A 56,763-nucleotide genomic window follows, 5' to 3' on the forward strand; every position below is an offset into this window, starting at 1 on the left:
GGATCTGGACCTCTGCGGCCGATGCGGGCGCGGCGGCCATGCCCGTTAGGGCGGCGGCTGTGGCGGCGGCGATCAATGCGGTCTTCATTCGGCTGTTCCCTTCCGGTCTGTTGAGGGAAAGGTGCGCGCCGCGCGCCGCGAAGTCATTTTAACTTCAGGTCATGAACGCGAATTAACCCGCGGGCCTCAGCATCCCGGCGCCGTCGGCCGCCCCGACCTCCGGCTCGAAGTCACGCTCGAAATGGGCGATGCGGCTTTTCATCGCCCCGGCCTTCTTCAGCGCCAGAGACGCGGCCCAGCGCGCGGCCAGTTCCGGCGTCGCCATGCCGTCCGTCTGGCGCGGCCGCCCGCCCCGGCTGCGGATCACCGCATTGGTGAACAGCGCCCCGTTCCTGAACCGCGACGGCCAGGTCTGGAAATCCATCGACAGGCTGACGCAGAACCGATCCAGATTCTCCACCCGATGCGGCGCATACAGCGGCCAGGTCAGCGCCCGTCCCGGCTCCAGATCCATGACCTGGGCGTCGTCCTCGAACGCCAGGGTATAGGGCAGTTCCTCGGTCGTCTGGCGCGTGACGACCTGTTCCATGTTGCGCTCGGCCAGGTGCCGCTCGTCGCCCGGATAAACGAACAGCCGCTTGCGCCCGCGCAGGTGGAACAGCACCACCCCCGCCGCGTCGAAATGATAGGGCACCCGCGCCTTGGGCGACGACAGGATCAACTGCCCCGCGTTCCGCACCGCCCGCATCCCCGGATAAGTCGCCTGGATGGCCGCGAAGTCCGTCATCGCCGCCGCCCACAGCTCGGGCCAGCCGCGTTCGACCTGGCGCAGATTGACCCACAGCCGCCCCTGTTTGATCGCCTCCAGCAGCTCCTCGCCCGACAGCCGCCCGCGCGCGCCGGTGCGCAGGGACACCTGCCCCTCGTCGTCGTAGTCGTACAGGTTGATGTCGAACAGTTCGGCCGGATAGCGGTCCAGCACCGCCGCCAGGGCCGCATCCTCGGCGAAGCCTTGCTCAACCAGCGTATGCGGATGCTGCCTGGCCTCGGCGATCGGGCCGGGATAGCGGGTGCGGCGTTCGGTCATTGCGACGTCTCCTTCACGCATGGGCGACGCGCGCGGGCGTCTTCTTGCGGGCGGCCAGCTTGTGCGCCATGGCGCGGGCCGCCGCCGCCGTCCCCTTCAGCCGCCCGGCCGATGTGGGTTCGCACGCCTCGATGGTGGCCCAGCGACGACGCAGGGAGGTTCGCACCTTCTCGTCCTTGTCCCCCGCCTGCGCCAGGACGCCCGCGGCCATGTCGCCCAGCGCCTGGCTCAGGCCCGGCTTCAGCACTACGGCCTCGCGCACCGTCTGGCGGGCGTTGACGAAATACTTCTTGTAGGGCTCGCCCTCGAAACCGAAGTCGAACACGCGGAACCCCTCGGCCGAAGCCAGCCGCATCGTGTCCATGCTCAGCAGGATGCCCGGCGAACACCGCGCCAGCGAGGGCTCATAGACCGGGAACCAGAAATGGTAGCGCCGCCCGGCGTGCAGCGAGAACTCCACCGCCACCAGCTTGTCGCCCGCGTGCATCGCCGCCATCGAGGCGCCGAAGTCCGCGCGCGGATCGGCCATCAGCGCGTGCAGCAGATCGCGCGTCCAGCCACAGGCGAAGATGTCGTGCAGGCCCGACCGCCGATACTGGGCCGCCTTCAGGTCGATCAACTGATCCAGCAAAGCCGCGTCGCGCAGCCCGCGCTCGACCCGGACCGTGCCCAATTCGGTCTCCAGACTGCGACGCGCCCGTTCCTTGTCCTTGAAATATTTGCCGAAGGTCGTGCGCCGTTCGGCGTACCAGGCGTCATAGCCGTCCTCGGGCATGGCGGCCTGCACCGTCTGGCGCGTCTGGCCCGTCTCGCCCGCGCCGATCCAGCCCGGCACGTTCAAGCTCCGCGCCTTCAGCAGGCCCGCAACCTCCTCCAGCGAAATCGTCTCGCCGACCGGCGCGATCACGCCGTGATAGTCGTTCATCGGCGCGCCCAGCGGCTGCACCGCCCCGCCCCGCCGCTGGTGCGGGAAGAAGCCCACGATCCGGCCGTCGCGCCGGAACACCGCGATGGCCGCGCCGGGGCAGACGCGGCTGGCGATCTCGGCGTAATCCCAGCGAAAATAGGGGCTGGCCAGATCCGGGTTCTCGGCCGTCCACGCGCGCCACAGGGCGACGGCGGCGCTGTCCAGCGCTCCGGCCTCGACGATCTCGACCTGCAGTTTTCCGCTCATGCCATCCTCGTCGGACCCCGTGTCGCAGGGCCCATTCCAGTCTCAACCTTGCACGAACCGCGTTTCAGCACGGTTGACCGGCATGGTGAACAGACGTTGACGGAGCCGTCGCCCGCCCCGTGCGTTTCCCGATCTTCCAGGGAGACGATTATGACCGACAGCCGCCCAGACGACCGTAAAGTCGAAAACGAAAACCTCCGTCCGGACCAGCCCGGACAGCCGCCTCGCCCGGCCACCGAGCCCCAGGGCTCCAAAGGCTCGTCCAACTCTGGCGACACCGAAACCGATCCCGCCACAGGCAAGCCCAACTGATCGCGCCCCTCCCCGACCGCCTGCCGAAAGCCTTTCGATGATTCGTCCCGCCTGCCTCGCCGCCTTCGCCGTTCTGTCCCTGACCGCCGCCTGTTCGCCCAAGGAGGAAACCAAGGCCCCGACGGTCGAGGTCGGTCAAACCGGCCCCCTGTCGCGCGACGCCATCGAAAACGCCGCCTACGCTCAGCCGTCGCCGCAGAACGCAAACGCCCAAACTCAAACCCAGCCCCAGCCCGACCCCGCCCTGATCCGCGCCCAGGTTCTGCTGCAACGCGCGCGCTTCTCGCCGGGCGCCATCGACGGCCTCGCCGGCTCCAACATGCGCCAGGCCCTCTCCGCATTCCAGAAGGCGCAGGGCCTGCCCGTCAACGGCCAGTTGGACGCCGAGGTCATGGGCCGCCTGCGCGCCGCCGGTCAGGGCGCGATCACCACCACCTATAGGATCACGCAGCAGGACATCGCCGGGCCGTATCTGGGCACGGTCCCCACCGATCTGGCGGCTCAGGGCCGGGCCGAACATATGGGCTACGCCAATGTCGTGGAGGCTCTGGCCGAACGGTTCCACGTAACCGAGGGTCTGCTGCGCGCCATGAACCCCGGCGCCGACTTCAATCGCGCCGGTCAGGCCCTGCTGGTCCCCGCCGTCGACGCCTCGCCCCTGCCAGCCGATGTCGACCATATCGACGTCGACAAGTCCGAGGGTTCGGTTCGCGCCTTCGACGCCAGCGGCAAGCTGATCGCCTATTTCCCCGCCACCATCGGCAGCGGCGACAACCCCACCCCGAGCGGTACGGTCAAGGTCAACGGCGTGGCCCGCAATCCCGACTACACCTACGATCCGTCCAAGCTCAGCTACGGCGACGGCAAGGAGAAGGTGGTGGTCAAGCCCGGCCCCAACAATCCGGTCGGCGTCGTCTGGATCGACCTGAACAAGCCCAGTTACGGCATCCACGGCACGCCCGACCCGGAACTGGTCGGCAAGACCGCCTCGCACGGCTGCGTCCGCCTGACCAACTGGGACGCCTGGGCCTTGGCCGACAAGGTCAAGCCGGGCGTGACCGTGCGCTTCCTCTAGGTTCAATCGACATTCAGCTTGGGAATGTCATTCCGGGGCGTCCGAAGGACGAACCCGGAACCCAGGAGGCGCGCATCAGGCTTTAACCTGCGTCTGGCGCAGCCTCTGCAGCCCTGGGTTCCGGGTTCTTCGCTCTGCTCAGCCCCGGAATGACGAGCCACAAGCCCCGTTCTGATGAATGTCGATTGAAGCTGACCCTCAGTGGACCGCGCCGAACGGCGTCCCGTCCCAGAAGGCGCAGTGGTGGCGCTCGAAGAAGTCCTCGTCCATCCGGTCGCCCTCGGGCTCAAACACCCGCACCGGCCCCGCCCCCTCCACGCGGGGCCATTCGGCGGCGAAGCCTTGTGTGCCGAACGCCGCCCACAGCCGCTGCATCCGATCCGACAGCGACTTCTGCTGCGGCGTGAATCGCTTCACATCGGCGAATATCCAACTGGTCCCAAACACATAGGCCAGTTCGCTTGCGTGATAGGCCCCCAGGTCCAAACCGACGATCCAGTCCGGCAGGACGAACGGCGCCTGGCGATCCGCGAATTCATAGCCCCAGACCGGCACATGAGCCGACAGCACACGCCGCAACGCCTGTGACGGACAGGCGAACCTCTGGTCGGTGAAGTTGGTCGCGATGGCGTAAGCTGGCCCGTCCTCGCCGACCGGATAGCGGTCCAGCACCCGTTGTCCCTCGTCGCCATACATCCAGATCGTTTCCTTGCGATAACGATCCATCGTCTTGACCTCATTGGCGAACAGACGCCCCTCGTCCAGATTGGTGCCGACCAGCACCGGAACCCGCGTGAACCGCCCTTCGCGCAGCGCCACGGCCGGGCTTTCCGGCACGGTCGCATCCGTATGCACCGGCCCCCACGACCCCGGCCCGTTGATCCCCGCCCTCAACGACGCCGCGCGCGACAGCCGCCACGCCGGCAGGGCCTTCAGACACGCGATCGCCTCCGGTCCTCCGCAGCCCAGCCGCTCGGCGAACATCGGCCCGGACTGGGCGGCGTCGTGCGCGCTGACCAGGGACGACGGCTCCAGACAGCCGCCGCTCTGCAGGATGACCCGTCGATACAGCCCCTCCGACTCCGGCGACGCCATCAGGTAACAGGCCGTCCACGCCCCCGCGCTCTCGGCGAACAGGGTGACGTTCCCGGGATCGCCGCCGAAGGCCGCGATATTGCGATGCACCCATTTCAGCGCCGCCTGCTGGTCCATCAGGCCGAAATTGCCGCCGAACCCTTCGCCGGTTTCCTGAAACCCCGGATGGGCCAGCCAGCCCAGGGCGCCCAGCCGATAGTTCATCGTCACCACCACCCGCCCCTGATCGCGAGCCAGTTTCGACGGATCGTAGTTGGCGCCGGCGCCCACGGTGAAGGCGCCGCCGGGGATATAGACCATCACCGGCCGGGCCTCTTCCGACTGATCGGCCGGGGCGTAGATGTTCAGATATAGACAGTCCTCGGACCCCGCCACGATCCCGCCGCCCCCGCCCAAGATCGCCCGCCGCCCGATGGCCTGGGTGCAGTCCGACCCGATCCGCGTCGCATCCCGCACGCCGGACCACGCCTCGACCGGCTGCGGCGCCCGCCAGCGCAACTCGCCCACAGGCGGCGCGGCGAACGGCACGCCCAGGAAAGCCCGCGTCCCATTCCCCTCGACACCGCGCACGGCCCCGTCCGTCGTCGCCGCCAGCACCGTCTTCCCATCGCCGGCGAACCGCACATGGTCGACCTTGCCGGGATGGGTGGCGCAGGCCGCCAACACCATCAGGCATGCAAGCAGGGGGATTAGACGCATAGGGAACCTTGGCTGTTCAGCAGCTCATTCGAACGTCTGAACCCCCAACACGTTGCCGACGACCGCAATCCCCCCTCCCCGTGATCCTCGGGCTTGCCCCGACGACCGCAATCCCCCCTCCCCGTGATCCTCGGGCTTGCCCCGAGGATCGGGTACGGATCGAGCTGTGCGCCGCCGGTGGGGCGATGCGGCGGAACCTCCGGCCCTCGGGTCAAGCCCGAGGGTGACGGCGCGGAATGGAGCCAAGCCACAAAGCAAAACAGCCCCCGGATCGCTCCGGGAGCCGCTCTGTTACGCTTACTGTTCGGCCCGAAGGCCGGATCTTCGATTACTCGACGATCTTGGCCACGACGCCGGCGCCGACGGTGCGGCCGCCTTCACGGATGGCGAAGCGCAGGCCCTGATCCATCGCGATCGGCGTGATCAGCTCGACGCTCAGCTCGGCGTTGTCGCCGGGCATGATCATCTCGACGCCTTCCTTCAGGTGGACGATGCCCGTCACGTCCGTCGTGCGGAAGTAGAACTGCGGACGATAGTTGGTGAAGAACGGCGTGTGGCGGCCGCCTTCTTCCTTCGTCAGGATGTAGGCTTCGGCCTGGAACTTGGTGTGCGGGGTGATCGAACCCGGCTTGCACAGAACCTGACCGCGCTCGACGTCTTCGCGCTTGGTGCCGCGCAGCAGAACGCCCACGTTGTCGCCGGCCTGACCTTGGTCCAGCAGCTTGCGGAACATTTCCACGCCCGTGCAGGTCGTCTTCTGGACCGGACGGATGCCGACGATCTCGACTTCCTCACCGACCTTGATGACGCCCTTCTCGACGCGGCCCGTGACCACGGTGCCGCGGCCCGAGATCGAGAACACGTCTTCGACCGGCATCAGGAACGGCAGGTCGACCGGACGTTCCGGCTGCGGGATGTAGGCGTCGACGGTTTCCATCAGGGCCAGAACGCGCTGTTCGCCGATTTCCGGGTTCACGCCGTCGGTCGCGGCCTTGGCCGAGCCCTTGGTGATCGGAATGTCGTCGCCCGGGAACTGGTACGACGAGAGCAGCTCACGCACTTCCATCTCGACCAGTTCCAGCAGTTCTTCGTCGTCGACCAGGTCGACCTTGTTCATGAAGACCACCAGGGCCGGCACGCCGACCTGACGGGCCAGCAGGATGTGCTCGCGCGTTTGCGGCATCGGGCCGTCGGCGGCCGACACCACCAGGATCGCGCCGTCCATCTGCGCCGCGCCCGTGATCATGTTCTTCACATAGTCGGCGTGGCCGGGGCAGTCGACGTGCGCATAGTGACGGTTGGCCGTCTCGTATTCCACGTGCGCCGTGTTGATCGTAATGCCGCGCGCCTTCTCTTCCGGCGCCGCGTCGATGTCGGCGTAGTTCATCGCCTTCGCGCCGCCGGCCTTCGCCAGCGTCATCGTGATCGCCGCCGTCAGCGTCGTCTTGCCGTGGTCAACGTGACCAATCGTGCCGATGTTGCAGTGCGGCTTCGTGCGTTCGAACTTTTCCTTGGCCATTCTCTAGCTCCTAAGGTCCCCGAACCGGGGTTCCTGCAGTCTGGGGTTAAGGGGCGCCCGGCCGACGGCCGACCGGGCGCTATTTAGGTGCGCTTTTCCAAAAGGAAAAGCTTAGGCGTACTTCTTGATCACTTCGTCGGCGACGTGTTGCGGCACCGGCTCGTAGTGATCGTATTGCATGGTGAACTGGGCGCGGCCCTGCGACATGCCGCGCAGCGTGTTCACATAGCCGAACATGTTGGCCAGCGGCACGAAGGCGTTCACGACGGTGGCGTTGCCGCGCATGTCCTGACCCTGAATCATGCCGCGACGGCCGTTCAGGTCGCCGATGACCGAGCCGAGGTATTCCTCAGGGGTCACGACTTCCACCGCCATGATCGGCTCGAGCAGCTTGGGCGAACCCTTTTCCTTCAGCTCGCGGAAGGCGGCGCGCGACGCGATTTCGAACGCCAGCACGCTGGAGTCGACATCGTGGAACTTGCCGTCCGTCAGCGTCGCCTTGAAGTCGATCAGCGGGAAGCCGGCCAGAAGGCCGTTGTCCTTGGCCGAGTTCAGGCCCTTTTCGACGCCGGGGATGTATTCCTTCGGCACCGCGCCGCCGACGATCTGGTTCTCGAACACGAAGCCCGAGCCGGGTTCGCCGGGTTCGAAGGTGATCATGACGCGGGCGAACTGGCCCGTACCGCCGGTCTGCTTCTTGTGGGTGTAGTCGATGTCGACCTTGCGGCCCAGCGATTCACGATAGGCGACCTGCGGCGCGCCGATGGTGGCCTCGACCTTGTAGGTGCGCTTCAGGATGTCGATCTTGATGTCCAGGTGAAGCTCGCCCATGCCCTTCAGGATGGTCTGGCCCGACTCGTGGTCGGTCGAGACGGTGAAGGACGGGTCTTCCGAGGCCAGCTTGGCCAGGGCGACGCCCAGCTTCTCCTGGTCGGCCTTGGTCTTGGGCTCGACCGAGATCTCGATGACCGGGGCCGGGAATTCCATCTTCTCAAGGATGACGGGCGACTTGATCGGGTCGCACAGGGTGTCCCCGGTGCGCGTTTCCTTCAGGCCGGCCAGGGCGACGATGTCGCCGGCGTAGGCTTCCTTGACGTCTTCGCGGTTGTTGGAGTGCATCTGCAGCATCCGGCCGACGCGCTCTTTCTTGTCGCGGCTGGAGTTCAGCAGGCTCATGCCCGTTTCCATCTTGCCCGAATACAGGCGGCAGAAGGTCAGCGAGCCGACGAAGGGGTCGTCCATGATCTTGAAGGCCAGGACCGACAGGGGCTCGTCGTCCGACGCCTTGCGGGTGACGGGCTCTTCGGTCTTGAAGTCGATGCCCGGCGTCGCGGGGATGTCCAGCGGCGACGGCAGATAGTCGACCACGGCGTCCAGCAGCGTCTGCACGCCCTTGTTCTTGAAGGCCGAGCCGCACAGGATCGGATAGAAGGCGCCGGTCAGCACGGCCTTGCGGATGCACTTCTTGATGGTGGCTTCGTCGGGCTCGTTGCCTTCGAGGTAGGCTTCCATCGCCTCGTCGTCCAGCTCGACGGCGTTGTCGATCAGGTACTGGCGGGCCTCGTTGGCCTTGTCGACCAGATCGGCGGGAATTTCCTCGTCACGGTAGGACGCGCCCAGACCGTCGTTGTCCCAGACCACGGCCTTCATGCGGACCAGGTCGACCAGGCCCTTCAGCGAGCTTTCGGCGCCGATAGGGAATTGGATCGGCACGGCCTTGGCGCCCAGACGGTCGCGGATCGATTCCACCGACTTGTCGAAGTCGGCGCCGATCTTGTCCATCTTGTTGACGAAGACGATGCGCGGCACCGAATATTTGTCGGCCTGGCGCCAGACGGTTTCGGTCTGCGGCTCGACGCCGGCGTTGCCGTCCAGCACGGTCACGGCGCCGTCCAGCACGCGCAGCGAACGCTCGACCTCGATGGTGAAGTCCACGTGGCCGGGGGTGTCGATGATGTTCAGGCGCTTGTTCTGCCAGAAGGCGGTCGTCGCGGCCGAGGTGATGGTGATGCCGCGTTCCTGCTCCTGGTCCATCCAGTCCATGGTCGCGGCGCCGTCGTGGACTTCGCCGATCTTGTGGGATTTGCCGGTGTAATACAGGATCCGCTCGGTCGTCGTCGTCTTGCCCGCGTCGATGTGGGCCATGATGCCGAAGTTGCGGTAGTCCTCGAGCTTGTGCGTACGAGCCATGAAAACGTGCCTTGGAAGTAGTGCAGGACGCGGTGCGCGCCCTCGGGGATGATCGTCGATGCGGCGGATAGCGAGCGCGGGCGTTTTCGCTCGAACCGGCCCCGACTGGAAACAGCGGGGCCGGATAGTCTCAGATAGTCACCGCAGTTGGCGCTTTTAAGACGCTTACCAGCGATAGTGGCTGAAGGCGCGGTTCGCCTCGGCCATCTTGTGGGTGTCTTCGCGCTTCTTGACCGCGGTGCCGCGGTTGTTGGAGGCGTCCAGCAGCTCGGCCGCCAGCTTTTCCGTCATGGTGTTCTCGCCACGCTTGCGCGCGGCGTTGACCAGCCAGCGGATGGCCAGGGCGCGACGACGGTCGGGGCGAACTTCGACCGGCACCTGATAGGTGGCGCCGCCGACGCGACGCGAGCGGACTTCGACCGACGGGGCGACGTTGTCCAGGGCGGCGTGGAAGGTGGCGACCGGCTCCTGATCCTTCTTCTTGTCGGCCAGGATGTCGAAGGCGCCGTACACGATGTTTTCGGCGACGGCCTTCTTACCTTCGTACATGACGTAGTTCATGAACTTGGTGACGATCAGGTCCCCGAACTTGGGATCCGGCAGAACTTCACGCTTCTGGGCGCGGTGACGACGCGACATGGGTTATTCCTTGCAGTGCCCGGCGCTCGCCGGGAAAATCTCGAAAAGGTCTCCGGGCGCGACGGCTCGGAGCGGAACGGCTTACTTCGGACGCTTGGCGCCGTAGTGCGAACGACGCTGCTTGCGGTCCTTGACGCCTTGGGTATCCAGAACGCCGCGCAGGATGTGGTAGCGAACGCCGGGCAAGTCCTTGACGCGGCCGCCGCGGATCAGGACGACCGAGTGTTCCTGCAGGTTGTGGCCTTCGCCGGGGATGTAGCACACGGCTTCGTAGCCGTTCTTGGCCAGGCGGACCTTGGCGACCTTACGCAGAGCCGAGTTCGGCTTCTTCGGGGTCGTGGTGTAAACGCGGGTGCAGACGCCGCGACGTTGGGGCGAACCCTCCAGGGCCGGCACCTTGTTGCGGGTGGGCTTGGGCTTGCGCGGCTTGCGGATCAGCTGGTTGATCGTAGGCATTCGAAACTCGTCTCGACTTCTGATGGAGGCGTGTGTCTTTCGACCGAAGCGCCTCTCGCCTTCTTGTGAACGGGGGACCATCCCCTCGCCCGGGTGTCATCGAGACTGAGGACGTGACCCCCAAACACCCCCGGTTCGCTCCGGCGAACCGGATATACAAAACACAAAGGGCCGGAACGCGCGCTTTGGGCGTTCCGGCGGGCACAGCCCGTCCGTTCGATTGTCACGCTCTCGGCGACCGGCGAACCGGCCACGCCTCGAATGTGCGCGGCTTCTACGCGCGATAGGGCTTCAGGTCAACCGACCCTTAATCCGACAGTCGGAAGCGGACGGCGAAACGCACCCTCTGCCCCTCCGCGCCGCCGGGCTTCATCTTCGCGTTTTTCGCCACACCCAGCGCGGCCTGCCCAAAGCCCTGCCCCTCCGGGGTTTCCGAGACGACCAGACAGGCCGTCAGGCCGCCATCGCTCGCCAGCCGGCATTCCAGAACGACCTCGCCATTCCGCGGCGCCGCCACGGTGTTTTCCGCCGACAGGGGCGCGTTCGACACGGCGCCGGCGCATCCGGCCGTCAGCGCCAGTCCGACCAGGGCCAGGCACAGTCCGATTCTCATCATTTACCCCTGTGACCTGACGCCGACCGCAACACCGCCTGAAAGCGGCCATGCTTCTCGCACAGCTTGCACCGGATCAAGGGGGAACGCGATTGACGCAGCGAGGGGCCGACAGTCTGGATTGGCGCAAGGTCACCCTGGCCTCGGCCTCGGTCGTCATCAACGCGGGCCTGATCGCGGTCCTGTCCTTCACGGCGCTGGGCATCGACGCGCCTCTGACCGCGCCCGAGCCGCGTCCCGTCTATATCGACATCACGCCGCGCCCCCTGTTGCCGGACGAACGGCCGCGCCCGGCGATCCAGCAGCCTGCCCCGGCGCCCGCCGCCGCGCCCCGCGACGCCCGCACCATCCAGGCCCCGCCAACGGCTCAGGCGTCGCCTATGCCGGATGCCCGCCCGGCGCCCCTGCGTCCCCGCCTCGCCGCCCCCGCGCCGCAAGGCGTGCCGGTCCCAGCCGATCCCTGGCGCGTCGATCCGGGCGAGCGGACCAACGCCATGGCCCGCGCCCTGCGTCAGGGACTGATCGGCTGCACCACGCCGGATCGGCTGAACGCGGCCGAACGCGCCCATTGCCGCGAGGACGCCATGCGTCGCGGCCTCAACGCCGCCCCGATCACCGGCACCGGCAACCCGGAGCGCGACGCCGCCTTCGCGCGTCAGGGCGCGCGGCGCCTGGCGGAATGGGAGATGATGAACCGCCCTCTGTCCGGCGGCGTCGTCGGTCCAGCGGACTGCGTCGGTTCGAACTTCGGCACGGGCTGTGCGGGCGCTCAGTTGAACCCGTCGCTGGCGCCGGATTCGACGCGCAACGTCCAGACCCGACGCGACGGCCACCGCGCCGCCGGCGCACCGATCACGCCGGGCGCCTCGGCGCCGATGGAGCGGTGGAAGGACTGACCCGTCAGTGGTCTTGGCAATAGGCGTCGTGCATGGCGGCGCCGAAGTCGAGCATCATCGTCTTGGCCTGCACCACGACGAACAGCGACAACACCACGGCTGTCAGCGCCCACAACGTCTTGTCTGATTTCGACACGGCAAGCCCTCGAACAACCTCGGCTTATCTCGCCACAACCCAATATCTCGTCAAGCCGCAAGAAAAAGGGCGGCGCCGTCGCCGGCGCCGCCCTCTTCATATCGTCGGTTCCGTAACCGGAGATCAGCCTTCGCTGCTCTCCAGCTCCAGTTGCAGATCGGCCGGCAGCGGCTCGATCGCATCTTCGCGGGCCTGGGTCAGTTCCGCGTCGCGCTCGTTGGCGATCTTCTGCAGGCTGCGCAGATAGGCGCCCGTGCCCGCCGGGATCAGACGACCCACGATCACGTTCTCCTTCAGGCCTTCCAGCATGTCCTTCTTGCCGTGGACCGAGGCCTCGGTCAGGACGCGCGTGGTTTCCTGGAAGGACGCCGCCGAGATGAAGCTGCGGGTCTGCAGCGACGCCTTGGTGATGCCCAACAGGACCGGCTGGGTGGTGGCCAGACGACCGCCGCGCTTCTCGACCTTGGCGTTCTCAAGGACCGCCTCTGCGACTTCGACGGTGTCGCCGCGGATCAGGGTGGTTTCACCCGCATCCAGGACTTCCACCTTCTGCAGCATCTGACGCACGATGACTTCGATGTGCTTGTCGTTGATCGGCACGCCCTGCAGGCGATAGACCTCCTGCACCTCGTTCACCAGATATTCGGCCAGCGCCTCGACGCCCTGAATACGCAGCAGATCGTGCGGATCGGGGTTGCCGTCGATGATGTAGTCGCCCTTCTGGATCAGATCGCCGTCGTGGACGGAGATGTGCTTGCCCTTGGGGATCAGGAACTCGACCGGCTCGCCCTGCACGCCGTCGGCGTTGACTTCCGGCGTGATCTTGATGCGGCGCTTGTTCTTGTAGTCGCGGCCGAATTCGACGCGGCCATCCATCTCGGCGATGACGGCGCAGTCCTTTGGACGACGGGCTTCGAACAGTTCGGCGACGCGCGGCAGACCCCCGGTGATGTCGCGGGTCTTGGCGCCTTCGGTCGGAACGCGGGCGATGATCTCGCCCGGCTTGACCTCGTCGCCGTTCGCCACGGACAGAACCGCGCCGACGGGCAGCAGATAGCGGGCGTCGGAACCCGACGACAGCTTGGCGTAGGCGTCGCCCAGGGTGACGCCCATGGCCGGACGCAGGTCCGAACCTCGCGGGCTGGCGCGCCAGTCGGAGACCACGCGCTGGGCGATGCCCGTCGCTTCGTCGGTCTCTTCCTTGACGGACAGGCCTTCGACCAGGTCCTCGAAGCGCACCACGCCGCCCACTTCCGTCAGGATCGGGGTGGTGTAAGGGTCCCACTCGGCCAGACGCTGGCCGCGCGCGACCTCGCCGCCGTCCTTGACGCGGATGCGCGCGCCATAGGGAGCCTTGTGCGTTTCGCGGTCCTTGCCGTCCACGACCACGGTCACGGTGACGTTGCGGCTCATGGCCACCAGGTCGCCGTGGGCCGCAACGACGGTCGGGCCGGCGATGCGGGCCGTACCGGCGTTGGTCGCCTCCATGAAGGAGGTTTCCGCCACCTGGGCCGTGCCGCCGATGTGGAAGGTCCGCATCGTCAGCTGGGTTCCCGGCTCGCCGATCGACTGGGCGGCGATGACGCCGACCGCTTCGCCGATGTTGACGTTGGTGCCGCGCGCCAGGTCACGGCCATAGCAGTGGGCGCAGATGCCGGCGTCGGCTTCGCAGGTCAGGGCCGAGCGGACCTTGACCGACTGAACGCCGGCGGCGTCCACGGCCTCGACCACTTCTTCCACCAGATAGGTGTCGGCGGGGAACAGGACCGTATCGGTGCCCGGCTCCTTGATGTCCTCGGCCGCATAGCGACCCAGGATGCGCTGACCCAGCGAGACCAGAACGTCGCCGCCTTCCATCACCGCGCGCAGGGTGATGCCGCGCGTCGAGCCGCAATCCTGCTCGGTGACGATGCTGTCCTGCGCCACGTCCACCAGACGGCGGGTCAGATAACCCGAGTTGGCGGTCTTCAGCGCGGTGTCGGCCAGACCCTTGCGGGCGCCGTGGGTGGAGTTGAAGTATTCAAGGACGGTCAGGCCTTCCTTGAAGTTCGAGGTGATCGGCGTCTCGATGATCTCGCCGGAGGGCTTGGCCATCAGGCCGCGCATCCCGCCCAGCTGCTTCATCTGCGCCTGCGAACCACGGGCGCCCGAGTTGGCCATCATGAAGACCGAGTTGATGTCGGGGTTTTCACCCTCGATCAGCACGCGCGGCTGCGCGATCTCGCCCATCATCGCGTCGGCGATCCGGTCGGTGGCCTTGGCCCAGGCGTCGACCACCTTGTTGTACTTCTCGCCGCGCGTGATCAGGCCGTCGGCGTACTGTTGTTCGTACTCCTCGACCTGGGTGCGGGTCTCGGCGACCAGTTCGACCTTCTTGGCCGGGATCACGATGTCGTCCTTGCCGAACGAGATGCCCGCCTTGGCCGCCTCGCGGAAGCCCAGGCCCATCATCTGGTCGGCGAAGATGACCGTCGCCTTCTGGCCGCAGTGGCGATAGACCACGTCGATCAGGTTCCCGATCTCCTTCTTGGTCAGGTTCTTTTCGAGCAGGCGATAGCCGACGTTCGGGTTGCGCGGCAGCAGGGCCGCCAGCTTCATCCGGCCGGGCGTCGTGTCGATGACCTTCGTCACCTCCTTGCCCTCGGTGTCCTCTTCGGTCCAGCGCGCCTTGATGCGGGTGTGCAGGGTGACGACCTTGGCGTCCAGCGCCGCGTCGATCTCGCCGATGTTGGCGAACAGCTTGCCCTCGCCCGGCTCGCCGTCCTTGACCAGCGACAGATAGTACAGGCCCAGGACGATGTCCTGCGACGGCACGATGATCGGCTTGCCGTTGGCGGGCGACAGGATGTTGTTCGTCGACATCATCAGGACGCGCGCTTCAAGTTGCGCTTCCAGCGACAGCGGGACGTGAACGGCCATCTGGTCGCCGTCGAAGTCGGCGTTGAAGGCGGTGCAGACCAGCGGGTGCAGGCGGATGGCCTTGCCCTCGATCAGCTTGGGTTCGAACGCCTGGATGCCCAGACGGTGCAGCGTCGGCGCGCGGTTCAGCAGAACCGGGTGTTCGCGGATCACCTCGTCCAGGATGTCCCAGACGGCGGGCTGTTCGCGTTCGACCATGCGCTTGGACTGTTTGACGGTGCCCGACAGGCCCTTGGCGTCCAGGCGCGCATAGATGAACGGCTTGAACAGCTCCAGCGCCATCTTCTTGGGCAGGCCGCACTCGTGCAGCTTCAGCTCCGGTCCCACGGTGATGACCGAACGGCCCGAATAGTCGACGCGCTTGCCCAGCAGGTTCTGACGGAAGCGACCCTGCTTGCCCTTCAGCATATCGGCCAGCGACTTCAGCGGACGCTTGTTCGCGCCGGTGATGACGCGACCGCGACGGCCGTTGTCGAACAGGGCGTCGACGGACTCTTGCAGCATCCGCTTTTCGTTGCGGATGATGATGTCCGGCGCCCGCAGCTCCATCAGGCGCTTCAGGCGGTTGTTGCGGTTGATGACGCGGCGATACAGGTCGTTCAGGTCCGACGTCGCGAAACGACCGCCGTCCAGCGGCACCAGCGGACGCAGTTCCGGCGGGATGACCGGCACGATGGTCAGGATCATCCACTCGGGCTTGTTGCCGGATTCGAGGAAGGCCTCGATCAGCTTCAGGCGCTTGGAGGCCTTCTTGGCCTTCATTTCCGAGGGGTTGTCGGCCAGTTCGCCGCGATGCTTCTCGGCCTCGGCGTGCAGGTCGATGCCCATCAGCAGGTTGCGGACGGCCTCGGCGCCGATCTCGGCGGTGAAGCCGTCGTCGCCGAACTCTTCCTGATAGCGATAGAATTCGTCTTCCGTCAGCAGTTGGTTCTGCTTCAGCGGGGTCAGGCCCGGCTCGGTGACGATGTAGTTCTCGAAGTACAGGACGCGCTCGACGTCCTTCAGCGCCATGTCCAGCATCAGCGAGATGCGGCTGGGCAGCGACTTCAGGAACCAGATGTGGGCGACCGGGGCGGCCAGGTCGATGTGACCCATGCGCTCGCGCCGAACGCGGGCCAGCGTGACTTCAACGCCGCACTTCTCGCAGATGATGCCCTTGTACTTCATGCGCTTGTACTTGCCGCACAGGCATTCGTAGTCCTTGGTCGGGCCAAAGATACGGGCGCAGAACAGGCCGTCACGCTCGGGCTTGAACGTGCGGTAGTTGATGGTTTCCGGCTTCTTGATCTCGCCGAACGACCACGACCGAATCTTCTCCGGCGAGGCCAGGGCGATCTTGATCTGGTCGAAGGTCGGCGTGACCGGGACCGGGTTGAAGATGTTCAGGACTTCCTGGTTCATCTTGGTTTCCTTCTGCGGCGCGAGGGCCGCTTAAAATCTTCGTCGATGGAGAGCGGCGCGTGATCCGTGAGCCGTGAATCGTGATGGGGATCGCTCCTCTCACGATTCACGAGTCACCATTCACGCCTCAGCTGTTCTCCAGCTCCACGTTCAGACCCAGCGAACGCATTTCCTTGATGAGCACGTTGAAGCTCTCGGGAATGCCGGCCTCGAAGCTGTCGTCGCCACGGACGATGGCCTCGTAAACCTTGGTCCGGCCGGCCACGTCGTCGGACTTCACCGTCAGCATTTCCTGCAGGGTGTAGGCGGCGCCGTAGGCTTCCAGAGCCCAGACCTCCATTTCCCCGAAACGCTGACCGCCGAACTGCGCCTTGCCGCCCAGCGGTTGCTGGGTGACGAGCGAATACGGGCCGATGGAGCGGGCGTGGATCTTGTCGTCGACCAGGTGGTGCAGCTTCAGCATGTAGATGTAGCCCACCGTGACCGGGCGCTTGAACTGTTCGCCGGTCTGGCCGTCGTACAGGATCGACTGGGCCGACTTGTTCAGCCCCGCCTCTTCCAGCAGACGCTCGATGTCGCCGATGTGCGCGCCGTCGAAGACCGGGGTCGCGAAGGGCACGCCCTTGGACAGGTTCTTCGCCAGTTCGATCAGCTCTTCCTCGTCCTGCGGCAGAGGGGTTTCCTCGCCGTAGATCTCGGTCAGACGCGCGATCAGCGCCTCCTTCTGCCCGCCCTGCTGCCAGGCTTCCAGCAGACCGGAGATCTGCTTGCCCAGACCGGCGGCGGCCCAACCCAGGTGGGTTTCGAAGATCTGGCCGATGTTCATGCGCGACGGCACGCCCAGCGGGTTCAGAACGACGTCGACGTGGGTGCCGTCTTCCAGGTGCGGCATGTCCTCGATCGGCAGGATCTTGGAGATGACGCCCTTGTTGCCGTGACGGCCGGCCATCTTGTCGCCGGGCTGAAGCTTACGCTTCACGGCCACGAAGACCTTGACCATCTTCATCACGCCGGGGGGCAGCTCGTCGCCGCGCTGCAGCTTCTCGACCTTGTCTTCGAAACGACGGTCCAGTTGCTTGCGGGCGTCTTCGAACTGGCGCTTCATCGCCTCCAGTTCGCCCATGGTCTTTTCGTCGTCCAGGGCGATCTGCCACCACAGACCACGGCTGACCTCGGCCAGCTTCTCGTCGGTCAGCTCACCGCGGCCGATGCCTTTCGGACCCGACACGGCGGTCTTGCCGACGATCAGCGGCTTCAGGCGGCCATAGACGTTGCGCTCAAGAATCTTGAGTTCGTCGTCGCGGTCCTTGCCCAGGCGTTCGATCTCGGCGCGTTCGATCGCCATGGCGCGCTCGTCCTTGTCGACGCCGTGACGGTTGAAGACGCGAACGTCGACGATCGTGCCGGCGACGCCGGGCGGCAGGCGCAGGGAGGTGTCGCGCACGTCCGAAGCCTTCTCGCCGAAGATGGCGCGCAGCAGCTTCTCTTCCGGGGTCATCGGGCTTTCGCCCTTCGGCGTCACCTTGCCGACCAGGATGTCGCCCGGCTGGACCTCGGCGCCGATGGCCACGATGCCCGCCTCGTCGAGGTTGCGCAGGGCTTCCTCGCCGACGTTGGGGATGTCGCGCGTGATTTCCTCAGGCCCGAGCTTCGTATCGCGGGCGGCGACCTCGAACTCTTCCAGGTGGATCGAGGTGAAGACGTCGTCGCGCACGATGCGCTCGGAGATCAGGATGGAGTCTTCGAAGTTGTAGCCGTTCCAGGGCATGAAGGCGACCAGAGCGTTGCGGCCCAGGGCCAGTTCGCCCAGGTCCGTCGAGGGACCGTCGGCGATCACGTCGCCGCCCTTCACCTCGTCGCCCACGCGCACGATCGGGCGCTGGTTGATGCAGGTCGACTGGTTGGAACGCTGGAACTTCGACAGGCGATAGATGTCGACGCCCGAACGGGCGGCGTCCACGTCGCCCGTGGCGCGCACGACGATCCGGGTGCCGTCGATCTGTTCAACGACGCCGTCACGACGGGCGACCACGACGGCGCCGGAGTCCACGGCCACGACCGCCTCCATGCCGGTGCCGACCAGCGGCGCGTCCGACTGCACCAGCGGCACGGCCTGACGTTGCATGTTGGCGCCCATCAGCGCGCGGTTGGCGTCGTCGTTTTCCAGGAACGGGATCAGGGCGGCGGCGACCGAAACGACCTGTTTCGGCGACACGTCCATCATGTCCACGGCGTCCTTGTTCAGGAGCTGGGATTCACCGTTGATCCGGCCGGGGACCAGATCCTCGACGATCTGGCCGTCCTTCAGTTCGATGTTGGCCTGGGCGATCGTGTACTTCGACTCTTCCATGGCCGAGATGTAGACCACCTCGCCCTGGGCCTGGCCGTCCTTGACGCGACGATACGGGCTTTCGATGAAGCCGTATTTGTTCACCCGCGCGTGGGTGGCCAGCGAGTTGATCAGGCCGATGTTCGGGCCTTCCGGCGTTTCGATCGGGCAGATGCGGCCATAGTGGGTCGGGTGAACGTCCCGGACTTCGAAGCCCGCGCGCTCGCGCGTCAGACCACCCGGGCCAAGCGCCGAAAGGCGACGCTTGTGGGTGATTTCCGACAGCGGGTTCGTCTGGTCCATGAACTGCGACAGCTGCGACGAACCGAAGAACTCGCGCACGGCGGCGGCGGCCGGCTTGGCGTTGATCAGGTCGTGCGGCATGACCGTGTCGATATCGACCGAGGACATGCGCTCCTTGATGGCGCGCTCCATACGCAGCAGGCCGACGCGGTACTGGTTTTCCAGCAGTTCGCCGACCGAACGGACCCGGCGGTTGCCCAGGTTGTCGATGTCGTCGATCTCGCCGCGACCGTCCTTCAGGCCGACCAGGATCTGCAGAACCTTCAGCACGTCGTCCTTGCGCAGGACGCGGATCTCGTCGGAAACCTCGGGGCTTTCCAGACGCATGTTCATCTTGACCCGGCCGACGGCCGACAGGTCGTAGCGTTCGCTGTCGAAGAACAGCGAGTTGAACATGGCTTCGGCGGCTTCCGGGGTGGGCGGCTCGCCCGGACGCATCACGCGATAGACGTCGAACAGGGCGTCCTCGCGGTTGTCGTTCTTATCGACACGCAGGGTGTTGCGCATATAGGCGCCGACCGTGACGTGGTCGATGTCCAGCACCTCGATGGTGGTGAAGCCGTTCTGCTCCAGCACTTCGATGGTCGGGGCGTCCAGCTCGTCGCCGGCCTCGGCGTAGATTTCGCCGGTCTCGAAGTTCACGGCGTCATTGGCCAGATACTTCGTCAGTAGGGCGTCGGCGGCCAGCGACAGCGAGGTCGTGGTGTCGCCCAGCTTCTTGGCGGCGCGCGCGCTGATCTTCTGGCCGGCCTGGGCGATCACTTCGCCGGTGTCGGCGTCGACCAGGTCGAACTCGGGCTTCACCCCGCGCCAGCGCTCGGCCTTGTACGGCGTGACCCAGCCCTCGCCGCGCTTCTCGTAAGGCACGGTCTCGTAGAAGGTCTTCAGGATTTCCTCGCCGTCCATGCCCAGACCCATCAGGAAGGTCGTGGCCGGCAGCTTGCGGCGGCGGTCGATGCGGACATAGACCACGTCCTTGGCGTCGAACTCGAAGTCCAGCCACGAGCCGCGATAGGGGATCACGCGGGCGGCGAACAGCAGCTTGCCCGACGAGTGGGTCTTGCCCTTGTCGTGATCGAAGAAGACGCCCGGCGACCGGTGCATCTGCGACACGATCACGCGCTCGGTGCCGTTGACGATGAAGGTGCCCTTGTCCGTCATGAGCGGGATGTCGCCCATATAGACGTCCTGCTCCTTGATGTCCTTGACCGAACGGGCTCCCGTTTCCTCGTCGGTCTCGAACACGATCAGGCGCAGCTTGACCTTCAGCGGCGCGGCATAGGTCATGTCGCGCTGAATGCACTCCTCGACGTCGTACTTCGGTTCCTCGAACTCGTAGGAGACGTATTCCAGGATGGCGCGTTCGTTGAAGTCCTTGATCGGGAACACCGACTTGAAGACCGCTTCGATGCCCTCGTCGCGACGCTGGCCCGGACGGACCTCGCGCTGCAGGAACTGTTCGTAGGAGGCGCGCTGAACCTCGATCAGGTTCGGCATCTGCACCGCTTCGGGGATGCGCCCGAAGGATTTGCGGATGCGCTTCTTGCCGGTGAACGAGGTGGCGGAAGCGATCTGACCGTTGATGGCGAGATCGTGGGCGACGTCAGTCATTCAGTGTTTCCCATGACGCACGACCCGGGAGAAGCCGTGCGCGAAATGCAGCAGCCACGGCGCGCCTTTCAGCGTCCGCAGCCAGGTTTTCGGCGTCCACCCTCGGCCCGCTGCCGGGCCAGGACGCCTGAAATGTACCGGCTCCCTGGGGAAGGAGCCGCGCCTTCGCTCCGGTCGGAGGGCGACGGACCGGGCCTCGGCGCTTGCGCGCAGACTCATAGGAGTGTTGCGGGAAGGCGCACATATACGCGCATTCGCGACGAAATAAAGGCCCGAGGCCTAAATCTTGTGCAGCCGGACGTCAGTTCGGCGTCGCGCCGTTCGTCTCGAACCGTGTCGAGCCATCCGGCTGAACGGTCATGACGAAATCCAGAGCCGTATCCCGGCCGCAGGCGGTCCACGTCCAGCGCTCTCTCCATTGCGTCGGATTGAGCGGATCGCCGGTCAGGGATGTCATTTCCGTCTTGGTCAGCCGCCCTGCGGCCTGGGGAAACCGGGCCCTGCAAGACCCGCCATTCGCGCTCAGCACGGGAATCAGCCGAGGCGTGACCTGCTGGAGGATGTCCATATAGAGCCTGGGCCCGGTCATGGTGCCGCCGACGCTCAGGTTCAGGCCGCGCCACTGGCCGCCATGAAAGAACACGAGGACATTGATCTCCCGTTCCGCCCCGCACCACGGAACGACGGTGCGGATCAGCGCTTCTCCGCGTTCCACCTGCTCGCCGTTCGACGCGACCTTGATCGGCAAGGTTTCCATGGCGGTCCGCGCCACGATGGCGTCGGCGGGCACGCGAGTCTCGACGCAGTCCGGCGCCACCCCCATCGTGGCCCAGGACGCCAGAACCTCCTGAACGACAGGTTTCCAGTTCCGTTCGGCTGTCGCCCTGATCAACACGGCCAAGGGCTCGGTCGCGCCCAGCCCCTCCACCGAGCGATAGATGGGCGCGGTTGCGGCGACCTGCGCCGGCGGCTCGGCGGCCTGGATGAAGATCGGCAAAACGTGGCTCCCCGTGTCAGCATGGTGTCTCAGAGCTGAGGGGCTTGAGCAAGCCCGACATCTGGCGGCGTTGCGTTCGCGTTGCTAGACGACTCCGCATGACTCGCACCGCCCTGCCCCTGCTCGCCCTCGTCGCCCTGTCCGCCTGCGCCACGCACAAACCCGTGACCTATGCCGAGACGGCCTCCGCCGCCGCCCGCGCCGCCGCCCAGGTCCAGGGCGAGGCCGGCCTTTCGGCCCAGCAGCTGTGGGACCAGGGCAACGCCGACTATCTGACCTGGAACGGCGCCCGGCGCGGCTGGACCACGACCGAGAGCGGCCTGCAATACCGTCGCGTCGGCAAGGCCCATCCCGACACCCCCCGCCCCGGCCCGACCGACACGGTCAAGGTCCACTATCGCGGGACCTTCATCGACGGGCGCGAGTTCGACAGCTCCTATTCCCGCAACGAACCGGCCGAGTTCCCGCTGAACCGCGTCATCAAGGGCTGGACCGAGGGCGTCGGCCTGATGCACGTCGGCGAAATCTACGAATTCGTCATTCCCGCCTCGCTGGCCTATGGCTCGCGCTGGGTCGGCGGCGACGAACTGCCGCCCAACTCCACCCTGCGGTTCTCGGTCGAACTGCTGGAGGTCAAGCCGGGCTGAGCCCGTGATCGGATGGGTCAGCGCCCGCCTTCCATCCTATTTCGGCCCGGCGGCGCCTGTCTTTTCAACGACTTGACGCCCAGCAGCGTCTTTCTTCCGGCCATAGGAGCCGGCGGGCGCATCATGGTCGGCATGACCGATGATCGCACCCCCTCCGAACCGAACGTCGTCGCCTGGACGCGACGCCCCGCCGCCGTCTGGGCCGCCGCCCGCGCCGACTACCTCGCCGGCGCCACGGCAGCCGAGGCGTGCGAACGCCACGGCCTCAGCAAATCGACCTTTCGATGGCGCGCCCGAACCGAGGGCTGGCGCCGCGCGGACCAGCCGGAAGGCTCGGTCTTCGAACCGCTCGGCCTGGCCGAACTGGGCCATCTGGACACCAGCCTGCCGTTCAACGCCGCCGACATGGCGCGTCTGGCTTGGTCGCACGCCGGGCGCGCCCTGCGCGAGGGCAAGCTGATCGAGGCGCGCGGCTGGTCGCGTCTGCACAACGACCTCACCCTCGTCGTCAAGGCCGACAAGGAGCTGCTCTCCTGGCACCGCATCTGCGCGAAAGATCCGAAGCGGCGGCATTTCGCCGAGGTCACGCCTCTGCGACCGATCGAAGAGAACTGATCGCCGAATTGCACCTTATTGCATTTTGCACCTTTTTTCGGGGTGCAGTGCAATTTCGGACCGCCGCCGCTCGCGGGCCTCAGCGCCGTCGGGGCGCCAGGATGTCGGACAGGCGGTCGGGGGTTCCCTCGATCCGTTCCAGGCGCGGATAGCGCAGGCCGTCGCGATAGGCGAAGGCGACGGTGCGGAAGCGGTCGCCGGATTTCAGTAGCAGCTCCAGCGGCGCCTCGGTCCCCTTGGCGGCGGTGACGGCGTCGCGCAGGGCCTCGGCCGAACCGGCCTTGCCGTTGACCGCGACCAGGGACCAGCCCGCCCCGATCCCCTGCTCGAAGGCCGGCCCGCCCCAGCGGATGTTGGTCAGCTTGTCGCCCGACAGGGTGAAGCCCAGCGAATACTGGAAGTCGTTGGCCCATCCGGTCTGGACCGCTTTTTCGTCGGCGTTCGGCGCATCGGTATAGGTCAGACGCCAGCCCGCGCGGGCCAGGCCGTCCAGCGGCGCCCTGGCGTCGGGGCCGACCGCGTCCAGACGACCGCGCAGGAAAGCCGCCCAGTCGTGCGGATAGACGGCGTTCAGGGCCGCCACCACGTCTTCGAACCGATAGCCCTGCGGCGCCCACTGCCCGTCGTCATGACCGAAGAAGGCGCGGGCGAAGTCGTCGAGCGACTTGCGCCCGTTCGTGCCCTCGCGGATCAGGGTGTCGGCGTCCAGCCAGACCAGCAGGCTCTCGCGATAATAGTCGCCCGTGCCCCGCATCCACGACGGATACTGGCCCGTCACGCGATAACCCAGAAGGTTATGGTTGTTGGTGTCCTGCAGCGCGCGCCACTGACGCCCCGGTTGCTGGTCGTAGAAGGCCGCCACACTGGCCAGGGTCGCCAGGGCCACGCCCTTGGAATGCAGGCCCGAACGCGCGGCCAGCACGTCGCCCCAATATTCCGTCTGCCCCTCATAGACCCACAGCAGGGTGTTCTGGGTCGGGACGTTGTGGTTGGCGGTCAGTTCGTCCGCCGGGCGCATGAACTTGCCGTTCCAGGAGTGGGTATATTCGTGGGGCAAGAGGCCCCGGTCGCCCGCGCTCTTGGCCCAGTCGGTGAAGAAGTTGGGGGCGCCGGTGTTTTCGGACGAGCGATGATGTTCCAGCCCGATGCCGCCCATCTGATCGGTCAGGGCGAACAGGAATTCGTAGTGATCGAAGTGGCGCGCGCCGAACAGGCGGTCGGCCTGCTGGACCATATTCTCGAACAGCTTCAGCTGCTCGTCGGTCGCGGCCAGCCCCTTGGCCTCGTCGGCCAGAATATTCAGATGAATCCGCTCGCCCGTCGGATCGATGTCGACCCGGCGATAGTGGGCGCCGGCGAAGATCGGGCTGTCGATCAGGGTATAAAGGTCGGTCGGCGCAAAGGTCGTCACGTCCCCCTCCTGCGACGCCGTTGTCAGGGCCGTGCCGTACTTCCATCCAGCGGGCAGGACGACCGAGGGCGCGACCTGGATCTGGCGGCTGAAATAGCCGGCCGGATAGAGGATGGCCTTCTCCCACTGCAGATTGACCATGGCCGGCGTCATCAGCACGCGCCAGTTGGAGGCGTCCGGCTGGGTCAGCTGCTGGAACTCGACCTCGATGGCCGTCACGCCCGCCGGAATGTCGAGGTGGAAGGCATAGGGGTCCAGCGTATCGCGCAGCCACTCGATCCGCCGACCGCCAGCGGTGACGGTCAGGCCCGACAGCAGCTGGATCGGCCCTGTGGCGGCGTGGTTGCCGGGCAGGAACTTCGGATACAGCAGCGTCAGCGGACCAGGCGCCGCGACCGGAATCGTCTGACGCACGCGGATGATGCGGCGGTCCAGATCGGTGATGTCGGCCCGGTACTGGATGACGCCCGGATAGGGCTTGTCCTGCGGCGCGGAAATGGCGGGCTGGGCGCGCGGCAGGGCCAGCGGCGCCTGCGTCGCATCCGTGACGACCGGGGTGGACCGGAAGCTCTGGGCCATCGCCGGCGCGGCGACGCCGCACATCAGAACGGCGAAACAGGCGGCGGTCAGGCGGTTACGCGGCATCAAATCATCCAGGCTTGCAAGGCAGGCCCGCACCGTCGAGGGCGTCGCGCGATGCGTCAAGGGACAGATGGCCGCGCGGACCGCGTCTCCTCCCCACACAAACCGTCTCCTCCCCACAACGTGGGGAGGTGGCGCGGCGCTTCTTCAGCGCCGTGACGGAGGGGTTCTGCGATGCATCCCTGACGCCGTGGGGCGTCAAGAACCCCTCCACCGCTTCGCGGTCCCCCTCCCCACTTCGTGGGGAGGAGACTTCAGCGCTTCCTTGGCGTCAGGATGTCGGTCAGGCGATCCGGCGTTCCGGGAATACGCTCCAGCCGCGGGTAGCGAAGGCCGTCGTGGTAGTCGAGGACGACCGTCCTGAACTGGTCGTCGTCCTTGACGATCAGGGTGACGGGCACGGCCGGGTCCTTGGCGGCGGTGACGGCGGCGGACAGGCGGTCGGCGGTCGCGGCCTGGCCGCCGACGGCGACGATCTCCATGCCCACGGCCAGGCCCGCCTTGAAGGCCGGGCCGTCCCACTGGACGCTGCGAATCTTGTTGTTCTCGCCGGTCTGCAGGCCCAGCGAATAGGTGAAGTCGTTGCGCTTCAGCTCCGAATACAGGGTCTTCATATAGTCGGTGGGCTTGTCCGCGAAGGTCAGCCGCCAGCCGCCGCGCGCCAACCCGTCCAGCGGCGCACGGGCGTTCGGACCATCGGCGTCCAGACGCGCGCGCAGGAAGGTCGCCCAGTCGTTGGCGACGACGCCGTTCAGGGCCGCCACCACATCCTCGAACGTATAGGGGGCGGGCGTATAGCTGCCGTCCTGAACGCCGTAGAAGGCGCGGGCGAAGTCATCCAGCGACTTCCGGCCGTTGGTCTTCTCCCGGATCAGGGTGTCGACGTCCAGCCAGATCAGCTGGCCTTCCGAATAGTAGTCCTCGTCGCGCTGCCACGACAGCCAGCCCTTGGCCTGGCGCTGGCTGATGATCGGATCGTTGGTCGTGTCCTGCAGGGCGCGCCACTGACGGCCGATGCGCGTATCATAGGTCGCGGCCGTCATGGCCAGGGAATCCAGGGCCTGCTGTGTGGTCAGAAGCCCCGAGCGAGCGGCGATGACCTGGCCATAGTATTGCGTCTGCCCCTCATAGACCCACAGCAGGCTGTTCTGCAGCGGGCTGTTGAAGTTGGGCACATACTGGTCGGCGGGCCGGCGCCACTTGCCGTCCCACGAATGGTTCATCTCATGGCTCAGCAGGTCGCGGTCGCCGAGGTGGGTGGACCAGCCGGTGAAGAACTCCGGGTCGACCGAATTCTCCGAACTGCGGTGATGCTCCAGCCCGATGCCGCCCAGCTTGTCGGTCATGGCGATCAGGAAGTCGTAGTGGTCGAAGTGGCGCGCGCCGTACAGCCGATCCATCTGCGTCACCAGATTGCGCAGGATCTGCACCTGCTCGTCCGTGGCCTCCAGATTGTCGGCCTCGTCGGCGAAGATGTTGGCCCGCACGGGCGAACGGCCGCCGGGATCGAGGTCGATCTGGCGATAGTGGACGCCGGCGAAGACCGGGCTGTCGATCAGGACTTCCAGGTTCACCGGCCTGAAGGTCTGGCGATCCCCATCCTTGGTCTGGGGCTCCAGCGCCGTGCCGAAGGACCAGCCCGCCGGGAACCGCACCGTCGGCTGGACCATGATGTTTCGCGACCAGTGACCGGCCGGATAGAGCAGCATCTTCTCCCACTGGATGTTCAGCATCTCGGGCGTCATCGTGATCCGCCCCTGGGCCCCGGCGGTTGGCGAGAGGTGCTGCAGCTTGACGTCCAGGGCGGTCGCCCCGGCCGGAACCACGATGTGATAGGCGAAGGGACGCAGGGTGTCGCGCACCCACTCCACTCGCTGGCCGTTGGCGGTGATCTCCAGCCCCGCCAGCTGCGGGATCGGCCCGGTCGGCCCATGCTCGCCGGGCAGCCACTGCGGGAAATACAGCACCATCGGCCCGGCCTGGGCGACGGGAATCGTTTCTTTCACCGAGAAGATGCGCTGCGACAGGTTCGTGGCGTCCACGTCCAGCGCGATCACGCCGGGATAGGCGACGTCCTGCGCGTCCGGGATCGGCGGCTGGGGCGCAGGCAGGGCAGGCGCATAGGTCGACGCCTGCTGGGCCAGGGCGGCGGGCGCGGCCGAGACGAGCAGCAGCGCCAGACCGGCGACGCGAAGGCGGTTGGTAATCATCACGAACTCTCGAAACCACTCCGGGGGAAGGCGCGACAGTCCGCCGCAGGGCCGGGGGCGTCAAGCGTCAGCGCAGGTCAGGCTTGCGCGATCGCCGAAAATGATCCGAACCGTTCGACGCCGGTCAGCAAAAAGGCCCGGCGGTTTCCCGCCGGGCCTTTCCGATATCAGCAGAGCTGAGATCCAGATTACTTGATCTGGATCTTGGCGCCGGCTTCCGTCAGCTTCTTGGCGATCTCGTCGGCTTGTTGCTTCGAGACGTTTTCGACGACGTTCTGCGGAGCGCCTTCGACCAGGTCCTTGGCTTCCTTCAGACCCAGGTCCGAACGGACGCCGCGGACTTCCTTGATCACGTTGATCTTCTTGTCGCCGCCGTCGACCAGGACGACGGTGAATTCGGTTTGCTCTTCGGCGGCTTCAGCCGGAGCGGCGCCGCCGGCGGCCGGAGCAGCCATGGCGACCGGAGCAGCGGCGCTGACGCCCCACTTTTCTTCCAGCAGCTTGGAGAGTTCAGCGGCTTCCAGAACGGTAAGCGCGGACAGGTCTTCGACGATCTTGGCGAGGTCGGCCATTGTCAGTTTTCCTTCGGAGGATGAGGTTTAGAGAGTGATGCAGAGATGAAAGGCGGGGCCGCTTACGCGGCTTCCTTGGTGGCGTAGGCGTTGAACACGCGGGCCAGCTGACCGGCGGGTGCTTGCAGCACGCCGGCGATACGGGTCGCAGGCGCATTGAGCAGGCCGATGAGTTGACCGCGAACTTCGTCCAGCGTCGGGAGTTTCGAGAGAGCCTCGACACCCTTCTGATCGACGACGGTTGCGCCCATGAAGCCGCCGACGATCTTGAAGCGATCGTTGGCCTTGGCGAACTCGGTCACGACCTTGGCGGCCGTACCGGGGTTCTCGGAGTAGGCGATGCCCACCGGGCCCTTGAACAGGCCGTGGTAGTCGCTGCCTTCTTCGGCTTCGAGCGCCTTCAGCGCCAGGCGGTTCTTGACCACCTTGAACGCGCCGCCTTCTTTGCGAAGGCGACCACGCAGGTCTTCCATTTCCGCAACGGTCAGACCCAGGTTGTGGGTCACGACCACGCTGCCGGCCTCGGCGAACACGCCCTTGAGCGATTCGATAGACTCGGCTTTTTGAGCGCGATCCATTGCGGTCTCCAGTCTTGGTATTCGCCGCCGGGCTTATTCCCGACGACGGATTGGCCAAAGCGCGCCGCATCGCTGCGAGACGTTCGGGCCGGTCGTATTGTCCGAAGGATGCGTCTGACGGCGTCCGTCCCGGAATGCGGGCCGATACGCGGCAAGGTCGCGTCCCCATCTCCCCACGGCGTCGAAAGGCTTTTCGACAGTTACGGCATGGGTGGCCCCCACGCCCCGAAGTTCTCGGACAGGACCGTCAGAAGATGAACCTCCGACGGGAAGCGGCGCTCTTACAGGCCCGCCGACAGGAAATCAAGGCGCGGATCGCATGGTCTGTGAACTCTTGCGCCGTCACCCGAACTGGACGGCTAGCGCCGGGACTTGGCGCCCGTCTGCCCCGTCTCGCAGGTGAAGCGCGCGCAGTATTTGCCCTGCAACTCGGTCATGAAGTCGGTCAGCGCCCTGACCTGCACCTCCTGCGTCGCCACGGCCATCGAAACCGTCTTGGCCGCGACCGCTCGTCCCACCGGGCTGCGGTAGAAGTCGATCTGCCCCTGCAACTCTTCTTCGGTGTAGATTTCGGCGTAGGCGGGAACCATCTCGTCCAACAGCCGCGTCAACATCCGGCTCATCATCGGCGGCATGGCGGCGCGAATCCAGGCGCCCTCCTCGCCCTGTCCGTCGCCGATCTTTTCAAGCTCCGCGCCGATGCTCCGCTCGATCTCCTTGGCGAAGTTCGGTCCCGCCGACAGCCCGATCAGTTCGCGCGCCAGACTGCTGCGACGCGCCAGGCCGGCGTCCTGCGGCGCGGGTTCGACGCGCGTGACGACGACGGTCTCGGTCTGCGTCCGGGCCTGGACGCCGGTCGCGGCGAGCGTCAGCGCCAGCCCCAGCGCAAGGTTTCTAAGAATGGTCATGTCAGCCTCCCGCCCCTCTTATCGCGGGGGCGCATCCGGGCTGACCAGCTGAAATCGACCGCCGGTTGTCTAATCTTTCAGCGGCGTGGCGTCGAAGTCGCGGATCAGGGCGGCCAGGTCCGGCTCATGCACTAGGTCCGCCGCCTCGCTCAGGCTCATCCAGCGGCGCTCGCGCTGATGCGCCTCGGGCCAGGCGCCCATCTGGATCAGCACCTCCAGCGGATAGACCGAGACCACGCACTGGCGCACCCCGCCGTCCTTGGTCCCCTTGGCGTAGCGGAAGACGCCCAGGGTCTGGCTGTCGATGTCGCCCTTGACCCCCGCCTCCTCCATCGCCTCCTGGGCGGCGGCCTCGGGATCGGTCTTGCCGACCATCCGCCCGCCCTTGGGAATGACCCAGCGGCGCGTTTCGCGAGACGTGATCATCAGGATGCGCCGCTCGCCGTTCTCCAGCCGCCAGGGCAAGGCCGCCACCTGACGGGTCTCGGACGGGACCGTGCGTTTGGAGCCGACGCGCGCCAATCTCAGGCCTCGCCGCCGTGCGGGATGGTTCGTTCTGCGTGCGTCACGTCCTTGCTCCTCGACGGCGGTCGCCGTTCCGGCGCCGCTCTCGAAAGGGGATCGCGGCCGCTGCGTCAAGTTGTCAGCGCACGGACGACCGGATTATTTCTCCCCCGGCGCCTTTGCGTCGGGGTCGTGCAGCACGTCCTGACGATACAGCATCGTCACCAGGGTGTGCAGCACCAGCGCCAGCGGCGTGGCGAACAGCACCCCCAGAGGGCCGAACAGGGTGCCGATCCCCACCACGGCGAAGATGCCCAGCACGACCGGCAGATTGGCCACGTTCTTCTGCACCATCGGGGTGATGAAGTTGCTCTCCAGCTGGGAGATGATGACGTGGACCAGCACGGCCAGCAGCGCCGTCTGCCACCCCTGCGTCGCCGCCACCAGCACCGACGGAATGGTTGATACGATGGGCCCCACGATCGGCACGAACTGCGCCAGCCCGGTCAGCAGCCCCAGACCCAGGGCCGACGGCACGCCGATCAGGGCCAGACCGATCCCGGTCAGCGTCCCCACCAGCACCATCGAGAACAGCTGCGCCTTCAGCCAGCCTTTGAGCGCCGTGCCGCAGGCGTTCAGCACCTCGCGCATCCGGGGACGTTTGCTCATCGGCAGGATGGACAGCAGCCCTTCGCGCGACTTGGCCGGCTCGATGGCCAGGAACACCCCCGCCACGATCACCAGCACCATGGTCGTAATGCCCGAGGCGAAGCCCAGGGCGAACCGCTGCGCCACCTGCAAGGCCTCGCCCGCGCGGCTGCCCAGGTTCTGCAACTGCTCCAGAACCTGCCCGGCATAGGGCTGGGCCTCGATCCAGCTCTGCACCTGCGCCCAGCCCTGGGGCACGATGGCCGCCAGGGCGTTCACCTGATCCGCGATCTGGGCGCCGAACAGGGCCAGCACCCCGGCCAGCACCGATACGACGATCAGCAGCGACAGAAACACCGCCAGGGGGTCCGGCGCCTTCAGCCAGCGCACGATGGGATCGGCCAGGGCGCGCAGGATCACCGCCACCACGATGGCCCCGAAGATCAGCAGCCACAGCGTCTGCAGCGTCACCACCAGCTGAACGACGAAATAGCCGGCCACCAGCACGACGGCCCCGAACGCCAGCCGCCCCTTCCAGGGATCGCCGCCCGTCACAGGCTTCTCGCCCCTTAACTTCGCCAAACCGAACATGTCGCCCCCTTCAAGGTCGCGACAGGAACGCGGGTGGAGCGTGGCCGTTCGCCGGCCGCGATCAAAAAGCTGGAGCGCCGCTCAGTGCGTCTCGCGCGACCGCCGGTCATAGTCGGCCTGAGCCGCCGCCACCTCGGGCATCCGGGTCTCGGCCCAGTCTATCATAGCCTGCATCGACGCCATCAGCCCCCGCCCCAGCGGCGTCACCGCATAGGTCACTGTCACCGGCACGGTCGCCACGACCGAGCGCGACACCAGCCCGTCCCGCTCCAGCGACTTCAGCGTCTGGCTCAGCATCTTCTGCGACACCCCGTCCACCCGCTGTTTCAGGGCGTTGAACCGGATCGGCCCCTGCCCCAGCACGATCAGGATCAGCGCGCTCCACTTGTCCGCGATCCGGTCCAGCAGCTGTCGGGTCGGGCAGTCGGCCGCGAACACGTCGCCGCGCATCGCGGTTTCGTCCGAGTGACCAGGTGTGGAAAAGGTGCCGTCTTGCATGGTCGCCCTCCATGCCACACCTGGTCTCCATTGGAAACCAACAGGAGCCTTTCCATGAAAGTCGCAGTCCTCGGCGCCAGCGGCCGCGCCGGCTCGGAAATCACAAAAGAGCTGGCCGCGCGCGGTCACGCCGTCACCGCCATCGCCCGCAAGCCCGAGGCCATTCCCGCCGCGTCCGGCGTCACCCCCGTCGCCGGCGACGCCTCCGACCCCGCCGCCCTGGCCGAGCTGATCAGAGGTTCGGACGCCGCCATCAGCGCCCTGCACTTCGACGTCCCGGCCGCGACCCTGTTGCAGGCGCTGAAAACCGCCGGCGTACCGCGACTGCTCGTCACCGGCGGCGCCGCCAGCCTGGAAGTCGCGCCCGGCGTCCTCCTGTTCGACACGCCGCAGTTCCCCGCCGAGTGGAAACCCATCGCCAAGGGCGGCATCACCTTCCTTGAGGATCTGCGCCGTGAGCAGGCCATCGACTGGACCTTCTTCTCCCCCGCCGCCCTGATCGAGGAAGGCCCCCGCACCGGCGCCTATCGCACCGGCGGCGACCAGCTGGTCGTGAACGACCACGGCGACAGCAAAATCAGCTTCGCCGACTACGCCATCGCCATGGTCGACGAACTGGAACACCACAACCACAGCCGCGCCCGCTTCACGGCGGCCTACTGACCACGAAAAAGGCCCCGGAGATCGCTCTCCGGGGCCTTCATTCTTTTCGGCCTGCCGCACTTACGCGCGACAAGAGCCGTTTCGCGAGAGCCTATCAGGCGCCCAGCGATGCCGGGTCGACCTTGAAGCCCGGGCCCATCGTCGAGGACAGGCTGATGCGCTTCACATAAGTGCCCTTGGCGCCCGACGGCTTGGCGCGGACCAGGGCGTCCACGATGGCCTTGACGTTGGCTTCCAGCGCGTCCTGCGTGAAGGACACCTTGCCGATGCCGGCGTGGACGATGCCGGCCTTCTCGACGCGGAACTCGACGGCGCCGCCCTTGGCGTCCTTGACGGCCTGGGCCACGTTCGGGGTCACGGTGCCGACCTTCGGGTTCGGCATCAGGCCGCGAGGGCCCAGCACCTTACCCAGACGACCGACCAGGGCCATCATGTCCGGCGACGCGATCACGCGGTCGAACTCCATGAAGCCGCCAGCGATCTTTTCGTACAGATCTTCGGCGCCGACGTGTTCGGCGCCGGCCGCGGTGGCCTCGGCCGCCTTGGCGTCCTTGGCGAAGACGGCGACGCGGACGTCACGGCCCGTACCCGACGGCAGGTTCACCACGCCACGGACCTGTTGGTCGGCGTGACGCGGATCGACGCCCAGGTTGACAGCGATTTCCAGAGATTCGTCGAACTTCGACTTGGCGTTTTCCTTGGCCAGCTTGATGGCGTCGGTGAACGGCAACAGGTCTTGGGTGACGCCGGTGCGGGCCTTTTGAGCCTTGGTTTGCTTAGCCATGGATTAGCCCTCCACCACTTCCAGGCCCATCGCGCGGGCGGAGCCTTCGATGATCTTGGCCGCCGCGTCCAGGTCGTTGGCGTTCAGATCCTTCATCTTCTTCTCGGCGATCTCGCGCAGTTGCGTCTGCGTGATCTTGCCGGCGACTTCACGGCCGACCAGCTTGGAGCCCGACTTCAGGCCGGTAGCCTGCTTCAGGTACCAGGTCGCCGGGGGCGTCTTGGTGATGAAGGTGAACGACTTGTCCTGATAGACGGTGATGACGGTCGGAAGCGGGGTGCCCTTGGCTTCCTTCTCGGTGCGCGCGTTGAACTCCTTGCAGAAGCCCATGATGTTCACGCCGCGTTGACCCAGAGCCGGGCCGATCGGGGGCGAAGGCGTGGCCGAACCGGCCGGCACTTGCAGCTTGATATAGCCGAGAATCTTCTTGGCCATTGGTCTCTCCTATGAATGATCCCGGACTTGATCCGGGACCGGTGAGCCGTGGTCCGGCATGGCTGCCTCCCACGGATTTACCGCCCCGCGAGCCAAGGCCCGCCGAGCGAAGGCGCGCGTGTAACAGAGGGGGGACGGAAAGGCAACGCAGGGACTTGCCCTCTTCCCCATGCTCTTCCCATGCCCTCCCCCCGTCATCCTCGGGCTTGACCCGAGGACCGGGCGCGGATCGGGCTGTGCGTCCCATCAGGCGCAAGGCGGCGGAAGCCCCGATCCTCGGGTCAAGCCCGAGGATGACGGCGGGGAATGAGCCATACGCAACAACGAAAAAAGCCGCGCCCTTTCGGACGCGGCTTCGATCTGTCGACAGGAACGCCGGCCTCAGCCCGCGACCTTCTCCACCTGGGCGTATTCCAGTTCGACCGGCGTGGCGCGGCCGAAGATGGACACGGCGACGCGCAGGCGGGCGTGTTCCTCGTCCACGCTCTCGACCGAGCCGTCGAAGCTGGCGAACGGGCCGTCGATGACCTTGACCTTTTCGCCGATGTCGAAGCGGATGGTGGGCTTCGGACGTTCGACGCCCTCTTCCACGGCGCCGATGATGTTCTGAACTTCACGTTCCGAGACCGGCAGGGGCTTGGTGCCGCCCGCGGCGCCCAGGAAGCCCGTGACCTTCGGCGTATTCTTGACCAGGTGATAGGCTTGGTCCGTCATTTCCATCTTCACCAGCACATAGCCGGGGAAGAACTTGCGTTCCGAGTTCACCTTGCGGCCGCGACGGATCTCGACGACATCCTCGGTCGGAACCAGGATTTCGGAGAAGGCGTCTTCCAGGCCCTGTTGCTTGGCCTGTTCACGCAGCTGTTCGGCGACCTTCTTTTCGAAGTTCGAATAGGCGTTGACGATGTACCACTTGTGGCGCGGGTTGGCGGGCTTTGCAGGCGCTGCATCGGTCATGGGCGCGTCTTTCTCAGGATCCGAGAGCGATGATGTAGCGGAAGGCGAAACCAAGGCCGGTGTCCACGATCCAGAAGAAGATCGAGGCGACCACCACCATGATGAAGACCATCACCGAGGTGATCCAGGTCTCCTTGCGGCTGGGCCACACGATCTTGCGGCCTTCGGCGCGGACCTGGCTGATGAACTGGCCAGGGCTGGTGCGGGGCTTCTTGGGCTCGGGCGCATCGACCGTGATGGCGGCGGCGCCCGCAGCGACCTGAGGCTTCGCATTGGCCTGGGGCCGCTTGCCGGGAGTTTTGGCCTTGGCCATCAGTTGCTCTTCACACAATTGTTCCTGTCGCCCCAGATGGGAAGTCCCATCCGGAAGCGACAGGGGGGATTGGCAGGAGTTGGGGGACTCGAACCCACGACCCCCGGTTTTGGAGACCGGTGCTCTACCAGCTGAGCTAAACTCCTAGACAATCGCGCGAACCCTCCGGCTCGCGCGTTCGCCAGAGGGGGGCGTATGCCTCACGCCGCCCGCCATTTCAAGGGCGATGTGACGCTATCCCCGCCAATGCGACGGCTAGTCTTCCAGATGGGCCGCCACGGCGTCGCGCTCGTCCTCGGCCTTGATCAGTTCCTTGAAGATCAGCTTGTCGATCCGGCGGTCGTCCATATCCACGACCTCGACCTCGAATCGCCCGACCTGCAGCACCTCGCCCTCGTCCGGGACGCGCGAGATTTGATGCAGAATCAGGCCGGCGACGGTGTGGAAGCCTTCGTGTTCGCCGAAATCCTCGCCCAGGGTGTCGGCCAGGTCGTCCAGGTCCGTCTGCCCGTCCACCAGCCAGCTGCCGTCGGCGCGCTGGTGAATCCAGGCCTGCTCTTCGTCGTGCCCCTCGTCGAAGTCGCCGGCGATCATCTCCAGGATGTCGGTGGCGGTCACGACGCCTTCGAAGGCGCCGTATTCATCGACGATGAAGGCCATGTGGACCCGCGAGCCCTTCAATATCTCCAGCGCCTTCAGCACCGAGGTCGATTGGGGGATGAAGGCGGGTTCGGCGACCAGCGGCTCGACGTCGATCTGACCCGTAGTCAGCAGAGCGTCCAGCAGGTCCTTCTTGTGAACCAGGCCCAGCGGATTATCGACGTCGTTCTCGCGCGCCACCACGATGCGCGAATAGGGACAGGTGCGGATTTCCTCGCGGACCACCTCCTCCGGGTCGTCCAGTGCGATCCAGAACACCTCGTGGCGCGGCGTCATGGCCACCCGCACCGGACGGTCGCCCAGGCGCATGATCTCCTCGATCATCTCCTGTTCTTCCGGCTCGATCAGGCCGGCCGAAGTCCCCTCGGCCAGGATGGTGGCGACCTCTTCCTGGGTCACGTCCGAACCGTCGCGATCCTTGACGCCCAGCACCTTCAGAATGCCCGAGGTCGAGGCGGTCAGCAAAAGGACGAACGGCTTCAGCACGACCGCCAGGGTCGAGATGGGCTTGGCCATCTTGGAGGCGACCGTTTCGGGGAAGATCAGCGCCAGACGCTTGGGCACCAGTTCGCCGATGATCAGCGAGACATAGGTGATGCACACGACCACCAGGGCCGTGGCGAAGAATTCGGTATAGGCGGCCAGTGCCGGGAAGGACGCTTCCAGAATCCGGTCCAGCTCGCCTGCGATGGTCGCCTGACCATAGGCGCCCGCCAGAATGCCGATCAGGGTGATGCCGACCTGAACCGCCGACAGGAACTGCGTCGGCTCCTCCGACAGCTTCAGCGCCGCCTTGGCCCCCCGATCTCCCCTTTCCGCCCGCGCCTGGAGTTTTGACCGTCGGGACGAAACGACCGCCAATTCGGTCATGGCGAACAAGCCGTTTAGCACCACTAGGAGCAGAACGACGGCAATAGCGATGAGTAACATCTAGGGGTTTTTGGAGACCAGCGCGGCGCAACAGTCGGCGTCCGCAGCGCTATATTAGGGCAGGAAGGCGGCCAGCGCCACGTTTTCCTTCGGCCTTCAGCCCGTCCGCCCGGCCTCGACCGAGCCATAGGCGCCCGACACGGGCCGCCCGCCGGCGTCATACTGCGCCGCGCAGGCGCTCATGCCGATCACGATGCCGATGAAAAGACCCAGTCGAATGGCGCGTCGCATGTGGTTACCGAAAGGTTAACGTCCGTCTCCGAACGTAAACCGGGATTTCCGGTTGCAGGCAAGACCGCTCGCCCGCCGAGCGAAAGATCAGCCCCTCACCCCTTCCCCCTCCCCGTCATCCTCGGGCTTGCCCCGAGGATCGGGTACGGATCGAGCTGTGCGCCGCCGGTGGGGCGATGCGGCGGAACCTCCGGCCCTCGGGTCAAGCCCGAGGGTGACGGCGCGGAATGGAGCCAAGCCACAAAGCAAAACAGCCCCCGGATCGCTCCGGGAGCCGCTCTGTTACGCTTACTGTTCGGCCCGAAGGCCGGATCTTCGATTACTCGACGATCTTGGCCACGACGCCGGCGCCGACGGTGCGGCCGCCTTCACGGATGGCGAAGCGCAGGCCCTGATCCATCGCGATCGGCGTGATCAGCTCGACGCTCAGCTCGGCGTTGTCGCCGGGCATGATCATCTCGACGCCTTCCTTCAGGTGGACGATGCCCGTCACGTCCGTCGTGCGGAAGTAGAACTGCGGACGATAGTTGGTGAAGAACGGCGTGTGGCGGCCGCCTTCTTCCTTCGTCAGGATGTAGGCTTCGGCCTGGAACTTGGTGTGCGGGGTGATCGAACCCGGCTTGCACAGAACCTGACCGCGCTCGACGTCTTCGCGCTTGGTGCCGCGCAGCAGAACGCCCACGTTGTCGCCGGCCTGACCTTGGTCCAGCAGCTTGCGGAACATTTCCACGCCCGTGCAGGTCGTCTTCTGGACCGGACGGATGCCGACGATCTCGACTTCCTCACCGACCTTGATGACGCCCTTCTCGACGCGGCCCGTGACCACGGTGCCGCGGCCCGAGATCGAGAACACGTCTTCGACCGGCATCAGGAACGGCAGGTCGACCGGACGTTCCGGCTGCGGGATGTAGGCGTCGACGGTTTCCATCAGGGCCAGAACGCGCTGTTCGCCGATTTCCGGGTTCACGCCGTCGGTCGCGGCCTTGGCCGAGCCCTTGGTGATCGGAATGTCGTCGCCCGGGAACTGGTACGACGAGAGCAGCTCACGCACTTCCATCTCGACCAGTTCCAGCAGTTCTTCGTCGTCGACCAGGTCGACCTTGTTCATGAAGACCACCAGGGCCGGCACGCCGACCTGACGGGCCAGCAGGATGTGCTCGCGCGTTTGCGGCATCGGGCCGTCGGCGGCCGACACCACCAGGATCGCGCCGTCCATCTGCGCCGCGCCCGTGATCATGTTCTTCACATAGTCGGCGTGGCCGGGGCAGTCGACGTGCGCATAGTGACGGTTGGCCGTCTCGTATTCCACGTGCGCCGTGTTGATCGTAATGCCGCGCGCCTTCTCTTCCGGCGCCGCGTCGATGTCGGCGTAGTTCATCGCCTTCGCGCCGCCGGCCTTCGCCAGCGTCATCGTGATCGCCGCCGTCAGCGTCGTCTTGCCGTGGTCAACGTGACCAATCGTGCCGATGTTGCAGTGCGGCTTCGTGCGTTCGAACTTTTCCTTGGCCATGGCCAAAACTCCTGTGGCCCGGGTCCGTCAGCGGAGGGGCGCGATGCTGATCTAAAAACCTGGAGCGGGTAGACGGGATCGAACCGACATCCTCAGCTTGGAAGGCTGCTGCACTACCATTGTGCTATACCCGCGCGGAGACTGCGGAAGTTCCGGGGAACGCCGCAGCCGATACCTCTCCGGCGTCCTGATCCGTCGTGTTCGAAGGCGCGTGGTGGGGGAAGAAGGACTCGAACCTTCGAAGCTTACGCAGGGGATTTACAGTCCCCCCCCTTTGCCGCTCGGGACATTCCCCCAGCGCGCCTTTTCGAACCGCCGGACCCCTCGTTCCGCCCATAAAGATGCGGGACGAAACAAAAGCCTTCGGCTTGCCGCCTCCTCTGCAGTAGAGGGGGCGCCCAGACCCGAAAGCCCTTGGGGCTCCAAATCGGAGGGCGTCTTATAGTGTCGTCGAAATCAGAACGCAACGACCGTAAAAGCGGTAAAAAACAGGTCTTCGGAAACCGGCCCGGAGGACCGCGCGACAAGGCGCAAAAGCCCGCCACGCAAGGGTTTTCCGGGCGCGAAGATGCGCCTCGAACACCCCGTTCGGCGGATCGAGGCAAGGCCGACGCCGATAATTATCTGTGGGGCCGCCACCCGGTTCTGGCCGCCCTGGCGAATCCCGCCCGTCGCGGAACGGGTCGTCTGATCGTCACCGCCGACCGCGCGCAGGAGATCGAGGACGGCCGGCTGAACCACGGCCACAAGATCGAGGTCATGGACAACCAGGCCCTGACCCGGATGCTGCCCGCCGGCGCGGTGCATCAGGGCATGGTGTTCAAGGTCCAGCCGCTGGAAGGCGTGGCGCTGGACGATCTGGCCCAGCCGGCCGAGGGCGTCATCGTCATGCTGGACCAGCTGACCGACCCCCAGAACGTCGGCGCCATCTTCCGCTCGGCCCTGGCGTTCGGGGCCAGGGGAATCATCGTTCAGGACCGTCACGCCCCGGCCCTGGCCGGCGCCCTGGCCAAGGCGGCGGTCGGCGCGACCGAACGCCTGCCCCATGCGCGGGTGACGAATCTGTCGCGCGCGCTGGAGCGTCTGGCCGATCTGGGCTGGCGCGCCGTAGGCTTGGACGGGTCGGGCGAACAGACGCTGGAACAGGCGCTTGATTCGCAGCCCACCGTCCTGGTCATGGGGTCCGAGGGCGACGGCATCCGCCGTCTGGTCGCCGAACATTGCGATGTTCTGGCCAAGATCCCCATGCCCGGCGGATTCGAGAGCCTGAACGTCTCCAACGCCGCCGCCGTGGCGCTTTATGAGGCGGCGCGCGCGCAACGCGGCTGACAGAACGCCGCACCGGCGTTAGAGAGCGGGAATGGAATTCCTCTCGTCTCCCGAACTCGCCAGCCAGGCGACGGCCCTGGGCCAGGTCCTGCTGATGGACCTGGTCCTGGCCGGCGACAACGCCGTCGCCGTTGGCCTCGCCGCCGCCGCCCTGCCCCAGGATCAGCGCAAGAAGGCCATTCTGATCGGCCTGGCCGCCGCCGTCGTCATGCGGATCGGCTTCGCCCTGATCACCGTCCAGCTTCTGGCCCTGGTCGGCCTGCTGCTGGCGGGCGGCCTTCTGCTGCTGTGGGTCTGCTGGAAGATGTGGCGCGAACTGCGCGAACAGGCGACCCACGATCAGGCCGAGGCGGAGGCCGAGCTTCAGCTGGCCATGAGCATCGAGCATGGCTCGGGCCCCTCGCCCGAGGAGCTGGGCGTCAAACGCAAGAGCTTCGGCGCCGCCCTGATCCAGATCATGGTCGCCGACATCACCATGTCGCTGGACAATGTGCTGGCCGTCGCCGGCGCCGCGCATGAACATCCGTGGATCATGGTCTTCGGCCTGATCCTGTCGATCGCCCTGATGGGAGTCGCCGCCACCTATATCGCCAAGCTGCTGCATCGCTTCAGCTGGATCGGCTACATCGGTCTGATCGTGGTGCTGTATGTCGCCCTGCACATGATCTGGGACGGCGCGCGCCAAGTCGTGGTCCGCACCGGCCATATGGACGAGTTCAACGCCTCGGCCCCAGCCTTCCTGGAGATCGGCCCTGAAGAGGCCGCCAAACACCTGGGCCAGAAGCGCACCGAAAGCAGCACCGTGCCCGCCCCGGCCCAGCCAGCGGCGCCCGCTCGATGACCGTCGCCACTGTCACGGTCGAAGAGGCCGCCGCCTGGCTGCAGGCGGGCGAGGCCGTCCTGATCGACGTGCGCGAGCCGGACGAGTTCGCCGCCGCCCGCATCGACGGCGCCATCCTGGCCCCGCTCAGCCAGATGCCCGCCGCCTGGGAAGCCCTGGACCTGCCCGCCGACAAGACAATCATCGTCCAATGCCTGAAGGGCGGCCGCAGCCATCAGGTCTGCGCCTTCGTCGGCCCGACCGGCCCCGACGGCCAGCCCCTGTTCAACCTGACCGGCGGCATCCAGGCGTGGAATGCGGCGGGCCTGCCGGTGGTGTTCGCCGAACAGGGCTGATCAGAGGCCGCGCAGCCACCCCGTGACCGAAATCCTGTCGGCTCCCGCCGACAGGGCCACCTGCGTCACCGAATGGGGCGACGGCACCTTCAGCAGGTTCAGGGTGTTGAAGCGCGGGGTGAAGGCTTCGGCCACATTGCCGTCCGCCCCGTGGAAGGCCAGCAGGCCGCCCCATTCGATCCGCCACGCGGGCGTCAGGTTCAGCACATAGGCGAAGAAGCGGTTTTTTCCATCCGCATGGTCGTCATGCTCGGTCAGGAAATGCCCGGCGCGAAACCGCGTCAGCTGGGCGTCGGACAGGGCGATGCGCGGCTCGCCGGTCAGGTCACGCATAAGGCCGAGAAACGCCTCGCCGTTCAGGAAGGCCAGCAGGTCCGCCCAGATCGGCGCCGCCTGCCCCGCCTGCACCTGATCGTAGATCGGATGGTTATCGTACAGATACTGGAACTCTTCGCGCGCCGAGGTCTGCACCGCCTGTCCCAGCGCCGTCTTCTGATCCGGGCTCAATGAGGCCAGCCAGGCCGCCGGCAGATCGACATGGCCGGACCCGCGCCGCGTGACGACATTGTATTCCGCGTCAGCCGCCGCCTGGTTCAGGGCCACGACGTCGCCGGGAGCCAGCAGCCCATCGACCTGGGCGCGACCCGTCCGGCGAAGGCGCTCGCGAATCGCCGCGCGTTGCGTCTCGGCCAGGGGCGCCAGGTTCGGTGTCATCTCGCCCCTGCCCGCCCGATCAGGCGTCCGCGCCGCCGAAGCGTTCGGACCATTCGGCCACCTGGGCGTCCTCGATCTTGGCGAACAGCACGCCCTGGGCCTCGACTTTGCCGCCGACCGGCAGCGTATTCAGCAAATCCTTGTCGGCGCCGGGCCAGCTCAGGTCGCTGACGCCCACCGAGGCCGCGATCTTGGGCGCGGTGAAGGGCAGGATGGGCGCGGCCAGACGCGCGAACAGGGCGACCAGGTTCAGACCCGTCCGCACCCCGACCGCCGCCTGATCGCGGTCGGTCTTCAACGCCGTCCAGGGCGCCGCGACCTGCAGATATTCGTTGCCCAGCACCCAGGCGGCGCGGATGGCGACTGCGGCCTTCCTGAACTCCATCGCCTCGAACTGTTCGGTCGCCTCGGCCACGGCCGCCTTGATGTCGGCCTCCAGCTTGGCTTCCACCGGCCCGGCCTGACCGCCCTCGGGCACGACCCCGTCGAACTTCGACTCGGCGAATTTGACGATCCGGTTGACGAAATTGCCCAGCACATCGGCCAGGTCCTTATTGGTCGAGGCTTGGAAATCCTCCCAGGTGAAGGCCGAATCCGCGTGTTCCGGCCCATAGGCCGTCAGCCGCCAGCGCCAATAGTCCGCCGGCAACAGCTCCAGCGCCTGGTCCATGAAGACGCCGCGCTTCTGGCTGGTCGAGAACTTGCCGCCGTACCAGTTCAGCCAGTTGAAGGCTTTCAGCTGGTCCACCGTCTTCCACGGCTCGCCCGAGCCGATGATGGTGGCCGGGAACGACACGGTGTGGAAGGCGACATTGTCCTTGCCCATGAACTGGACGTAGCGGACATCCTCGGCCCCCTCGTCCAGACGCCACCAGTCGCGCCAGCTGTTTCCGGTCGCCTCGGCCCATTCCTCGGTCGCGCCGATATATTCGATGGGGGCGTCGAACCAGACGTAGAAGACCTTGTCCTCCATGCCCGGACGCGGAAAGCCGTCCGTCGTCACCGGCACGCCCCAGGCCAGGTCGCGGGTGATGCCCCGGTCGATCAGCCCCTCGTCCAGATGTTTGTAGGCGATGGACTTGGCCAGCGTCTGCCAGCCGCTCTTGCCGTCGACCCAGGCGCGGATTTCCGGCTCGATCCGGGTCTGCAGCAGATACAGATGGCGCGTATCGCGCACCTCCAGATTCCGCGACCCCGACACCGACGAATAGGGATCGATCAGGTCGGTCGGGTCCAGCAGCCGGCCGCAGTTGTCGCACTGATCGCCGCGCGCACCGACATGGCCGCAGTGCGGGCAGGTCCCCTCGACATAGCGGTCGGGCAGGAAGCGGGCGTCGTCGATGGAGTAGATCATCCGATCCACCCGCTCCTCGATCAGACCGTTCTTCTCCAGAGCTTCCGCGAAATGCTGGGTCAGGCGATGGTTCTGCGGGTTCGACGACCGGCCGAACCAGTCGTAGCTGAGGCCGAACGCCGCGCCCGCCGCCTTCTGGATCTCGTGCTGCTCGTCGCAATAGGTGCGCACGTCCTGACCAGCGGCGGCGGCGGCCAGTTCGGCCGGGGTGCCATGCTCGTCGGTGGCGCAGATATAGAGCACCTCATGCCCCTGCGCGCGCTTGAACCGCGCCCAGACGTCGGCCGGCAGCATCGAGCCCGCCAAATTCCCCAGGTGCTTGATGCCGTTGATGTAGGGCAGCGCCGAGGTGATGAGGATGCGGGACATGAATACCGAGTGGCGAGTGGCGAGTGGCGAGGGGTTAGTGACGAGTGGTTAGTGGCGACCGTTGGCGATGACGGCAAGTGCGATTTCCGAAAAACGGAACAGGCCTACTCGCCACTCGCCACTCGCCACTCACCACTTCCCCGCCGCGCGATCCTTATGAACCGCCCGGTCAGCAGGACGCCGGAGATGACGCTGGCGACGATGACCGACCAGACCAGGCCGTCGACGCCGATCCGGTGCGCCAGCCACCAGCCCAGCGGGATCATGATGATCGCGTAGGAGAAGATGTGCATCAGGGTTGGCCAGACGACATCGCCCGCCGCGCGGTTGGCCTGGGCGGCGACCACCTGCTGGGCGTCGGCGACGAAGAACAGGGTGGCCAGGATCAGGGCCGGGGCGGCGATGGCCAGGATGGCGGGGTCGGTCGTATAGGCGCTGACCACGGGCCGCGCGGCCAGCCACAGGCCGACGGCGATGATGAAGGCCAGCACCGTGACCACGGCGATGCCCAGCAGGCCGCTGCGCATCACCCCCGCCTTGTCGCCTGCGCCATAGGCCCGGCCCACCAGCACCGCCGTGGCCGACGACAGGCCCATGGGCACCATGAAGACGATGGCGGACACATTGATGACCACGGCCCAGCTGGCGGTCTCGGCCGCGCCCAGTTGTCCGGCGAACAGGGTCATGGCGGCGAAGGCCCCCACCTCGACGAAGTTGGACGATCCCGCGCCGATGCCGACGCGGATCTGCTCGACCTCCACCGACCGATCGCGGCGCGGCTTCTGGAACAGGCCCCAGGCCCGCGCCTCGGGCAGACGCAGGATGAAGACGACCAGGAATATCGCCAGGGCCGTGCGCGCGCCGAAGGTGGCCCAGGCCGAGGCCACGGCGCCATTGACGCCCAGCCCGAACAGATCGGGCACCAGCATCAGGTTCAGCGCCAGATTGACCGCATTGGCGACCCACATGGCGACCATGCCCGCCTTGGGCCGATGCAGCCCCTCCAGAAAGAACTGGGCCGCCACCGAAATCAGATAGGCCGGCATCGACAGGGCGAAGACCATCAGCACCGGCGACGCCCCCTCGCCCAGCCCGTCCTCCAGCCCCATATGAACCAGGCCGAACGGCCCCAGCAGCAACAGGGCGATCATGGAGATGACGCCGATCTGGGACGCATAGACCAGGCCGCGCCGCAGGACCGCCCCGACCTCGTCGCCGCGCCCCTCGCCCCTCAGGCGGGCGGTCATGACCTGCACCCCCATCATCAGCCCGACCGCCGTGGTCAGCACGACCGATGACGGCGCCCAGGCCAGGGAGTGGAAGGCCAGCTCGCGGCTGGAATAATGGCCCACCACGATGGCGTCGGTCAGCCCCATCGTCATGATGCCCAGCCGCGCCATGACCACCGGCCAGGCCAGGGTGGTCAGTTCGCGAAGGGTGGATCGGGTCTGTGCGCTGAACGGGATCATGGGATGCGGCACAGGCCACGCCGCCCCGCCGGGGTCAACTCCCAAAAGTTTTGGGGATTTAGCCTACCAGGCGCCCAGTTCGAGCAACTGGCGCACCAATTCCTCCGGCGCCTCGCCCGCGTCCAGTTCGGTCAGGTCCGCCGGTGCGTCCTTGGTCTCGAAATAGCGCCAACCCTGGAAGGGCCGCCGCGCCATCGGCGCCGTTCGCACGACCTTGGGCTCCAGGGTGATCTCGCACCGGCTGTCCTTGCCTTCGCCCAGGGTGACGATGTCCAGCACGCGCTGACGGCAGACGATGACGCCCTTGACCACCCAGTACAGCGATCCGCCGTCCTCGATCTCGGCGGCGCGTTTGGGCGTCATGCGGGTATGGACCACCAGCGGCCCGCCCTTGGCGGCGCGCGCCTCCAGCCATTCGACGTCCGACACGCCGACGCACAGTTTGATGATGTTGAGCGACATGGCGTCCAACTAATGACGCCGGGGCGCATTGGCCAGTTTCTTAATCTCCGGCAAGCTAAGCAGTAGAGCGCGCCCTCAGTCTCCTCTGGGCGCGGCGTGAGACCCGTATGTATGGATTGATCACCCGCCTGACGGCCCATCCCGGTCGCCGCGACGAACTGAGCCTGTGTCTGCTCGATCCCAACATCAGACGACCGGGCTGCCACAGCTATGTGCTGGCCCACGATCTGGACGACGCCGACGCCCTGTGGGTCACGGAAGTCTGGATGAACAGGGCCATGCACGACGCCTGGTCCGCCGACGTCCGCGAAACCGGCGTGCTGCGCCCGGCCCTGGCCCTTATGGCCACCTTCGGCGACACCGTCTTCACCCGACCGCTGGGCGGCGTGGGGCTTTAGTCGCCCTTCACCACGGCCAGCACGGCCGCCTCCACGACCTGATCGCCAAGGGAAGCGACGCTCTCAACCACCCCGTCGAAGGGCGCCGTCAGGGCGTTTTCCATCTTCATGGCCTCCAGAACGACGACCGGCTGACCCTTGGTCACGACATCGCCCGCCTTGACCGGCGTGGCGACGATCTTGCCCGGCATGGGCGCACGTAGGGAGCCGTCGGACACGGCGACTGCAGAAGCGCCCCCAACCTCGACGGCTTTGACCAATACCGCATCACCCTCATCGAATAGAACCAGCCCGTCGTCGGATCGGAAATACGGAAAAAACTTCTCACCAACGCGAACCCAACCGGTTTTCACATCACTGTAGATGTGTTGCGCCAGTTTTGAGTTTGCTTCGGGTCCGACACGCCAACTGGAATCCAACGTCTGGGTCGAAAGCGCCTCAGCGACGATTTTGCGTCCACCCGCAGTAAGAGCCCAGACAGATCGTGATGGACCGTTTAGCCGAAGCCCCATAGCGCCGCGTGTATCGTTCCATGGCGACGACCAGTCATTTCCAATCTGATGCTCTGCTTCGTAGTTGTGCTCAGCGAACAAGGCGATGGACGCCACGTCACGCTGCTCGTCTTCGCTTACTGTAAGGTCTCCCTCCGCCGCGATGAAACCGGTATCCACATCCCCCGCCACGAAACGTGGATGCTCCAGGCAGCGTTTCAGGAAGCCGGCGTTGGCCTTGACCGGCCAGACCTCGACCTCGCCGGCCGCCTCGGCCAGCCGCGCCGCCGCCGCTCCGCGCGTGTCCTCATGCACGATCAGCTTGGCGATCATGGGATCATAGAACTGGCTGACCTCGCCGCCCTGCTCCACGCCGGTGTCGACGCGGATGCCGTCCGGCATGACGAAATGCTCCAGCTTGCCGATGGAAGGCAGGAAGCCGTTGGCCGGATCCTCGGCATACAGCCGCGCCTCCATGGCCCAGCCGTTCAGCTTGATTTCGTCCTGCTTCAGCGGGATCGGCTCGCCCGCCGCGACGCGAAACTGCCATTCGACCAGATCGACGCCCGTCACGCTCTCGGTCACGGGATGCTCGACCTGCAGCCGGGTGTTCATCTCCATGAACCAGACGCCGTCCGCCTTCAGCCCGTCCGAAGCGTCGGCGATGAACTCGATCGTGCCGGCCCCGACATAGTTGACCGCCCGCGCCGCCTTGATCGCAGCCCCGGTCACGGCGGCGCGCACGTCATCGCTCATGCCCGGCGCGGGCGCCTCTTCGATCACCTTCTGGTGGCGGCGTTGCAGCGAACAGTCGCGTTCATAAAGGTGGACGACCTCGCCGTGCTTGTCGCCGAACACCTGCACCTCGATGTGGCGGGGGCGGGTGATGTAGCGTTCGATCAGAACCCGGTCGTCGCCGAAGGCCGCCGCTCCTTCCCGCTTGGCGCTGGCCAGACCGGCGGCGAAGTCGGCCGGATCGTCGACCCGCTTCATCCCCTTGCCGCCGCCGCCCGCGACCGCCTTGATCAGCACCGGATAGCCGATCCGCGCCGCCTCGGCCGTCAGGGTTTCCTCCGACTGGTCCGCGCCCTGATAGCCCGGCGTCACCGGCACGCCGGCCTGGATCATCAGGTCCTTGGCCGCGTCTTTCAGACCCATTGCGCGGATCGAGGCCGGGTCCGGCCCGATCCAGATCAGGCCCGCCGCCGCGACGGCCTCGGCGAAGTCGGCGTTCTCGCTCAGGAAGCCGTATCCGGGGTGGATCGCCTCCGCCCCGGTCGCCTTGGCCGCCGCCAGCACCTTGGCGCCGTCCAGATAGGATTCGCGCGCCGCCGCCGGACCGATCAGCACCGCCTCGTCGGCCTCGCGCACATGCAGGGCGTTGGCGTCCGCTTCGGAATAGACGGCGATGGTGCGAATCCCCATCCGCTTGGCGGTGCGGAAGACACGGCAGGCGATTTCGCCGCGATTGGCGACAAGGACAGACTTGAACATGACCTGTTCTTAGCGGGATCGTGTTCGTCAGGCGAGAGGTCGCGCACGACCCTTCTCAGGCGACGCCGCACGGGGTAATGCCCCGCCATGTCCCTGCGCCCCCTCTTCGTCACCCAGGTCTATGAAGCCTCCCTCGCCGAGGGCCGGGGCTGGCCTGACTTCAACGCACAGCTGATCGACGTGGTGCGGATGATGGCCGAGGAGGATGCCGCCGGCCGCCGCTGGTGCCGCGACAACGCCTATCGCGGCTATACTTCCTACGCCTCGCTCAACGACCTGCCCCAGCGATTCCCCGAGTTCGCGGAGTTGAAGCGTCATCTGGATCGCCACGCCGTCGCCTACGCCAAGGCCCTGAACTTCGACCTGGCGAGGAAGCCCCGCCTCGACAATCTGTGGGTCAACATCCTGAAGCCCGGCGGCGGCCACACCGGCCATATCCACCCCCACGCCTTCTTGTCGGGCACCGTCTATATCGACATCCCGGACGGCGCATCGTCGCTGAAACTGGAAGACCCCCGCCTGCCCTTCATGATGGCCCGCCCCGGCGTGACGGACGACGCGCCCGAGGCCGAACGCCCGTTCGTCTATCTGCACCCCAGGGCCGGAACCGTCCTGATGTGGGAAAGCTGGCTGCGGCACGAAGTGCCGACCAACCAGGCCAAGTCCGACCGCATCTCGATCAGTTTCAACTACGCCTGAACGCATTCACCCGTCTTTCCGGGGCTGAGCGCAGCGAAGAACCCGGAACCCAGGGGTGCAGTCCAAACGCTGACCGCATCATGCGCCCGAGAAAGCCTCCTGGGTTCCGGGTTCGTCCTGCGGACGCCCCGGAATGACGGCGGAAGAGGATCAAACCGTCCAGCTGGCCTTGCGCTTTTCCAGGAAGGCGGCGACGCCCTCGCGGCCCTCGTCCGACACGCGGGCTCGGGCGATGCGTTTGGCGGTTTCGTCCAACAGGCCGCTGTCGATCTTGTGGTGGGCGATGTCGTTGACCAGTCGCTTGGCCTCGCCCATCGCGCCGGGCGCATTGCCGGTCAAACTGTCGCTCAGCATCGACAGGAACTCGTCCACCGACCCTTCGGGCAGGACCAGATCGATCAGGCCGGCGTGGGCGGCGTAATCAGCGTCGAAGGCGTTGCCGGTCAGGAATAGCTGACGCGCGCGCCGTGCGCCCACGGCCTCGATCACATAGGGGGCGATGGTCGCGGGGATCAGGCCCAGCTTGACCTCGGAAAAGGCGAAGCGTGCGCCCTCGACCGCCACGGCCATGTCGCAGGCGGCCACGATGCCGGCCCCGCCGCCCATGGCGTTGCCCTCGACCACCGCCACCGTCAGGGCGGGAATATCGTGCAGCGCCTTCAGCATTTTCGCCAGACCCATGGCGTCGTCGCGATTGTCGCTCTCCGACCAGCCGGCGGCGTCGCGCATCCAGTTCAGGTCGGCCCCGGCGCTGAAGGTGCCGCCCGCCCCGCGCACGACCACCGCCCGCACCCGATCCGCCCCGTGCAGCGTCTCGAACGCCTCGTGCAGGGCGGCGATGGTCGCGGCGTCGAAGGCGTTCTTCTTCTGCGGCCGGTTGATGGTGACGAAGACCACGCCGTCGGTGGTCGAATCGATCTGCACCAGATCGTCGTCGGCGTCCGGCGCAGCGTCCGGCACCAGCGGCTGGGCGATGCTGTTGATCTCCGCCGCCTCGGCGTCGGTGACGTCCAGGGCGTTCAGGTCGGCTTCGGTCGGTTTGTCGGTCATGGAGGGCTCCTTCAAGGGATCAACGCGCGACGGTGGAGAACGGCGCCGCTTCAGTGAACAGTGCGAGTGAGCGAGGGATGAGCGGCTATATGGCTGGGGTGACAAGCTCACGTCTTGCTCACTAACACCCCTCGCTCACCCCAAATCACATCCTGAACAACCCGAACGTCGTCTCGGGGATCGAAGCGTTCAGGCTGGCGCTGATGGCCAGGCCCAAGACGTCGCGGGTCTGGGCCGGGTCGATCACCCCGTCGTCCCAAAGTCGGGCGGTGGCGTAATAGGGATTGCCCTCGTCCTCGTATTTCTGGCGGATCGGCGCCTTGAAGGCCTCGGCGTCTTCGGTCGACCAGGTTTCGGCGTCGCGGTGGACTGTGGCCAGGACGCTGGCGGCCTGTTCGCCGCCCATAACCCCGATCCGGCTGTTGGGCCAGGTGAACAGGAAGCGCGGCGAATAGGCCCGGCCGCACATGCCATAGTTCCCGGCGCCGAAACTGCCGCCGATCAGCACGGTGAACTTGGGAACCTCGGCCGAGGCCACGGCCGTCACCAGCTTGGCCCCGTCCTTGGCGATGCCGCCCGCCTCGTATTTGCCGCCGACCATGAAGCCCGAGATGTTCTGCAGGAACAGCAGCGGAATCTTGCGCTTGCAGGCCAGTTCGATGAAGTGCGCGCCCTTCTGGGCGCTCTCGGAAAAGATCACGCCATTGTTGGCCAGAATGGCGACCGGATAGCCCCAGATGCGGGCGAAACCGCATACCAGGGTCGAACCGTACAGCGTCTTGAACTCGTCGAACTCCGACCCGTCCACCAGCCGGGCAATCACTTCGCGCACATCATAGGGGGCGCGCACGTCGTCTGGGATCACCCCATACAGTTCCGCCGGATCGAACGCCGGCGCACGCGGTTCGCGCACGTCCATGTCGACCGACTTGGTCGTGTTCAGATTGGCGACGATGGAGCGCACGATCTCCAGCGCGTGCTCATCGTTCTCGGCGACATGGTCCACCACGCCCGAGCGGCGGCCGTGCGTCTCGGCCCCGCCCAGTTCCTCGGCCGAGATCACCTCGCCCGTCGCCGCCTTCACCAGCGGCGGCCCGGCCAGGAAGATCGCGCCCTGGTTCCTGACGATGATCGTCTCGTCCGACATGGCCGGCACATAGGCGCCGCCAGCAGTCGACAGCCCCATGACGCAGGCGATCTGGGCGATGCCCTTGGCGCTCATCCGGGCCTGGTTGAAGAAGATGCGGCCGAAATGGTCGCGGTCGGGAAACACCTCGGCCTGGTGCGGCAGGTTCGCGCCGCCGGAATCCACCAGATAGACGCACGGCAGACGGTTCTGCTCGGCGATCTCCTGCGCGCGCAGATGCTTCTTCACCGTCATCGGGAAATAGGCGCCGCCCTTCACCGTCGGGTCGTTGGCGACGATCATCACCTCGCGGCCCGACACCCGGCCGATCCCGGCGATGACGCCCGCCGCCGGGGCCTCGCCGTCATACATCCCGTGCGCGGCCAGCTGCCCGACCTCCAGGAAGGGCGAGCCGGGGTCCAGCAGCCGCTCCACCCGGTCGCGCGGCAACAGCTTGCCCCGCGCCACATGGCGTTCGCGCGCCTTGTCGGACCCGCCGCGCGCCGCCCTGGCCACATGGTCGCGCAGCTCGGCGACCAGGGCGCTGTTGTGCGCGTGCAGGGACTTGAACTTTTGGCTTTGCGGATCGACCGCTGACGTCAGTTTCGGCATGGGGCTGGTTTAAGGGCGGTTGGTGAAAAGTGCTAGTGAGCCAGAGGTGAGCTGATCGAACCTGCCGCTCACCCCTTCGCTCACTGGCGCTTTTCACCCCGACGCCCCGCCATCCTTGCCTCCCCGCTCCTTTTCCCCTATAGGCCCCGCCTTTCCAGGGCTTCGGTCCTGTCGCGGAATGCCAAAGGGTTGGACGTTCGGTCCGGCCGCCGCGCCAGGAGCCATCGCGGGGATCGACTTACCCGGTCGTTTCCGCGCCGACGCCCACAAGGGAGACTACCGCATGGCTCTTTACGAGCACACGGTCATGACGCGCCAGGACATCTCGGCGCAACAGGCCGAAGCGCTGAACGACACCATCAAGGACCTGATCGTGCAAGGTGGCGGTTCCGTCGCCAAGATCGAGTACTGGGGTCTGCGCAACCTGACGTACCGCGTGAAGAAGAACCGCAAGGCTCACTATTCGCTGCTAGCCGTCGACGCCCCTCCGGCCGCCATGGCCGAGGTCGAGCGTCAGCTGTCGATCAACGAAGACGTGCTGCGCTGGCTGACCGTCCGCGTCGAGGAACTCGACCTGGAACTGTCGCCGCTGCTGGCCCGCCGCGAGCGTGAACGCGAGCGTGAGCGCGAGCGCACCCCGCGCGAAGACGCCGCCGCCGACGCCGAATAAGGAACCCGGAACATGACCGACACCACCGCCCCGACCCCGGGCGCCCCGGCCGGCTCCGGCTCGGCCGGCCGCCGCCCCTTCTATCGCCGCCGCAAGGTCTGCCCGTTCTCGGGCGCCAATGCGCCGAAGATCGACTACAAGGACGTGAAGCTGCTGCAGCGTTACGTCTCCGAACGCGGCAAGATCGTGCCTTCGCGCATCACCGCCGTCTCCCAGAAAAAGCAGCGCGAACTGGCCAAGGCCATCAAGCGCGCCCGCTATCTGGCCCTCCTGCCGTATGTGGTGAAGTAAGATGAAGGTCGTTCTGCTGGAACGCGTCGAGAACCTCGGCGCCATCGGCGACGTCGTGTCCGTCAAGGACGGCTTCGCCCGTAACTTCCTTCTGCCGCGCGACAAGGCCCGCCGGGCCACCGCCGCCAACCTGAAGGCGTTCGAACTCGACCGCGCCGCCATCGAGCAGCGCAATGAGAAGAACAAGGCCGACGCTCAGAAGGTCGCCGACAAGATCGACGGCCAGACCTACGTCATGATCCGTCAGGCCGGTGAAACCGGGCACCTGTACGGTTCGGTCGCCGGTCGCGACGTCGCCGAGGCCATCCAGGCCGAAGGCGGCAAGGTCGAGCGCTCGCAGGTCGTCCTGAACACGGCGATCAAGAGCCTGGGCGTCCACGAAGTGCCGGTTCGCCTGCACGCCGAGGTCCGCGCCACGGTCAAGATCAACATCGCCCGCTCGATGGACGAGGCCGAGCGCCAGGCCAAGGGCGAGGACGTGATCCGCAGCCAGTTCGACGACGAGCGCCAGGCCGCCGAGCAATCGGCCCAGGAACTGATCGAAGGCGGCGCCGGTCAACAGGAAGGCTTCGGCGACGAAGCCTGATCCCTGCCCGGCCCTCGGGCCGGATCGGTGAAGACATCAGGGGCGCGTTCCGCAAGGGACGCGCCCTTTTTGCTGCGCGCCACGGGCGATCACGCGGCCGCCCCGGCATGACAAGATTACAACACACGTCCCGACAACCGCGCGCGCCGCAGGCTTCGCGCACGAAGCAACCTTGACGCACGCCCTTCGCGAAAGACAACCTCGCTGAAGACGGGAAAAGGCGGCGCGAACAGCACGTTTTTCGCCTTCCCCTCTTCATTGACGCGCAAGCCCAGACCGGGCGCGTCCCGATGCAGGCTGGAGGTCGCGAAAAACTTGGTCACGCTCACGCAGCAGTCACAGGCGCTTCCCACCTTGCCGGGACAGCGCCTCGGGCCGTGTTTCGGGATCAGTTTTTCTGCAAATACCGACCAGCAAACATGGTCCGGCCGCCGGATTGACCCGCCCCATATCCGCCCTGATATGGCCATGAACGATGGGCGACGCGCTCGTCTCTCGGGGACAGCCTCAATGTCGAAGCGACTTCAGGGCGCAGTTTTTCTGACACCGCGACCGCGATGTCGGCCCTAGCCTGATCCTCGCATCCATGTCCGTCGCGTCCGATGTCGCGGCACCCCGGTTTCAAGACAAGAAAAGAAAAGGTCTCTCCCATGCGCTCACTCTCCCGCCCCGCCGGCTCGGCCCTCCTGATCACGGCCTCCGCCTTCGCCCTGATCACCGCCAGCCCCGCCTTGGCGCAACAGCAGCCCCAGGCCGACAATGTCGACGACATCGTCGTGACCGGCACCCGCGTCACGGGCCGTTCGCGGCTTGATTCCGTCGCGCCGGTCGATGTCGTCACCGCCGAGACGCTGCAGCAGCGCGGCTCCACCGAACTGGCCACCCAGCTGGCCGCCACCGTCCCGGCCCTGAACTTCCCCCGTCCCTCGGCGACCGACGGCACGGATTCCATCCGACCGGCGACCCTGCGCGGTCAGGGGCCGGACCAGACGCTGGTTCTGGTGAACGGCGTGCGCCGCCACGCCACGGCGCTGGTCAACACCAACGGTTCGGTCGGACGCGGCTCCGCCGCCGTCGACCTGAACGCCATCCCCTCCACCGCCGTCGAGCGGATCGAGGTCCTGCGTGACGGCGCGGCGGCCCAGTACGGATCGGACGCCATCGCCGGGGTGCTGAACCTGCGCCTGCGTCAGGCGTCCAGCGGCGGCGGCGCCAGCGTGACCTACGGCGGCTATCTGACCGACTTCACCGGCTTCTACGGCGGCGGCAAGGACATCAGCGACGGCGAGGCCCTGACGGTCGCGGGCTGGCAGGGCTTCGGCCTGGGCTCGGACGGCTTCCTGACCGCCTCGGTCGAATACCGCGACCGCGCCCGCACCAACCGCAGCGACATCGACCCGCGCTTCAGCCCGGCCCAGGTGCGCGGCGGCCAGGGCGACCCGGAATCCGAAGATCTCGCCATCTATCTGAACGCCGGCAAGCCGCTGGGCGCCGGCTGGGAGGCCTATGGCTGGGTCGGCTATCAGACCCGCGACGCCTCGGCCGCCGCCTTCTACCGCACCCCCACCGACAACGCCCAGAACCCGGCCTACACCTCGGGCCGCGTCTATCCGAACGGCTATCTGCCCTATGTCCTGACCGACACCACCGACTGGACCGCGACCGCCGGGGTGAAGGGCCAGGCGGGCGGCTTCGACATCGACGTCAACCTGGGCTACGGCAAGAACGAGATCGAGTTCAGCGCCGACAACACCCTGAACCCGTCGCTCGGCCCGACCTCGCCGACCAAATTCTACGCCGGGTCGCTGGCCTATGATCAGCTGGTCTTCGGCATAGACGCCAGCCGCGGCTACGACGTCGGCCTCTACGGCCCCCTGAACGTCGCCTTCGGCCTGGAGGCCCGCCGTGAATCCTATCAGATCGGCGCGGGCGAGCCGGGTTCCTATCAGCGCGGGACCTTCCTCAACATCGGCGGCACGGATCTGAGCTGGGGCTCACGCGGCTTCACCGGCTTCACCCCCGCCAATGAGGTGGACAAGGACCGCAACAACATCGGCGTCTATGTCGATCTGGAAGGCGAGTTGTTCGAGAACTTCACCGCCTCGGCGGCGGTTCGCTACGAGGACTATTCCGACTTCGGCGACAATGTCTCGGGCAAGATCGCGGCCCGCTACGACTTCACCCCGTCGTTCGCGGTTCGCGGCGCCGTCTCGACGGGCTTCCGCGCGCCCAGCCTGCAGCAGCAGTATTTCACCCAGACGGCCATCCTCTACATCAACAACGTCCCTTATGAGACGGGCACTTTCCCGTCGGTCAGCCCGGTCGGCGTCGCCCTGGGCGGCACGCCGCTGGAGGCCGAGACCTCGACCAACTATTCGCTGGGTCTGGTCTATCGGAAGGGCGCGTTCGAGCTGACGGCCGACGCCTATCGCATCGACATCAAGGATCGGATCATCCTGTCCGAAACCCTGACCGGCAGCGCCACGGCGGCGGCGGGCACCAACGCCCGCGCCATCTTCGACCTGCTGCAACCCTATGGCGCCACCGCCGCCCGCTTCTTCATCAACGGCGTCGACACCGAGACAACCGGGCTGGACGTGGTGGCGCGCTATCGCGTGCTGTCGGAGGTCGGTTCGCTGGACTTCACCCTGGCCGCCAACGTCAACGACTTCGACGTAACCAAGACGCCGGAAACCCGTTCGGGCATCCTGCCCACCCCGGCCTCCCTGTTCGCGCGTCAGGCCACCCTGCGCTTCGAGGAAGGCACGCCGCCGTGGAAGACCGTCTTCCAGACCGACTGGACGCGCGGCAAGCTGGGCGGCACCTTCCGCGCCACCGGCTATGGCGATGTCCTGTCGCCGGGCGCGACCGAGGCCACGGACCTGCAGCTGGGCGTCGGCCTGGTGGTGGATGTCGAGGCGCGCTACGCCCTGAACGACCGCCTGACCTTCGCGGTCGGCGCGGACAATGTGCTGGATGAGTATCCGCGTCAGGCTCTACGCGCGAACAACACCTCGGGCGCCTTCCCGTTCTCGAACTTCTCGCCCTATGGCTTCAACGGCCGGTTCGTTTACGGCCGCATCGCTCTGAAGTGGTGATCAGGCGACACCGCACGGACCAGACGGCAAGGGGCGCTCTTCGGAGCGCCCTTTTTCGTTTTGCGAGGCCTCGCCATTGAACAATTCCGGTTCGTCCCCAGCCCGGACGATCTGTCCACGGCGCAGGCAGCGTCCGCGTCTGACGCAGGCGCGTGAGAGGGCTAAAGCGTTAACCGATGAACGCCTTCGCCCCCATGCCCTTCTCGTCCTCGCCGATGGACTCCGGCGGCGTCAGTTCGATGCCGCACAATCTGGAAGCCGAACAGGCGCTGCTGGGCTCCTTAATGTTCGACAATGCGGTGTTCGAGCGCCTGAGCGACCGTCTGCGCGGCTCGCACTTCTACGAACCCTTCCACCAGCGCCTCTACGACGCGATCGAGGATCACATCCGTCAGGGGATGCTGGCCGAACCGACCATTCTGATGGAGCGGTTCAAGCAGGACCCGGCCTTCCAGGAGTTCGGCGGTCTGCGCTATCTCGCCGATCTGGTCGACCGCGCCCCGCCCGCCGCCAACGCCCCCGACTACGCCCGCGTCGTCTATGATCTGGCCCTGCGCCGCGACCTGATCCGCATCGGCGGCGAGATCATCAAGGAGGCGCCCAACCCCGAAACGCCCGCCGACGAACAGATCGAACAGGCCGAACAGACCCTGTATTCCTTGGCCGAGACGGGCAAGCCGTCGTCCGGTTTCGTCAGCTTCTCCCACGCCCTGTCCGGCGCCGTGCAGATGGCGGCCGAAGCCTATCAACGCGACGGCAAGCTGGCGGGCCTGGCCACCGGCCTGAACGATCTGGACAAGAAACTGGGCGGCCTGCACCCGTCCGACCTTCTGATCCTGGCCGGCCGTCCGTCGATGGGCAAGACCGCGCTGGCCACCAACATGGCCTTCAACGTGGCCCGCGCCTATCAGTGGGAGCCGACGCCCGAGGGCCGCAAGACGGTCAACGGCGGCGTCGTCGCCTTCTATTCGCTGGAAATGAGCGCCGAACAGCTGGCCATGCGTATTCTGGCCGACGCCTCGGGCGTGTCGTCGGACAAGCTGCGCAAGGGCGAGATCGACGCCTCGGACTTCGGCAAGCTGCGTGACGCGGCGGTCGAGATCGGCGAAAGCCCCCTCTACATCGACGCCACCGGCGGCCTGTCCATCTCCAAACTGGCCGCGCGCGCCCGCCGCTTGAAACGGATGGAGCATGGCCTGGACCTGATCATCGTCGACTACCTCCAGCTCGTGACGACCGGCGAGAACAGCCAGAAGAACCGCGTGCAGGAAGTGTCCGAGATCACCGGCGGGCTGAAGGCCCTGGCCAAGGAGCTGTCGGTGCCGATCATCGCCCTGTCGCAGCTGTCGCGTCAGGTCGAACAACGCGAGGACAAGCGGCCGCAACTGTCGGACCTGCGCGAATCCGGCTCGATCGAACAGGACGCCGACTGCGTGATGTTCGTCTATCGCGAAAGCTACTATCTGGGCCGCGCCGAGCCGCGCGAGGGCACCGAGGAACACCTGCAATGGCAGCAGGACATGGATCGCCTGCAGGGCCAGGCCGAGGTCGTCATCGGCAAGCAGCGCCACGGCCCCATCGGCATCGTCAAACTGGCCTTCGACGCCGACACCGTCC

Annotated in this window: 52 protein-coding genes and 3 tRNA genes (2 of these 55 only partly in view); 16 read left to right on the forward strand and 39 right to left on the reverse strand. The window is 66.4% G+C overall.

The features are described from left to right. From SH203_RS02845 to SH203_RS02855, 3 genes are all read right to left on the reverse strand, one after another. Positions 1-88: the start of a GIN domain-containing protein gene (locus SH203_RS02845; protein WP_087119323.1), read on the reverse strand. 806 nt of this gene lie to the left of the window's left edge; only the first 88 of its 894 coding nucleotides appear in the window; it begins with the start codon at positions 86-88; its stop codon lies off the left edge, out of view. A gap of 84 nt (positions 89-172) precedes the next feature. Then, the gene (locus SH203_RS02850; RefSeq protein ID WP_087119324.1) at positions 173-1,087 is read right to left on the reverse strand and encodes a transcriptional regulator; all 915 of its coding nucleotides are present in this window, start codon (positions 1,085-1,087) and stop codon (positions 173-175) included. 13 nt (positions 1,088-1,100) lie between these two features. After that, complete coding sequence (locus SH203_RS02855; protein WP_087119325.1) at positions 1,101-2,261, reverse strand: GNAT family N-acetyltransferase; 1,161 nt, start codon at positions 2,259-2,261, stop codon at positions 1,101-1,103. Positions 2,262-2,411: 150 nt separating this feature from the next. On the opposite strand from SH203_RS02855, the gene SH203_RS15605 reads away from it, so the two are divergent. Next, positions 2,412-2,573, forward strand: coding sequence for a hypothetical protein (locus SH203_RS15605; RefSeq protein ID WP_200808770.1), 162 nt, complete (start codon positions 2,412-2,414; stop codon positions 2,571-2,573). 37 nt (positions 2,574-2,610) lie between these two features. Next, positions 2,611-3,648, forward strand: a complete 1,038-nt coding sequence (locus SH203_RS02860) for a L,D-transpeptidase family protein (RefSeq protein ID WP_087119326.1) — start codon at positions 2,611-2,613, stop codon at positions 3,646-3,648. Positions 3,649-3,846: 198 nt separating this feature from the next. On the opposite strand, the gene SH203_RS02865 is transcribed toward SH203_RS02860, so the two are convergent. The 6 genes from SH203_RS02865 to SH203_RS02890 form a co-directional block, all read right to left on the reverse strand. Further along, positions 3,847-5,442 carry a carboxylesterase/lipase family protein gene (locus SH203_RS02865; protein WP_087119327.1) on the reverse strand — a complete coding sequence of 532 codons (1,596 nt, stop codon included), beginning with the start codon at positions 5,440-5,442 and terminating at the stop codon, positions 3,847-3,849. Positions 5,443-5,770: 328 nt separating this feature from the next. Further along, on the reverse strand, positions 5,771-6,961 hold the full coding sequence (tuf, locus tag SH203_RS02870) for an elongation factor Tu (RefSeq protein WP_087119328.1): 1,191 nt from the start codon (positions 6,959-6,961) through the stop codon (positions 5,771-5,773). Positions 6,962-7,072: 111 nt separating this feature from the next. After that, the gene (gene fusA / locus SH203_RS02875) at positions 7,073-9,151 is read right to left on the reverse strand and encodes an elongation factor G (RefSeq protein ID WP_087119329.1); all 2,079 of its coding nucleotides are present in this window, start codon (positions 9,149-9,151) and stop codon (positions 7,073-7,075) included. 165 nt (positions 9,152-9,316) lie between these two features. After that, positions 9,317-9,790: a 30S ribosomal protein S7 gene (gene rpsG / locus SH203_RS02880; protein WP_008260172.1), complete on the reverse strand. Its 474-nt coding sequence runs from the start codon at positions 9,788-9,790 to the stop codon at positions 9,317-9,319. Positions 9,791-9,871: 81 nt separating this feature from the next. Next, the gene (gene rpsL / locus SH203_RS02885) at positions 9,872-10,246 is read right to left on the reverse strand and encodes a 30S ribosomal protein S12 (RefSeq protein ID WP_008260482.1); all 375 of its coding nucleotides are present in this window, start codon (positions 10,244-10,246) and stop codon (positions 9,872-9,874) included. Positions 10,247-10,553: 307 nt separating this feature from the next. Further along, positions 10,554-10,862, reverse strand: coding sequence for a TonB family protein (locus SH203_RS02890; protein ID WP_087119330.1), 309 nt, complete (start codon positions 10,860-10,862; stop codon positions 10,554-10,556). An 89-nt stretch (positions 10,863-10,951) separates the two neighbouring features. On the opposite strand from SH203_RS02890, the gene SH203_RS02895 reads away from it, so the two are divergent. Beyond that, entirely contained in the window at positions 10,952-11,755 is an 804-nt protein-coding gene (locus SH203_RS02895) for a hypothetical protein (RefSeq protein ID WP_087119331.1), read from the forward strand. A 4-nt stretch (positions 11,756-11,759) separates the two neighbouring features. On the opposite strand, the gene SH203_RS15845 is transcribed toward SH203_RS02895, so the two are convergent. From SH203_RS15845 to SH203_RS02910, 4 genes are all read right to left on the reverse strand, one after another. After that, a complete protein-coding gene (locus tag SH203_RS15845; RefSeq protein WP_255376548.1) occupies positions 11,760-11,891 on the reverse strand; it encodes a hypothetical protein in 132 nt (43 codons plus the stop codon). Positions 11,892-12,014: 123 nt separating this feature from the next. Then, positions 12,015-16,211: a DNA-directed RNA polymerase subunit beta' gene (gene rpoC, locus SH203_RS02900; RefSeq protein WP_087119332.1), complete on the reverse strand. Its 4,197-nt coding sequence runs from the start codon at positions 16,209-16,211 to the stop codon at positions 12,015-12,017. Positions 16,212-16,338: 127 nt separating this feature from the next. Then, complete coding sequence (gene rpoB / locus SH203_RS02905) at positions 16,339-20,454, reverse strand: DNA-directed RNA polymerase subunit beta (protein ID WP_087119333.1); 4,116 nt, start codon at positions 20,452-20,454, stop codon at positions 16,339-16,341. 301 nt (positions 20,455-20,755) lie between these two features. Continuing rightward, positions 20,756-21,451, reverse strand: coding sequence for a hypothetical protein (locus SH203_RS02910; protein WP_087119334.1), 696 nt, complete (start codon positions 21,449-21,451; stop codon positions 20,756-20,758). A gap of 98 nt (positions 21,452-21,549) precedes the next feature. On the opposite strand from SH203_RS02910, the gene SH203_RS02915 reads away from it, so the two are divergent. Together SH203_RS02915 and SH203_RS02920 are read left to right on the forward strand one after the other, a co-directional pair. Beyond that, positions 21,550-22,098 (forward strand): FKBP-type peptidyl-prolyl cis-trans isomerase, encoded by a 549-nt coding sequence (locus tag SH203_RS02915; protein WP_087119335.1) that lies wholly within the window; start codon positions 21,550-21,552, stop codon positions 22,096-22,098. 132 nt (positions 22,099-22,230) lie between these two features. Continuing rightward, positions 22,231-22,713, forward strand: a complete 483-nt coding sequence (locus tag SH203_RS02920) for a hypothetical protein (RefSeq protein ID WP_159457523.1) — start codon at positions 22,231-22,233, stop codon at positions 22,711-22,713. A 79-nt stretch (positions 22,714-22,792) separates the two neighbouring features. On the opposite strand, the gene SH203_RS02925 is transcribed toward SH203_RS02920, so the two are convergent. From SH203_RS02925 to SH203_RS02960, 8 genes are all read right to left on the reverse strand, one after another. Continuing rightward, positions 22,793-24,769 carry a M61 family metallopeptidase gene (locus SH203_RS02925; RefSeq protein WP_087119337.1) on the reverse strand — a complete coding sequence of 659 codons (1,977 nt, stop codon included), beginning with the start codon at positions 24,767-24,769 and terminating at the stop codon, positions 22,793-22,795. A gap of 251 nt (positions 24,770-25,020) precedes the next feature. Then, the gene (locus SH203_RS02930; RefSeq protein ID WP_087119338.1) at positions 25,021-26,976 is read right to left on the reverse strand and encodes a M61 family metallopeptidase; all 1,956 of its coding nucleotides are present in this window, start codon (positions 26,974-26,976) and stop codon (positions 25,021-25,023) included. A 188-nt stretch (positions 26,977-27,164) separates the two neighbouring features. Continuing rightward, positions 27,165-27,548: a 50S ribosomal protein L7/L12 gene (rplL, locus tag SH203_RS02935; protein ID WP_087119339.1), complete on the reverse strand. Its 384-nt coding sequence runs from the start codon at positions 27,546-27,548 to the stop codon at positions 27,165-27,167. A gap of 62 nt (positions 27,549-27,610) precedes the next feature. Next, positions 27,611-28,126 (reverse strand): 50S ribosomal protein L10, encoded by a 516-nt coding sequence (rplJ, locus tag SH203_RS02940; protein WP_087119340.1) that lies wholly within the window; start codon positions 28,124-28,126, stop codon positions 27,611-27,613. Positions 28,127-28,485: 359 nt separating this feature from the next. Next, positions 28,486-29,034, reverse strand: a complete 549-nt coding sequence (locus SH203_RS02945) for a DUF2059 domain-containing protein (RefSeq protein ID WP_087119341.1) — start codon at positions 29,032-29,034, stop codon at positions 28,486-28,488. Positions 29,035-29,103: 69 nt separating this feature from the next. Then, positions 29,104-29,556 (reverse strand): NUDIX hydrolase, encoded by a 453-nt coding sequence (locus SH203_RS02950; protein WP_087119342.1) that lies wholly within the window; start codon positions 29,554-29,556, stop codon positions 29,104-29,106. A gap of 141 nt (positions 29,557-29,697) precedes the next feature. After that, entirely contained in the window at positions 29,698-30,777 is a 1,080-nt protein-coding gene (locus tag SH203_RS02955; RefSeq protein ID WP_087119343.1) for an AI-2E family transporter, read from the reverse strand. An 81-nt stretch (positions 30,778-30,858) separates the two neighbouring features. Beyond that, positions 30,859-31,275: a helix-turn-helix domain-containing protein gene (locus SH203_RS02960; RefSeq protein ID WP_087119344.1), complete on the reverse strand. Its 417-nt coding sequence runs from the start codon at positions 31,273-31,275 to the stop codon at positions 30,859-30,861. Positions 31,276-31,329: 54 nt separating this feature from the next. On the opposite strand from SH203_RS02960, the gene SH203_RS02965 reads away from it, so the two are divergent. Then, entirely contained in the window at positions 31,330-31,938 is a 609-nt protein-coding gene (locus SH203_RS02965) for an NAD(P)-dependent oxidoreductase (protein WP_087119345.1), read from the forward strand. 94 nt (positions 31,939-32,032) lie between these two features. Here SH203_RS02965 and rplA read toward each other — a convergent pair whose 3' ends face one another. The 10 genes from rplA to SH203_RS03010 form a co-directional block, all read right to left on the reverse strand. Continuing rightward, a complete protein-coding gene (gene rplA / locus SH203_RS02970; protein WP_087119346.1) occupies positions 32,033-32,722 on the reverse strand; it encodes a 50S ribosomal protein L1 in 690 nt (229 codons plus the stop codon). A gap of 3 nt (positions 32,723-32,725) precedes the next feature. After that, positions 32,726-33,157 carry a 50S ribosomal protein L11 gene (gene rplK, locus SH203_RS02975; RefSeq protein ID WP_087119347.1) on the reverse strand — a complete coding sequence of 144 codons (432 nt, stop codon included), beginning with the start codon at positions 33,155-33,157 and terminating at the stop codon, positions 32,726-32,728. 381 nt (positions 33,158-33,538) lie between these two features. Further along, positions 33,539-34,114 (reverse strand): transcription termination/antitermination protein NusG, encoded by a 576-nt coding sequence (gene nusG / locus SH203_RS02980; RefSeq protein ID WP_087119348.1) that lies wholly within the window; start codon positions 34,112-34,114, stop codon positions 33,539-33,541. A gap of 13 nt (positions 34,115-34,127) precedes the next feature. Beyond that, on the reverse strand, positions 34,128-34,427 hold the full coding sequence (secE, locus tag SH203_RS02985) for a preprotein translocase subunit SecE (protein WP_087119349.1): 300 nt from the start codon (positions 34,425-34,427) through the stop codon (positions 34,128-34,130). Positions 34,428-34,497: 70 nt separating this feature from the next. Further along, positions 34,498-34,573 (reverse strand) — tRNA-Trp (locus SH203_RS02990). Between the two features lie 109 nt (positions 34,574-34,682). Beyond that, positions 34,683-36,017 carry a hemolysin family protein gene (locus SH203_RS02995; protein ID WP_200808771.1) on the reverse strand — a complete coding sequence of 445 codons (1,335 nt, stop codon included), beginning with the start codon at positions 36,015-36,017 and terminating at the stop codon, positions 34,683-34,685. Positions 36,018-36,113: 96 nt separating this feature from the next. Next, positions 36,114-36,248: a hypothetical protein gene (locus SH203_RS15850; protein WP_255376549.1), complete on the reverse strand. Its 135-nt coding sequence runs from the start codon at positions 36,246-36,248 to the stop codon at positions 36,114-36,116. Between the two features lie 319 nt (positions 36,249-36,567). Continuing rightward, positions 36,568-37,758, reverse strand: a complete 1,191-nt coding sequence (gene tuf, locus SH203_RS03000) for an elongation factor Tu (protein ID WP_087119328.1) — start codon at positions 37,756-37,758, stop codon at positions 36,568-36,570. A gap of 60 nt (positions 37,759-37,818) precedes the next feature. Then, positions 37,819-37,892, reverse strand: a tRNA-Gly gene (locus tag SH203_RS03005). 78 nt (positions 37,893-37,970) lie between these two features. Beyond that, positions 37,971-38,054, reverse strand: a tRNA-Tyr gene (locus SH203_RS03010). Positions 38,055-38,202: 148 nt separating this feature from the next. On the opposite strand from SH203_RS03010, the gene rlmB reads away from it, so the two are divergent. The 3 genes from rlmB to SH203_RS03025 are packed head-to-tail and all read left to right on the forward strand — an operon-like array spanning position 38,203 to position 40,263. Continuing rightward, entirely contained in the window at positions 38,203-39,087 is an 885-nt protein-coding gene (gene rlmB, locus SH203_RS03015) for a 23S rRNA (guanosine(2251)-2'-O)-methyltransferase RlmB (RefSeq protein ID WP_087119351.1), read from the forward strand. A gap of 31 nt (positions 39,088-39,118) precedes the next feature. Next, positions 39,119-39,928 carry a TerC family protein gene (locus SH203_RS03020; protein ID WP_087119352.1) on the forward strand — a complete coding sequence of 270 codons (810 nt, stop codon included), beginning with the start codon at positions 39,119-39,121 and terminating at the stop codon, positions 39,926-39,928. Continuing rightward, positions 39,925-40,263, forward strand: a complete 339-nt coding sequence (locus SH203_RS03025) for a rhodanese-like domain-containing protein (RefSeq protein WP_087119353.1) — start codon at positions 39,925-39,927, stop codon at positions 40,261-40,263. The genes SH203_RS03020 and SH203_RS03025 overlap by 4 nt, the downstream gene beginning before the upstream one ends. Here the strand turns inward: SH203_RS03025 and SH203_RS03030 are convergent, their stop codons facing one another. The 4 genes from SH203_RS03030 to SH203_RS03045 all read right to left on the reverse strand — a co-directional run bounded on the left by SH203_RS03030 (position 40,264) and on the right by SH203_RS03045 (position 44,631). Further along, entirely contained in the window at positions 40,264-40,977 is a 714-nt protein-coding gene (locus SH203_RS03030) for a 2OG-Fe(II) oxygenase family protein (protein WP_087119354.1), read from the reverse strand. It abuts the gene before it with no gap. 19 nt (positions 40,978-40,996) lie between these two features. Beyond that, positions 40,997-42,700, reverse strand: a complete 1,704-nt coding sequence (metG, locus tag SH203_RS03035; protein ID WP_087119355.1) for a methionine--tRNA ligase — start codon at positions 42,698-42,700, stop codon at positions 40,997-40,999. Positions 42,701-42,804: 104 nt separating this feature from the next. Beyond that, positions 42,805-44,169 (reverse strand): MATE family efflux transporter, encoded by a 1,365-nt coding sequence (locus SH203_RS03040; RefSeq protein ID WP_087119356.1) that lies wholly within the window; start codon positions 44,167-44,169, stop codon positions 42,805-42,807. 63 nt (positions 44,170-44,232) lie between these two features. Beyond that, positions 44,233-44,631, reverse strand: a complete 399-nt coding sequence (locus SH203_RS03045; RefSeq protein ID WP_200808772.1) for a DUF1489 family protein — start codon at positions 44,629-44,631, stop codon at positions 44,233-44,235. Between the two features lie 107 nt (positions 44,632-44,738). Between SH203_RS03045 and SH203_RS03050 the strand changes: the two genes are divergently transcribed. After that, a complete protein-coding gene (locus SH203_RS03050; protein ID WP_087119358.1) occupies positions 44,739-45,029 on the forward strand; it encodes a putative quinol monooxygenase in 291 nt (96 codons plus the stop codon). On the opposite strand, the gene SH203_RS03055 is transcribed toward SH203_RS03050, so the two are convergent. Then, positions 45,026-47,014: a biotin carboxylase N-terminal domain-containing protein gene (locus tag SH203_RS03055; RefSeq protein ID WP_087119359.1), complete on the reverse strand. Its 1,989-nt coding sequence runs from the start codon at positions 47,012-47,014 to the stop codon at positions 45,026-45,028. The genes SH203_RS03050 and SH203_RS03055 overlap by 4 nt on opposite strands. Before the next feature lie 87 nt (positions 47,015-47,101). Between SH203_RS03055 and SH203_RS03060 the strand changes: the two genes are divergently transcribed. Then, positions 47,102-47,713, forward strand: a complete 612-nt coding sequence (locus tag SH203_RS03060) for a TIGR02466 family protein (RefSeq protein WP_087119360.1) — start codon at positions 47,102-47,104, stop codon at positions 47,711-47,713. Between the two features lie 150 nt (positions 47,714-47,863). Here the strand turns inward: SH203_RS03060 and SH203_RS03065 are convergent, their stop codons facing one another. After that, positions 47,864-48,763: an enoyl-CoA hydratase-related protein gene (locus tag SH203_RS03065; protein WP_087119361.1), complete on the reverse strand. Its 900-nt coding sequence runs from the start codon at positions 48,761-48,763 to the stop codon at positions 47,864-47,866. A 145-nt stretch (positions 48,764-48,908) separates the two neighbouring features. Next, positions 48,909-50,501, reverse strand: coding sequence for a carboxyl transferase domain-containing protein (locus SH203_RS03070; protein WP_087119362.1), 1,593 nt, complete (start codon positions 50,499-50,501; stop codon positions 48,909-48,911). Between the two features lie 283 nt (positions 50,502-50,784). Here SH203_RS03070 and rpsF point away from each other — a divergent pair, with 283 nt between their 5' ends. Genes rpsF through rplI form a run of 3 tightly spaced genes read left to right on the forward strand, consistent with a single transcriptional unit; the run spans position 50,785 to position 52,048 of the window. Next, positions 50,785-51,171 (forward strand): 30S ribosomal protein S6, encoded by a 387-nt coding sequence (rpsF, locus tag SH203_RS03075; protein WP_087119363.1) that lies wholly within the window; start codon positions 50,785-50,787, stop codon positions 51,169-51,171. A 12-nt stretch (positions 51,172-51,183) separates the two neighbouring features. Continuing rightward, the gene (gene rpsR, locus SH203_RS03080; protein WP_054766014.1) at positions 51,184-51,462 is read left to right on the forward strand and encodes a 30S ribosomal protein S18; all 279 of its coding nucleotides are present in this window, start codon (positions 51,184-51,186) and stop codon (positions 51,460-51,462) included. Between the two features lies 1 nt (position 51,463). Next, positions 51,464-52,048 carry a 50S ribosomal protein L9 gene (rplI, locus tag SH203_RS03085; protein WP_055754943.1) on the forward strand — a complete coding sequence of 195 codons (585 nt, stop codon included), beginning with the start codon at positions 51,464-51,466 and terminating at the stop codon, positions 52,046-52,048. Between the two features lie 116 nt (positions 52,049-52,164). Here rplI and SH203_RS15210 read toward each other — a convergent pair whose 3' ends face one another. Beyond that, a complete protein-coding gene (locus tag SH203_RS15210; protein WP_143275667.1) occupies positions 52,165-52,377 on the reverse strand; it encodes a hypothetical protein in 213 nt (70 codons plus the stop codon). Positions 52,378-52,698: 321 nt separating this feature from the next. Here SH203_RS15210 and SH203_RS03090 point away from each other — a divergent pair, with 321 nt between their 5' ends. Together SH203_RS03090 and SH203_RS03095 are read left to right on the forward strand one after the other, a co-directional pair. Beyond that, positions 52,699-55,146 carry a TonB-dependent siderophore receptor gene (locus SH203_RS03090; protein ID WP_087119364.1) on the forward strand — a complete coding sequence of 816 codons (2,448 nt, stop codon included), beginning with the start codon at positions 52,699-52,701 and terminating at the stop codon, positions 55,144-55,146. 176 nt (positions 55,147-55,322) lie between these two features. Beyond that, a protein-coding gene (locus SH203_RS03095) for a replicative DNA helicase (protein WP_087119365.1) crosses the window boundary here: on the forward strand, positions 55,323-56,763 show its 5' portion. It continues 47 nt past the right edge of the window; the window shows 1,441 of its 1,488 coding nt (coding positions 1-1,441); its start codon is at positions 55,323-55,325; its stop codon lies off the right edge, out of view.

This window comes from Brevundimonas sp. SH203 (genome assembly GCF_002157625.1).
In the GTDB taxonomy this organism is placed as follows: domain Bacteria; phylum Pseudomonadota; class Alphaproteobacteria; order Caulobacterales; family Caulobacteraceae; genus Brevundimonas.

Coding starts and splice junctions, on each gene's coding strand:
- SH203_RS02850 (WP_087119324.1), bottom strand. CDS start 1,087: ATGACCGAACGCCGCACCCGCTATCCCGGCCCGATCGCCGAGGCCAGG.
- SH203_RS02855 (WP_087119325.1), bottom strand. CDS start 2,261: ATGAGCGGAAAACTGCAGGTCGAGATCGTCGAGGCCGGAGCGCTGGAC.
- SH203_RS15605 (WP_200808770.1), top strand. CDS start 2,412: ATGACCGACAGCCGCCCAGACGACCGTAAAGTCGAAAACGAAAACCTC.
- SH203_RS02860 (WP_087119326.1), top strand. CDS start 2,611: ATGATTCGTCCCGCCTGCCTCGCCGCCTTCGCCGTTCTGTCCCTGACC.
- SH203_RS02865 (WP_087119327.1), bottom strand. CDS start 5,442: ATGCGTCTAATCCCCCTGCTTGCATGCCTGATGGTGTTGGCGGCCTGC.
- tuf (WP_087119328.1), bottom strand. CDS start 6,961: ATGGCCAAGGAAAAGTTCGAACGCACGAAGCCGCACTGCAACATCGGC.
- fusA (WP_087119329.1), bottom strand. CDS start 9,151: ATGGCTCGTACGCACAAGCTCGAGGACTACCGCAACTTCGGCATCATG.
- rpsG (WP_008260172.1), bottom strand. CDS start 9,790: ATGTCGCGTCGTCACCGCGCCCAGAAGCGTGAAGTTCTGCCGGATCCC.
- rpsL (WP_008260482.1), bottom strand. CDS start 10,246: ATGCCTACGATCAACCAGCTGATCCGCAAGCCGCGCAAGCCCAAGCCC.
- SH203_RS02890 (WP_087119330.1), bottom strand. CDS start 10,862: ATGATGAGAATCGGACTGTGCCTGGCCCTGGTCGGACTGGCGCTGACG.
- rpoC (WP_087119332.1), bottom strand. CDS start 16,211: ATGAACCAGGAAGTCCTGAACATCTTCAACCCGGTCCCGGTCACGCCG.
- rpoB (WP_087119333.1), bottom strand. CDS start 20,454: ATGACTGACGTCGCCCACGATCTCGCCATCAACGGTCAGATCGCTTCC.
- SH203_RS02915 (WP_087119335.1), top strand. CDS start 21,550: ATGACTCGCACCGCCCTGCCCCTGCTCGCCCTCGTCGCCCTGTCCGCC.
- SH203_RS02920 (WP_159457523.1), top strand. CDS start 22,231: ATGACCGATGATCGCACCCCCTCCGAACCGAACGTCGTCGCCTGGACG.
- SH203_RS02925 (WP_087119337.1), bottom strand. CDS start 24,769: ATGCCGCGTAACCGCCTGACCGCCGCCTGTTTCGCCGTTCTGATGTGC.
- SH203_RS02930 (WP_087119338.1), bottom strand. CDS start 26,976: ATGATTACCAACCGCCTTCGCGTCGCCGGTCTGGCGCTGCTGCTCGTC.
- rplL (WP_087119339.1), bottom strand. CDS start 27,548: ATGGCCGACCTCGCCAAGATCGTCGAAGACCTGTCCGCGCTTACCGTT.
- rplJ (WP_087119340.1), bottom strand. CDS start 28,126: ATGGATCGCGCTCAAAAAGCCGAGTCTATCGAATCGCTCAAGGGCGTG.
- SH203_RS02945 (WP_087119341.1), bottom strand. CDS start 29,034: ATGACCATTCTTAGAAACCTTGCGCTGGGGCTGGCGCTGACGCTCGCC.
- SH203_RS02955 (WP_087119343.1), bottom strand. CDS start 30,777: ATGTTCGGTTTGGCGAAGTTAAGGGGCGAGAAGCCTGTGACGGGCGGC.
- SH203_RS02960 (WP_087119344.1), bottom strand. CDS start 31,275: ATGCAAGACGGCACCTTTTCCACACCTGGTCACTCGGACGAAACCGCG.
- SH203_RS02965 (WP_087119345.1), top strand. CDS start 31,330: ATGAAAGTCGCAGTCCTCGGCGCCAGCGGCCGCGCCGGCTCGGAAATC.
- rplA (WP_087119346.1), bottom strand. CDS start 32,722: ATGGCTAAGCAAACCAAGGCTCAAAAGGCCCGCACCGGCGTCACCCAA.
- rplK (WP_087119347.1), bottom strand. CDS start 33,157: ATGGCCAAGAAGATTCTCGGCTATATCAAGCTGCAAGTGCCGGCCGGT.
- nusG (WP_087119348.1), bottom strand. CDS start 34,114: ATGACCGATGCAGCGCCTGCAAAGCCCGCCAACCCGCGCCACAAGTGG.
- secE (WP_087119349.1), bottom strand. CDS start 34,427: ATGGCCAAGGCCAAAACTCCCGGCAAGCGGCCCCAGGCCAATGCGAAG.
- SH203_RS02995 (WP_200808771.1), bottom strand. CDS start 36,017: ATGTTACTCATCGCTATTGCCGTCGTTCTGCTCCTAGTGGTGCTAAAC.
- SH203_RS15850 (WP_255376549.1), bottom strand. CDS start 36,248: ATGCGACGCGCCATTCGACTGGGTCTTTTCATCGGCATCGTGATCGGC.
- tuf (WP_087119328.1), bottom strand. CDS start 37,758: ATGGCCAAGGAAAAGTTCGAACGCACGAAGCCGCACTGCAACATCGGC.
- SH203_RS03020 (WP_087119352.1), top strand. CDS start 39,119: ATGGAATTCCTCTCGTCTCCCGAACTCGCCAGCCAGGCGACGGCCCTG.
- SH203_RS03025 (WP_087119353.1), top strand. CDS start 39,925: ATGACCGTCGCCACTGTCACGGTCGAAGAGGCCGCCGCCTGGCTGCAG.
- SH203_RS03030 (WP_087119354.1), bottom strand. CDS start 40,977: ATGACACCGAACCTGGCGCCCCTGGCCGAGACGCAACGCGCGGCGATT.
- metG (WP_087119355.1), bottom strand. CDS start 42,700: ATGTCCCGCATCCTCATCACCTCGGCGCTGCCCTACATCAACGGCATC.
- SH203_RS03040 (WP_087119356.1), bottom strand. CDS start 44,169: ATGATCCCGTTCAGCGCACAGACCCGATCCACCCTTCGCGAACTGACC.
- SH203_RS03045 (WP_200808772.1), bottom strand. CDS start 44,631: ATGTCGCTCAACATCATCAAACTGTGCGTCGGCGTGTCGGACGTCGAA.
- SH203_RS03050 (WP_087119358.1), top strand. CDS start 44,739: ATGTATGGATTGATCACCCGCCTGACGGCCCATCCCGGTCGCCGCGAC.
- SH203_RS03055 (WP_087119359.1), bottom strand. CDS start 47,014: ATGTTCAAGTCTGTCCTTGTCGCCAATCGCGGCGAAATCGCCTGCCGT.
- SH203_RS03060 (WP_087119360.1), top strand. CDS start 47,102: ATGTCCCTGCGCCCCCTCTTCGTCACCCAGGTCTATGAAGCCTCCCTC.
- SH203_RS03065 (WP_087119361.1), bottom strand. CDS start 48,763: ATGACCGACAAACCGACCGAAGCCGACCTGAACGCCCTGGACGTCACC.
- SH203_RS03070 (WP_087119362.1), bottom strand. CDS start 50,501: ATGCCGAAACTGACGTCAGCGGTCGATCCGCAAAGCCAAAAGTTCAAG.
- rpsF (WP_087119363.1), top strand. CDS start 50,785: ATGGCTCTTTACGAGCACACGGTCATGACGCGCCAGGACATCTCGGCG.
- rpsR (WP_054766014.1), top strand. CDS start 51,184: ATGACCGACACCACCGCCCCGACCCCGGGCGCCCCGGCCGGCTCCGGC.
- rplI (WP_055754943.1), top strand. CDS start 51,464: ATGAAGGTCGTTCTGCTGGAACGCGTCGAGAACCTCGGCGCCATCGGC.
- SH203_RS03090 (WP_087119364.1), top strand. CDS start 52,699: ATGCGCTCACTCTCCCGCCCCGCCGGCTCGGCCCTCCTGATCACGGCC.